This window comes from Tenacibaculum sp. TC6 (assembly GCF_050606265.1).
In the GTDB taxonomy this organism is placed as follows: domain Bacteria; phylum Bacteroidota; class Bacteroidia; order Flavobacteriales; family Flavobacteriaceae; genus Polaribacter.
In genome coordinates this window covers 230687-288357 of record NZ_JBOCUK010000001.1, presented here as the reverse complement: position 1 = coordinate 288357, position 57671 = coordinate 230687, and the positions used below count along the sequence as shown (strand labels likewise).

Below are 57671 nucleotides of genomic sequence, written 5' to 3'. Positions count from 1 at the left end.
TAATTGAAGGAGAAGTAGTGCGTATTACAGATCGTGATGCTATTATCGATATCAATTCTAAGTCAGAAGGAGTAATTTCATTAAATGAATTCCGTTACAATCCAAATTTAGCTGTTGGAGACAGAGTAGAAGTATTAGTTGATAAAAGAGAAGACTCTTCAGGTCAATTAGTATTATCTCACAAAAAAGCTCGTGTAATTAAAGCATGGGATCGTGTTAATAACGCTCACGAAACCGGAGAAATCGTTAATGGTTTTGTTAAGTGTAGAACTCGTGGAGGTATGATTGTTGACGTATTTGGTATTGAAGCTTTCTTACCAGGTTCTCAAATAGATGTTAAACCTATCCGTGATTACGATCAATTTGTTGAGAAAACTATGGAGTTCAAGGTTGTTAAAATTAACCACGAATTTAAGAACGTAGTTGTATCTCACAAAGCGTTAATTGAAGCTGATTTAGAAGATCAAAAACGTGAAATTATCGGTCAATTAGAAAAAGGACAAGTATTAGAAGGAGTTGTTAAAAACGTAACTTCTTACGGAGTATTTGTTGACTTAGGAGGTGTTGACGGATTAATTCATATTACAGATTTATCTTGGTCTCGTATCAACCATCCAAACGAAGTGGTTGAGTTAGATCAAAAATTAAATGTAGTAATTTTAGATTTTGATGATAACAAGTCAAGAATTCAATTAGGATTAAAACAATTATCAGCTCACCCATGGGAAGCATTAAACCCAGACTTAAAAGTTGGTGATACTGTAAAAGGTAAGGTAGTTGTTTTAGCTGACTATGGTGCTTTTGTAGAAGTAGAAGATGGTGTTGAAGGATTAATTCACGTATCTGAAATGTCATGGTCTACTCACTTACGTTCTGCTCAAGATTTCGTTCAAGTTGGTGATGAGGTTGAAGCTCAAATCTTAACTTTAGATCGTGATGAGCGTAAGATGTCATTAGGTATGAAGCAATTACACCCAGATCCATGGACAGACATTACAGCTAAATATCCTGTTGGCTCTAAGCACGTAGGTACTGTTCGTAACTACACTAACTTTGGTGTATTTGTTGAGTTAGAAGAAGGAATTGACGGATTAGTTTATATTTCTGATTTATCTTGGACTAAGAAAATTAAGCACCCATCTGATTTTGTAACTGTTGGAGACAAATTAGAGGTACAAGTTTTAGAGTTAGACGTTGAAAACCGTAAGTTAAACTTAGGTCACAAACAAACTTTAGACAATCCATGGGATGCTCATGAAGACAACTATACTGTTGGTTCTATTCATGAAGGTACTATCAAAGAAAAGAACGATAAAGGTGCTACTGTAGTTTTTGCTGACGGAGTAGAAGCTTTCGCTCCAGTTCGTTTCCTTGAAAAAGAAGACGGTGGTAAGTTAGGAAAAGGTGATGTAGCCGATTTCCAAGTAACTGAATTCAGTAAAGAGTACCGTAGAATCGTTGTTTCTCACACTTCTATTTTTAGAGAAGAGGAGCAAAAGAATGTAAAAGCTGCTGCTAAAAAAGCACAAGAAGTAGAAAAAACTACTTTAGGTGATATTGGTGGATTAGCTGAATTAAAGAAAAAAATGGAAGGAAAATAATTTCCAAAACCATTATAACTCTTAAAAGCCGATGCAATTTGCATCGGCTTTTTGTTTTTACTTGTATTTGTTTTTTTTGTGTAAATATCTCATATTCTTTTAAATAAAGAAAAAAAAGGTTAACTTAAGGGAGTTTAAGTTTCTGATAACTTAAACTGAGAAATAATAACTACTAAAAATTGATAGCTTATGAGAAATAATACAAGTTAAATATTAAAAATAATCATTCGTTTTAATGGTTGTTGACATAAACTAAACAACTACACGGAATTGTTTAGTATTCAGGAAGCATAATGGTTTTCCTAATTTATTTTTTATTTGAATAGCTGCATCTATTCATTCAAATAAAAATGGTCCCCCAAAATCATATCATAATTCCTTAAACTTTGTCATGATAATGAAAAAGATAAGAAATTTACTATTTATAGTATTAACAATCTATGTAATTAACCCAACCTTAGCTCAAAAAGAAATGTTGAGCTTACTTCAAAAACAAGAACTTAAACTTTATGAGGTAGAAAATTACCTAAAAAACAATAATATCAACCCTTTACAATGTGAAGAGTTAGAAGAAACCACAGCAAGTAAGAGTATTGAAAGTAGTACTACTTATTTTAGAGATTCAGAAGGTATTTATGTGTTTAATATATATTTTCATATTTTAAATGAAAATAGCGGAGAAAGAGCTATCCCTGTAAATGAAAATGATTTAATGGATGCCGTAGCAATATTGAATACATGTTTTAATCCGTTTAAAATATTCTTTAGGTATAAAGGATTTGATGAAATAAACAGTACATGGAAATCTGTGGTTTATTTAGGAGGAGACAGAACCTTTAACCAGTTGGTAGACTATGCAAAAAGTATTAATAAATATCAAAATGATAGTTTTAATGTTTTTATCGTATCAACTATTCGACGTAGTCAATATGATGATAGTAAAATTGCAGGAGTAGCTAATAAACCCGGAATAAATTCTGTTATTGATGATGAATATATTTTAACATCTACGTTACCACACGAAATAGGACATAATTTTTTATTGCATCATACCTATAATAATTGGAATAGTACTAATTGCGATTTGGTAATACAAAATGATATGGTAGATGATACTTTACCCTCCATAGAATACAGTAAGGAAGAAATTGCTGAAGATTGTTCAACGTATATTGGAGATCAAAGCAAAATATCATGTAACAGATCAATCACACAGGTACCTGCAACAAACTTTATGAGTTCATTGGTGTTACCTTGTCGGTCACTTGACCAAGCAGTTTTTACGAAGGGTCAAGGAGAACGTATGAGGCAAAGTATTCAAGAAAGAATAGCATCAGTATATATGAATGTACAAAACACAGTAGAAAGCTTATATGAGCCTTGTAGCGGAGAATATCCTTCAGGAATCTATAATCCGAATGATGCATATAGCAAAGAGGAATTTAAGTTTCAAAAAGGATTTGATTATCAATTTGTAGATTGCATAAATACAAAATCAATAGTAAAAAGTTATTCTGTTGATGAAATACCAGAAGCACATCCTTTTTATACAGCTATTAAAATATTACAAGTTTCTGAAACAAGAGCTTTAAATTGTAATATACCACGTCCGGTAGCAGGAGGAGATCAAACTATTATAAGTTTTGGAGAAAGAATAACTAGTGATTATTCAGTTAAAAAAGTTGATAATCTACGACAGGAAAACAAGGAGCTTATGGAAATGTTACCCTTTGGATATAATTTGATAAGAGTAAAGCTGAGGAATGGTAAAACCTACCAAAGAATAGTATACAAAAACAAATAAAACATAAAAACAAGCTAAAAACCGTTAAATCTATTAACGGTTTTTTTATATGTGTTATATGTAACAAATGTTACACTTAAAGACTATAAGGTGTAATGCTAATTTCTTAAATACCGCTATATTTGTTATCTAATAAAAAATTAATATGACATTAATAAAATCGATATCAGGAATAAGAGGTACAATAGGAGGTAGTATAGGAGATAATTTAACACCAATTGATGCTGTAAAATTTGCCGCTGCTTATGGTACATTTATTAAAAATAAAAACACGGAAAAAGAAAAAATTAAAATTGTATTAGGTAGAGATGCTCGCATTTCAGGAAAAATGATAAGTAGCTTAGTAGCTAATACATTAATAGGTTTAGGGATAGATGTGATTGATTTAGGACTGTCAACAACTCCAACTGTTGAAGTAGCTGTACCTATGGAAAAAGCAGATGGAGGTATTATATTAACAGCGTCTCATAATCCGAAACAATGGAATGCGTTAAAGTTATTAAATGAAAAAGGAGAATTTATTGATGGAGAAGACGGAGCAGAAGTTTTAAAGTTAGCTGAAAGTAATGAATTACAATTTGCTGAAGTTGACGAATTAGGAAGTTACAGAAAGAAAAAAGAGTATATAAAGAAACATATCAAACAAGTATTAAAACTAGACTTAGTTGATAAAAAAGCGATTAAAAAAGCTAAATTTAAAGTGGTAGTTGACGGAGTTAACTCTACAGGAGGAATTGCAATTCCAATGCTTTTAAAAGAATTAGGTGTAAAGTGTATTGAATTATATTGTGACCCTAACGGGCATTTTCCACATAATCCGGAACCTTTAAAAGAACATTTAACAGATATATCTGAATTAGTAGTTAAAAAGAAAGCTGATTTAGGAATTGTTGTAGATCCGGATGTTGATCGTTTGGCTTTAATCTCTGAAGATGGGTCAATGTTTGGAGAAGAATATACGTTAGTGGCTTGTGCAGATTATGTTTTAGGAAAATTAGGAGGAGGAAATACCGTATCTAATTTATCATCGTCTAGAGCGTTGCGAGATATTACTGAACATCATGGTGGAACATATACAGCTAGTGCCGTAGGTGAAGTTAATGTGGTGAAAAAAATGAAAGAAACTGATACCGTAATAGGAGGTGAAGGAAACGGAGGTATAATTTATCCTGCTTCTCATTATGGTAGAGATTCCTTAGTTGGAGTAGCACTATTTTTATCTCATTTGGCAGCTAAAAAAATGTCTTGTAAAGAATTACGTGATAGCTATCCAAGTTACTTTATGAGTAAAAATAAAATTGAATTAACTCCTAAGATAAACGTTGATCAAATCTTAGAAAAAATGGCTTCTAAATATAAAAATGAAGAAGTTAATACTATTGACGGAGTTAAAATAGATTTTGCTGATGAATGGGTGCATTTACGCAAATCAAACACAGAACCTATTATCAGAATTTATACCGAAGCAACTACTCAGGAAAAAGCTGATGAACTTGCTGAAAGATTCATAAAAGAGATAGAAGAGATTATTGCATAATCTTATTATAAAACCCTTCATAAAACTCTTATAGAGTACATATTTAAATTATAAAAAACAGTAGAAGGAATATTAAAGTTTTAGTTATGAGTTTAGAAACATATTTTGAAAAGTTTAGAAATAATATAGTAGGTATTAATCAAACTTTTAAAACCCCATATGGTGAAAAAAAACTTATTTATACAGACTGGACGGCCAGCGGAAGATTGTATAGGCCTATTGAAGAAAAGTTATTAAATGAGTTTGGACCTTTTGTAGCTAATACTCATACTGAAACCTCTACAACAGGTGCGGCAATGACACTAGCATATCATGAAGCCAGAAAAATTATAAAGCAGCATGTAAACGCTGGTAAAGATGATGTGTTAATTACTGAAGGTTCAGGTATGACAGGAGTGGTTAATAAATTTCAACGTATACTAGGACTTAAGGTTTCTGAAAATTTAAAAGAACATACAGAGGTACCTGATGAAAAAAAACCTATAGTTTTTGTTAGTCACATGGAGCATCATTCTAATCAAACATCATGGTATGAAACAATAGCAGATGTAGAAGTTGTGCCTTGTAATAATGAAGGTCTAATTTGTTTAGATACTTTTGAAGAAACAATAAAAAAATACGCAGATAGACCCATAAAGATAGCTTCGATAATTGCAGGTTCTAATGTAACCGGAATAAAAACAGATTATCATAAAGTAGCAGCATTAATTCATAAATATAACGGATTGTGTTTTGTTGATTTTGCATGCTCAGCACCTTATGTTAATATAAATATGCACCCGGAGATTGAAGATGAGTATTTAGATGCAATTTTCTTTTCTCCGCATAAGTTTTTAGGAGGTCCGGGTAGTTCTGGAGTTTTATTATTCAATAAAAAACTATACAAAAATACTATTCCTGATAACCCGGGAGGAGGTACAGTAACATATACAAATCCTTGGGGAGAACATGATTATATTGATGATGTTGAGACAAGAGAAGATGGAGGTACACCTGGATTTTTGCAAACGATAAAAATAGCCTTATCTATTCAATTAAAAGAACAAATGGGCGTAGAGAAGATGAAAAAGAGGGAAGATGAAGTTAATGCCATTATTTTTGATTGTTTAGAAAGCATAGAAAAAATTAAAATTTTAGCGCCTCAACATAAAGACAGATTAAGTATTTTTTCTTTTTATTTTGAAAAATATCACTTTAACCTTGTTGTAAAATTATTAAATGACCGTTTCGGAATTCAAACTCGTGGAGGCTGTTCTTGTGCAGGTACTTACGGGCATTTTTTATTAAATGTAGATCAAAATACGTCTCATAAAATTAAAGATCAAATTAAAGGTGGATGCAGTACAGAAAAACCAGGATGGGTTAGGTTATCAATACATCCAACGATAACCGATGAAGAGGTAAATTTCATCTGCAATTCATTAAACGCTTTAGCAAATAATATTGATGAATGGGCTAAAGACTATCATTATGATTTAATAAAGAATGATTACGTACATAATTCTATTGAACCTATAGAACAAGAGTTAGTCGCTGAATGGTTTTCGTTATAATTAGACAATGAGTACATTAAATATTGATTTTTTAGAAAAAGAATATCCTTCTATAAGAGAAAATAACATTCAAGGAAGATGGATAACTTTTAATGATATCAAAAAATTATATACAAATCTACCTGATTTTATAGATAAAGAAGAAATAGGGACTTCAGAACAAGAAAGACCTATTTATAAACTTAAACTGGGAAAAGGGGAGAAAAAAATTCTGGTTTGGAGCCAGATGCACGGAAATGAAAGTACAGGAACTAAAGCTGTTTTTGATTTTTTAAACTTTATTACAAATAAGTTTTCGCATAATACAGTCCAAACAATTTTGAATGAGACAGAGATTCATATTGTTCCAATGTTAAATCCTGACGGAGCGTTAGCTTATACCAGAGTTAATGCTTATGGAGTTGATTTAAATAGAGATGCTGTAGCACTTCAGGCAAAGGAAAGTAAGCTATTAAGGATTATTTTGGAAGAAGTTAACCCTGAATTCTGTTTTAACCTACATGATCAAAGAACAATTTTTGGAGTAGAGGGAACTGAAAATCCGGCAACCATATCTTTTTTAGCTCCTTCGGAGGAAGAAACCAGAAAAGTAACACAAGGACGCATTCAAACAATGAATGTTATTGTTGCTATGAATAAATTATTGCAACAAATAATACCTAACCATATAGGAAGATATACAGATGAATTTTATCCAACGGCAACGGGAGATAATTTTCAAAAGTTAGGGCATAATACCATACTGATTGAAGCTGGGCATTTTCCTGACGATTATGAAAGAGAAGAGGTGAGAAAATTTAATTTTTATGCCTTATTACAAGGAATTTTTCATATTTCTACAAATAAAATGTTTAATAAATATGAAGAATATTTTTCTATTCCTAACAATATCAAGAACTTCTATGACGTAATTTATCGTTCAAAAAATAATAAAAAAGATATAGCATATCAGTATGCAGAACAAATTGAAAGTAATAAATTTGCACTCACTTTAATTAAAGAGAAAGAAGGAGACTTATCATCATATTTATGCCATAAAGAATTTAATATAAATGATTAATCTTTGTTTTTCTTGTAATAAAAGTATATAAAGTTTGAAAAAAAATCATATTTTAGCAATATTACTTGAATAAATACAAAAATGAAAAAATTTGTACTAGATGAAATCGATCATCAAATCTTAGATATTTTAATAGAGAACGCTCGTACACCTTTTACTGATATAGCTAAGAAGTTACTAGTTTCTGCCGGAACAATTCATGTTCGAGTTAAAAAAATGGAGGATGAAGGTATAATTGAAGGGTCAACATTAACGTTGAATTACGAAAAAATGGGGTATTCTTTTATTGCACATGTAGGTGTGTTTCTTGAAAAAACCTCAATGACACAACATGTTTTAGATAACCTAAAGTTAATACCTAATGTAACTGTGGCTTATGTAACAGCAGGAAAATATAATATTTTTTGTAAGGTAAGAGCCAAAAACACCAATGATGCAAAAGATATTATTTATAGAATAGATGATATTCATGGTGTAAACAGAACTGAAACAATGATATCTTTAGAAGAAAGCATAAACGATAAAAAACGTTTAATGCACGCTATTTTTAAAGATTATTAAAATTTTTAATTCTTTTTTTAAAGATAAAAAGTAAAAGGGTTGCAATTTATGCAACCCTTTTTAAGTTAATTAACCTTTCAAATTAGTTTATTTGTATCCTTTTTTTAAATATTATAATTTTTCGAATTCCTCTTTAGAGATTTCTCCAGTACTAATCTTACGTAATTCGTCTACTTTAGATAAGATAAACTCATGAATATCACTTCTGATATCTTTTGGTTTAGCTAAATCTTTACGTAAACTACCTGGTAATACGTAGTTATCATAGTAATAGAAGAAGTTGTAATCAAAGTCTCTTACTGATAAATTATAACCTCCTAATAAATATCCTAAACGGAAAGCTGAACGACGTTGAGCAGGTGTACCATGGTGTCCTGGGCTAGTAGTGTTATAATCACCAATTGAACCAGCAAAGTTATAAGCAGGAGCAGCTTGTGTCCAAGTTGCGTTATAACCATTTGGTTTTTTAATATAATAACCAGCAAAACCATCAGCTTCTAATTCTGAAGCTCTAGCAGTGCTTTCTCTTCTTGTAGGAAGATTATATTTGTATTGTAATTGGTGTCCAACTTCGTGAGCTTGAACCATAGCACAAGCAATTCTTCCAGCTTGACTTAACGCCATGTTGTATAATTGCTCTCCAAAAATAATATAACCGGCACCATATGAAATAGCGTTAGCAGTACCACTACCTTTTGCAAAATATAAAGGCACTGTGCTAATACTAAATACACCAGCTATTTTGTTGTTTTGGTCCTTAATAAAATTTGTTTCTGATTGATTAACAATTGTAGAACTAATGTAAGCACTAGATCCCCAGTTTTGGTCAATGTAGCTACATCCTTCATGAGTAGCTTTGTTGTGAAGCTTAGCTTCAGGTGATGATTGAATTGGGTTTGTGTCGCTTTCGTTACAGCTAGTTAATAATGTCGCTGCCGCAAAAGCTAGTAAGAAGGGTTTTAAATTTTTCATCGTTTAAGTTATTTTTAATGAAAAGTTAATTAACTTGTTGCGTTTGTAAATATATAGTTAAAAAAATGTATTTATTGTCTCGTGTTTTTTTTCAAACAAAAAAGAGAAAAAAGTTTAATTTTGATATTTTTAGTTAAAATATAATTGATTACCTGTTAAAAAGTATTAATTCATAAAAGAAAAACAGTTTTTAACATGAATTTTAAAAAGAAAATATCATTTTGTTGAAAAATTACAGCTTACAGTTTCCAATTAAATTTTTCAAAGATTATGCGCCAATTTTCAGGAAAAGATGATATTAACATAAGCTCCTCTTTTGTATAAGGGTGTGTAAATTTTAAAGAAGCCGCATGTAAAAACAAATTATCACAATTAAAATTATCAATAAACATAGTATTATGGTTTTTATCACCATATTTAGGATCCCCGATTAAAGGGTGGCTAATTTTGTTTGTATGTATGCGAAGTTGATGTAACCTTCCGGTTCTTGGAGAAAGTTTGACTAAACTATAGCGTGAAGAATCATAAGGTTTTACAGGAATTTCTAAAGTTATCTTCTTTATAGTTTCTAAAAAAGTTTCGGCATTCTTATACACGTTTGAATCTCTACCCTTTACAGGAGAATCTATTAGTAAATTTTCAGGAGCATGCCCTCTGGTAATTCCATAATATGTTTTTTGAATTAAATTATCAGTAAACATTTTTTGAAATTCAGCAACATAACTTGTCTCACGAGCTAATAAGATAATACCGGATGTTTTTCTATCCAATCTATGAATTGGGTATAATTTTTCATTAAGTTGATCATCTAGCAATTGTAAAAGAGATTTTTCATCTATTACATTTCTGGAATGATGTGCATGATGTACAACAACGTTATTAGGTTTAGAAGCACAAACTATATATTGATCTTGATAAATGATTTCGATATTCAAAGTTGTAAAAAGTTAAAAGTTAAAGTGTTGATTTTTTTTATATGGTAACATGTTTTTTTACATACATAAGTAAAAAAAGAGCTATAAGTCCACAAGATAAAAAACCGGCAAAAAGCGGAATAGAAGTAGACTTTATAAAGCTTCCGATATAAGTTGCTATAGGTACTGCCATAATTGTGGATATAAATCCATTTAAAGCAGCTCCAATGCCGGCAATGTGACCTATGGGTTGCATAGCCAAAGCTCTTAAATTTCCAAATAAAAAGCCAATGGCAAAAAACTGAATTGCAAAAAAGGCAAGTATAATTTCAATAGGAGGGTTACTTTTCCCTGTAAAAATAAATAAATACAATAATGAAGTAATTACAAAAACATAAGTAAAGAAATGTACTAATTTAAACATGCCATACTTCATTACCAATGTTCCATTTAAAAAAGTGGCAAACCCTACAGAAATAGCCAATCCGGCAAAAATAAAAGGAAATTCGTCTGTTAATTTATATTGCTCTTGAAAAATATATTGAGAAGCACTTAAATATACCATAAACGAACCGGTTATTAAGCCGGAAATAAGTGTAAAAACAAAAGCCTGTTTATGTTTCATAAATTCTTTTGATCCATTAATAAATAGCTTAAAAGTTAAAGGAGTTTTATAATCTTCTTTAAGTGTTTCAGGCTGTCTTTTCCATAACCATATCATAACAAAAGCCCCAAAAAATAATTGACTGTAGAAAATAGATTTCCAACCATAAAAATCAAGCATTACTTTACCTATAGAAGGAGCAATTACCGGAACCAAAATAAAAATAACAACGATAAAAGACATTATTTTAGCCATATAATTACCGCTAAAGGTATCTCTTACCATTGCAATGCTAATTGTTCTAGGAGCAGATAACCCAATACCTTGAAGTATTCTCCCAAAAACCATTGTTTCAATATCAGTTGCAGAAACACAAATAAAACTGGCAATAACAAAAAGAAAAAAACCAACATATATTACGGGTTTTCTTCCGATACTGTCAGATATAGGTCCGGCAATGAGTTGCCCAAAACCTAAACCTAAAAATATCATGGTAACTAAAAGTTGATTTTCACTAGCTTCGTGTAAGTTAATGGAAGCTCCTATATTTTCTAGGGCAGGTAGTATAGCATCTATAGATAAGGCAACTAAGGACATTAAAGAAGCCATTAGAGAAATAAACTCTAATCTGGATTTGTTTGAAGTTTGCATTGGGCAAATTTACAATAAGTAAAAGGGATAAAGAATACTAAAACGTGGAAATATAAGTTTAGAAATAAATTAATTAAAAATGGTGCTATTAGTTTAGTTAGAAGAAGGGTGATAGGGTGTGGCTAATAGCACCTTAAATTTAATTAATTTGTAGTAAAACAATTAAAAAATAAAATACCCTACCATATTTTTTAAAAAATGTTAAGTTTGTTGCAATGAAAACCGAAAAAAACATTTGTCAACCGAATATCTTTAATAAAATATACGAAGAGCAGTCAAAGTCTTTGTATAATTTTATGTATTACAAGTGTGCAGATAAAGACTTAGCGGAAGATTTTGTACAGGAATCTTTTGTTAAACTTTGGGAGAATTGTTCAAAAGTATTTTTTGATAAAGCTAAATCATTTTTATTTACTGTAGCCAACAATATGTTTTTAAATCATGTAGCTCACAAAAAAATAATATTAAAACACTCTTCTGAACATCAAAAAGAGCACACAAATATAACTCCGGAGTTTATCATTGAAGAACAGGAGTTTTTAGAGAAATTAAAAAATGCAATTGCTGATTTACCGGATAAACAGCGTGAAGTTTTTTTATTAAACAGAATTGATAAAAAGAAGTATAAGGAAATAGCCGAAATGCTTGATATATCAGTAAAAGCTGTTGAAAAAAGGATGTCTTTAGCCTTAAAAAGCTTAAGAGATAAAATAGGTGAAACTTTTAAGTAGGGTTGTATTTAATTTACTTGTTATACAATAAGAAAAGCAAAAGATGAAAAAACAAATAGACGAAGCCTTTATACAAAGGTGGCTAAATAAAGAATTAACAACTAATGAGTTAGAAGAGTTTGAGAAAACTTCTGATTACTTGTTATACCAAAAAATCATGGAAGTTTCTTCAGGGTTTGAAGCACCGGATTTTAACAAAGACAAGGTTTTTGGTGAGATAAATCAAAAACTGAAAAAAGGACAAGTACCATCTAAACCGACTAAAGTAATTAATGTAAATTGGATGATTTCTGTTGCGGCTGCGTCAGTTATCTTGTTATTAGGTATCTTTTATTATTTAGATTTACCTGTTAATCATAAAACGGGTTATGGAGAGCAACTGGCAATAATGTTACCGGATAGTTCTGAGGTTATCCTAAACTCAAAATCATCAATTAGGTATGAATCAAAAAACTGGGAAAAATCCAGAGAGCTTACGTTAAAAGGAGAAGCCTTTTTTAAAGTAAAAAAAGGAAAAACATTTAGAGTTATTACAGATTTAGGTGATGTTAAAGTACTAGGAACTCAGTTTAATGTACAAACAAATCAAGACTATGTGGAGGTTAAATGTTTTGAAGGAAGAGTTAGTGTAACTTCTAATCAAAAAGAAAATATTTTAACAAAAGGAGAAGCCACACGTAGTTTTAAAGAAGGAAAAACTGAAAATTGGGAGGTACAAGAACAAGAGCCAAAATGGAAAAATGGGGAATCTACTTTTAGAAGCATAGCACTAAAATATGTAATATTATCTATTGAAAATCAGTATGATATAGATATAAAAACTAAAGGTGTAGATTTAGCGCAAAAATTTACAGGTAGTTATACACATAATAATCTTAAAATTGCTTTAAAAACTGTTTTTGAACCTATGAAAATAGGCGTTATCTTTACAGATAAAAAAACAGTTACTTTAGTTAAGCAATAAATGAGATTTAGAATTTATGTTTTATTAATATCAATATTATCTCTATACGCAAATCATTTATTTGCTCAGGAAGTACATTCTAAAGAAATAGTTCTTTTAAGAGATTTTTTAACAGAAATAGAAACTAAACATAATGTTAAGTTTTCTTATAATGATTTATTGTTAAAAAATAAATATGTTGATACAAACATAAATGGAGTAGACTTAAAAAAAATTCTTGATGAAATTTCAAACCAAACGAATTTAAATTTTGAAATAATTCAAGACAGGTATATTATAATTTCTGAGAAAACAGAAAAAAACTCTTCAAATCATATTTGTGGTTTTATTTATGATAGTTTAACCAAAGAACCTATTGAAGAAGCTAATATTACGATTTATGGTAATAACAAAGGAATTAGCTCAAACCAAAATGGCTTTTTTAAGTTACAAAATTTAAAAGATAATGATATTATTGAGATTACCTTTGTAGGTTATGTAACTGAATTTTTAAATGTTAAAGATATACTTAACAAAGTATGTATAAATGTATATCTGAAACATGAAAATACAGTGTTAGATGAAGTGCTTATCTCAGATTATTTATCGGGAGGAATTGATAAAAAATCGGATGGTTCTGTAGTTATCTCACCTCAAAAATTAGGATCTATCTCAGGACTTGTAGAGCCCGATGTATTACAAACAATACAATTACTTCCGGGGATTAATAGTCCTAATGAAACTGCTTCTGATTTATTTATAAGAGGAGGTACTCCGGAACAAAACCTTATTCTTTTTGACGGAATTAAAATGTATAATTCATCTCATTTCTTCGGAATGATTTCAGCATTTAATCCGTATATAATAAACAAGGTGAAAATTTTTAAAAGTGGAACCAGTTCAGAGTACGGAAACCATACTTCAGGGGTTATAGATATTGAAACTTCAAAAGAAATACCCACTAGAATTCAAGGAGGCTTTGGAGCAAATATGACACATTTTGATGCGTTTTTGAATGTGCCTTTAGGAAAAAAAATAGGAATAACCGTCTCAGGAAGGAGGTCTTTTACTGATTTTTATAAAAGTACTACATTTAATAGATTGTCTAAAAAAGTATTTCAAAACTCTGTTATTTCAAAAAATCAAGAAACCGAAACCGATTCATTCGAAGATACTAATGATTTTTACTTTTTTGATGTTAATTCTAAAATAACATATAATTTATCAAGTAAAGATGTTTTGACGTTTAACTATTTATTAGTTAGAAATAAGCTAACATATATTTTTAAAACAAAAGATTCAGATACTTATTTTACGAAAGATTTTTTGGAAATCAAAAATGCAGGCTGGAGGTTAAAATGGGACCATAAATGGAGTGATAACGTAGTTCAAAATACGAGTTTTTACTCTTCAGAGTATGATTTTTCTTATACTTATAACGGAGAGTTCAACTTCGGACAATCTTTTACTCAAGACGCTCTTAAAAGTAACTTAATTAAAGATTTTGGTTTTAAAACTACTATAGAGAATAAGATTAACGATAAAACAACTTTTTTTACCGGTTATGAGTTGGTTAATAATGATGTAAGTTATAAAATTCATAGAGGAGCAGCTAATTCAACAACAAATATTTTTTATACAATTGAAGACGCTAACAATAATAATACGCACGCATTATTTTTTAACTATGGATATAACAATAGAAACAAAACTATTTTTAATCTTGGTGTACGAACAAATTATTTCACTTTAGCTGATAAAGTGTATCTAGCCCCACGAGTATATTTTCAACAACAACTATTTCCTAAATTCTCAGTAAAAACATCGTTTGAATATAAACAACAAAGTATTGGTCAAATAATTGAAAATCACACTTCCGATTTCGGATTAGAAAATCAAGTGTGGCTATTAATAGATAACAAAGAGTTACCAATATTAAGAAACAACCAATATACTTTAGGTTTTTTATATAAATCAAACGGAACCATATTTGATATTGATTTTTATAGAAAAAACAGTTACGGGGTAACTTCATTTACCAGGGGTACAGATGGTAGCGTACGAAGTTTTTTTGAAGGAACAGGAAAAGTAAATGGAGTTGATGTTTTATTAAAAAAATCATATACTAATTATGATACATGGATAAACTATAGTTATAGTAAATCTACTTATACGTTTGAAGAAGCAAATAATGGGCAACCTTTTCCCGGTAATTTTGATATCACTAATAGCTTTTTATGGGCTCATAATTTAAAATTCGGAAATTTCAGTTTTTCACTAGCTTGGCTTTTAAAAACAGGAACACCTTATTCTCCACCAAGAAGAATTGAGAATAATGGCACTATTGTATTTGGAGAACTAAATTCAAGAAGGTTACCCGCATATCATAAAATAGATGTTTCTTCTAGCTATGAATTTAATTTTGATAAGAAGAAAAGATGGAAAGGAAAAGTGGGAATTTCACTCTTAAATATTTATGATAGAACGAATATTTTAAGTAGAAGATATACCAATGTAAGCAATGGTAATAGTTATAGTGTGCAAGAGATGGATAACTTATCATTAGGGTTTACACCAAATGTTGTTTTCAGAGTTTTTCTCAAATAATGTAAATGAAAAATAAATAGTATATTTGTTTAATAAAAATAAGGGGAATGTTAAACAATATAAAAAATACATTTACCATTAAAGATCTTGAAAATATTTCAGGAATAAAAGCTCATACCATAAGAATATGGGAAAAAAGATACAATCTGTTAGAACCTAAAAGAACAGATACAAATATTCGTTACTACTCATCAGAAAGTTTACAGAAATTACTAAATGTAGCTTTATTAAATAAGCACAACTATAAAATATCTAGAATTGCAGATATGTCTGATGAGCAGATTAAACTTACTGCAAGAGAACTTTCATATAAAATAGCGGTGAACGATGAAGCAATAAATTCGTTAAAATTAGCAATGCTTCAATTTGACAAAGTACTCTTTAATACCACATATCATGAATTGTTAAATAAAAAAACATTCAGAGAAGTTTTTAAAGAAATATTCATTCCTTTCTTAGAACACATAGGAATGTTATGGCAAACAGATACGTTAACACCCGCACATGAACATTTTATATCAAATTTAATAATTCAAAAACTGCATATTAATACAGAAAAACTTGAATACATAGCGACAAATAAAAAAGCAACCTATGTTTTATTTCTACCGGAAGGAGAAATACATGAAATAGGTTTGTTGTATTTAAATTATGAGTTAGTTTTAAGAGGGTATAAGACCGTTTATTTAGGACAAAGTTTACCGTTAGATAATCTATTTTACTTTGTAAAGAGTAATGAAACGATGATTTTTGTTAATTCTTTAACAATTAAACCCTATGATGAGAGTGTGGCTGAATATTTTGAGGAATTTAATTCAATTTTAAAAGGAACCAATCACAAGCTTGTTAGTATTGGCGCTAAAACCATATTGGTTAGTTTAGATAATTTTGAGTACGTTAAAACCTACCCATCCGTATTAAAGTTTTTGGAAGAATTTTAATAATATTACTTTTTGTTTAACTTTTATGTTTTAAAAATTAACAAAATCTTTAAAAGCGATTTGTAGTATCTATTGTTTTTTTGTTTAACTTTGTTTTAGTATGGTTAAACAAATGGATAAAATATCAATAATTGGCTCGGGGTTTTCATCACTGTCCGCTGCATGCTACATGGCAAAAGAAGGGTATGAAGTTACGGTATATGAGAAAAATAATACTCTTGGAGGAAGAGCTAGGCAGCTCTTATTAAACAACTTCATGTTTGATATGGGACCAACTTGGTATTGGATGCCGGATGTTTTTGAAAGCTTTTTTGCTGATTTTGGAAAAAAGCCTTCAGATTATTATAGATTAGAAAAACTATCTCCGGCATATCAGGTTTATTTTGGAAAAGAAGACGCGATTACAATACCTGATAATTTTAATGAAATTTGTGAAGTTTTTGAGAGTATAGAAAAAGGGAGTTCAAAGTATTTAATTAAGTTTATCAAATCGGCAGAAGGTAATTATGATATAGCCGTTAAAAATATGGTTTACAAGCCGGGAGTTTCTCCTTTAGAATTAGTAACTCCGGAAACAGCTGTAAGAGTAAATCAATTTTTTTCTACCATAAGAAAAGAGGTAAGAAAAAAAATTAAAAACACTAAGTTAATTCAAATACTTGAATTTCCTGTTTTGTTTTTAGGAGCTAAACCAAGTAATACCCCTGCATTTTATAATTTTATGAATTATGCAGATTTTTCGTTAGGTACTTGGCATCCGGTAGGGGGAATGTATAAAGTTGTTGAAGCCATGGTAAGCTTGGCTAGAGAATTAGGTGTTAATTTTATAACCAATGCGAATGTTAATAAAATTAATGTTGATGCCAACAATTATGTGAATACTATACAAGTAAATGGAAATGAAATAGCAACTGATTTAATATTAAGCGGTGCAGATTATCATCATACCGAAAGTTTATTACCGGAAAAACTAAGACAATATTCACAGAAATACTGGTCAAAAAAAATATTTGCACCTTCTTCTTTATTGTTTTACGTAGGCTTTAATAAAAAACTGATAAATGTGCATCATCATACATTGTTTTTTGATGCGGATTTTGATCAACATGCTAAAACAATATATGATACACCTAGTTGGCCTGATAATCCTTTGTTTTATGCTAGTTTTCCTTCAATAACAGATTCGTCTTTTGCTCCGGAAGGTAAAGAAGCCGGTACTTTTTTAATTCCGCTAGCTCCTGGAATAGAAGATACAGAAGAATTAAGAAATAAATATTTTGATATTATCATTGAAAGATTAGAAAGATTAACAAATCAAACGCTAAAAGATAGTATCATTTGTAAAGAAAGTTATTGTGTAAATAATTTTATTAAAGATTATAATTCATATAAAGGAAATGCTTACGGATTAGCCAATATATTAACCCAAACAGCTTTTCTTAGACCTAAAATAAAAAGTAGTAAAGTAAAAAATTTGTATTTTACTGGACAGTTAACGGTTCCGGGACCAGGGGTTCCACCTTCACTTATTTCAGGAAAAGTAGCATCAGAATTAATTTTAAAAACTCGTAAATAATGAAAGAATTGTTTGATCAGGTTTCCTACAATTGTAGCAAATTAGTTACACAAAAATATAGCACTTCTTTTTCTTTGGCTACAAAAATGCTTGCGCCGGAGATTAGACAAGCCATTTACAATGTATATGGTTTTGTTAGGTTTGCTGATGAAATAGTAGATTCATTTCATTTATATGATAAAGAAGCATTGCTATTACAGTTTGAAAAAAACTATTATTTAGGTAAGCACCAAAACATTAGTTTAAACCCTATACTAAATTCGTTTATACAAACAGTCAATAAATATAATATTGAAGACGAGCTTGTACAGGCTTTTTTAAAAAGTATGAAAGCTGATTTATATAAAAATAATTATAGCACACAAGAAGAGTATAATGAGTATATTTATGGTTCAGCAGATGTAGTTGGCTTAATGTGTTTACGTGTTTTTGTTAAAGGTGATGAAGATAAATATCAAGAGTTAAAAGAAGCTGCTATGAAGCTTGGATCCGCTTTTCAAAAAGTTAATTTTTTACGTGATTTAAAAGACGATTTTGAAATTTTAAATAGATCATATTTTCCAAATGTTAATTTGAAAGAATTAGATAATACGACTAAAAATCAAATTATTAATGAAATTGAAGCAGACTTTGATTTTGCTTACAGAAATGGAATTCTAAAACTACCGGTAGAAGCCAAATTTGGTGTATATATTGCATATAAATATTATAAAAGATTATTAAGAAAATTAAAATCGGTGCCTTCATCACAAATTATGGATACCAGAATTAGAATTTCAAACGGACTAAAATTAAGTCTGTTAATGAGAGGTTATGCCAGATATAAACTTAATTTATTAGAATAATATATTCCGTTTATAATATGAAGTTAATAGCAATTTTCTGGTTTTTATTTGGTAATAATATTAATGTTCCGGAGTATGTTATTGCTTATCACAGTGTTTCTTCAAAAGAACAAGAAAAAACATTTATCAATACGTATAAAGATTCAGAAAATATTAGTATTCAGGCTTATGTAGTCTCTTTGGAAATGAAACAAGCCAAATATGCTTTTTTTCCATGGAAAAAACTTTCTGTTTTTAATCAAGGGAAAAAAAAAATGGAGCAACTTATAAATAAGCATCCGGATAATGCAGATTTACGTTACGTTAGATTAGTTATTCAAGAAAATATACCGTCTCTATTAAATTACAAGAAAAATATAGAAGAAGACAAGAGCTTTTTAAAACAACGATTAGAAATAACTGATAGCTCAGACTATTTAGATTTTTATATAAAAAAGAATACATCTCTATGATTTTATTTATAATAATAACACTAGGAACATTTGTACTAATGGAAGGAGTAACATGGTGCACTCATAAATATGTTATGCATGGTTTTGGGTGGTTTTTACATGAAGACCATCATCAACCCGGATATCCGCATGTGTTTGAAAAAAATGATGCTTTTTTTGTAGTGTTTGCTATACCAAGTATGTTGCTGTTTTACTTTGGAATTAGACCAGAACTCAATTATATGTTTTTTATTGGTTTAGGAATATTGTTATATGGTTTAGCCTATTTTTTAATTCATGATGTGCTTATTCACAGAAGATTTAACTGGTTTAAAAACACACAAAACAGGTATTTAAGAGGGTTACGTAAAGCACATAAAATACATCATAAGCACTTAGGAAAAGAAGAAGGAGAGTGTTTCGGAATGTTGTTTGTTCCTTTTAAATATTATAAAAAAATACAATAATGAGTACCTATTTATATCTCATATTAAATCTGGGAAGTTTAAGTATACCTCTGCTGTACAGTATTTTTGAAAAGAAATTTCATTTTATACAATATATTAAAATAGCATTTATAAGTATTCTTTTGGTAGCTATACCATTTCTGGTTTGGGATGCTTTTTTTACTTCAATAGGAGTGTGGGGATTTAATTCTGATTACCATTTATCATTACTCATTTTAAACATGCCTATTGAAGAATGGATGTTCTTTTTTTGTATTCCTTATGCTTGTTTATTTACACATGAAGTTCTTAAATACTATTTTCCTAACTATAAACTATCAAAACAAAATACGATTATTATTTCTGTTTTCCTATTATTATTAACATCTACACTCTTAATTTTTAATATAGGAAAATGGTATACGACTGTCAATTTTGTGTGTTTTATATTGCTTATGGTATATAGTTTAAAAAAACAGGTAAAAGTATTACAAGAATATTTACCTAGCTTTTTAATCATATTAATTCCGTTTTTTATAGTAAATGGAGTGTTAACAGGAACCGGTATTGATAATCCGGTAGTTTGGTATAATGATAGCGAAAATATGGGAGTAAGACTTTTTACTATACCTTTTGAAGATATCTTTTATGCATTTAATATGCTGTTTTCTATTCAGCTATTGTTTAACTTTTTGAAAAATGAAAGCGATGTTTAATAAGCCTATAGTTAGATTTTTAGTATTTTTAATAGCCAATTTTTTAGCGCTTTATATAGGTGTTATTTTAATGAATAACGGACCTAAAACAGACTGGTATATTTCTTTAAATAAAGCTCCGTGGACTCCTCCTAATTGGTTGTTTGGTGTTGCTTGGACTTCGATAATGCTATTCTTTTCGATATATATGACAAGGCTAAGCTTTAAAACAAGAGAGTTCAATCGTAAACTATTATTTTTATATACCCTTCAGTGGCTATTGAATGTAAGTTGGAATTATATTTTTTTCAATCAGCATAAAACTTTTTTAGGGTTAGCGGTAATAGTAGCGCTTTGGTTGCTTATAGGCTACTTTACATTAAAATATTATAAAACACTTCGTTGGTATACGCTTTTTATTATACCTTATTTAATTTGGATGACTATTGCAACCAGTTTAAATGCTTACATAGTAATTAACAATTAAAATTTAAAAAAAATGACAAGAAAGAAAGAAATTACTGCAGAAAAAATAATGGAGTTGTATATGAATGAAGTGCTAACAAAAGACATCCCAAAATCTGTATATGCCTTTGCTAGTGAACATAAATTTGAAGAAAGTAAATTTTATGCTTTTTATAGTAGCTTTGAAACATTAGAAAAGCAAATATTTGCCACTTTTTGCTTGAAAACTATTGAATTACTCAATGCCGATCAAGAATATAAAACATACGATTCAAAAAATAAACTATTGAGTTTTTACTACACTTTTTTTGAACTACTTGCAGCAAATCGTTCCTATGTATTTTTAAAGCTTAAACAAAATAAAAATAAATTAGAATCTTTAAAACTCTTATCTGAGCTACGAAAAACGTACATACATTTTATTCAAAATGAGATACAAACAGAAGCTTTTGATTTTAAGAATGATAAAATTAACAAGTTTAGAGATAAAGGAATGTTAGAAGTAGCTTGGCTTCAATTAGTTTTTACGTTGCAATTTTGGTTAGAAGATGAATCTCAAAATTTTGAAAAGACAGATGTTTTTATTGAAAAATCAATAAAAGTAAGCTTTGATTTAAAAGATTTAACTCCGGTGCAAAGCGTTTTTGATTTTGCTAAGTTTTTGTGGAAAGAAAAAACAACAACTGTATGAAAAGTATAAATCGTATACCAACTTCTAAAATCGAACGTGCTTCTAAGCTAATTACTACAGGGTTAAAAGTTGGAGCAAATTATGCTAAATATTATGGAGAAAAAATTATAAAATCAGAAGAAGAAGCAAAAGAAAATCTTAATGAAGCAAATGCCACTGATATTTATGATGGTTTAAAAACATTAAAAGGCTCAGCATTAAAAGTTGCTCAAATGTTGAGTATGGAAAAAAATATATTACCCAAGGCCTACGTAGAAAAATTTTCACTATCACAATTTTCGGTTCCGCCATTATCTTCACCATTGGTTGTAAAAACTTTTAAAAAATACTTTAAAAAAGCACCTACAGAAGTATTTGACAGTTTCACTACTGAATCTGTAAATGCAGCAAGTATTGGGCAAGTACACCAAGCAACCAAAGAAGGAAAAAAGCTAGCTGTTAAAGTTCAATATCCCGGCGTTGCAGAAAGCATTACGTCAGATTTAGCAATGGTTAAACCTATTGCTATAAAAATGTTTAATATTAAAGGCGAAGGATCTGATGAATATTTTAAAGAGGTAGAAAATAAACTAATAGAAGAAACTAATTACGAATTAGAACTATTACAAAGCAAAGAAATAGCAGAAAAATGCCGTAAAATTCCTAATCTGAAATTTCCAAATTACTATCCGGAATATTCTTCTGAGAGAATATTAACAATGGATTGGATGGAAGGCTTGCATTTGTCTGAATTTGTAATGAAAAAGAACACTCAGAAAAACTTAAACAAATTAGGACAAGCCTTGTGGGATTTTTATATGTATCAAATGCATGTTCTTAAAAAAGTACATGCAGATCCTCATCCCGGTAACTTTTTAGTGTCTGAAAACCATGAGTTGATTGTGATTGATTTCGGCTGCATGAAAGAAGTTCCTGATAACTTTTATATTCCGTATTTTGAATTAGCTCAAAAAGAAAATATTAAAAACCCGCAACTTTTTGAGAAGAAACTCTATGAACTGGAAATTTTGAAATCTGATGATACTAAGGAAGAAAAACAATTTTTTAAAGAATTGTTTCATGAAATGCTATCATTATTTACCCAACCATTTCATCAAGAAGAATTTGACTTTTCAAACGAAGTATTCTTTGCTAAAATAGCAGATTTAGGTCAGAAATACTCTAAAAGTACAGAGCTTAAAAAGATGAACGGAAATAGAGGATCAAAACATTTTATTTATATAAACAGAACATTCTTTGGGTTGTATAATCTAATGCACGATTTGAAAGCACAAGACATAAAAATTAACAATTATGAAAGCTTATAATGTATTTTACTCAAGAACAATAAATACGTATGATAACATAAAAGAAACAGGATATTTTACCATCAATCATATTCATGAAGCTATTATAGAAGATACACATCACACTTCTGCAAAATATCCGGAAGAATGATTGATAAAAAAATAAAAAACAACAGAACTAAACAAATGAAACTAACTAAAATAATACTGATTATGTCTTTATTCAATCTTTCACTTAAAGCACAAACGGTGGAGCCTAATAAATCTATTTATGAGATAAAAATAAATGATATTAAAGGACAACCAATTGATTTAACTACATTTAAAGGTAAAAAAATACTGTTTGTTAATGTGGCTTCCAAATGCGGATTTACCGGACAATACAAAGGATTACAAGAGCTTTATGATAAACATAAAGACAATCTGATGATAATTGGAGTACCGTGCAATCAGTTTGGAGAGCAAGAACCGGGAACAGCTTCAGAAATTGAATCTTTTTGTGAACTTAACTACGGAGTAACATTTTTAATCACAGAAAAAGTAGATGTTAAAGGAGCAAATCAACATGAATTATATCAATGGCTTACTCAGAAAAAAGTTAACGGAAAATCAGATTCTTCTGTAAAATGGAACTTTCAAAAGTACCTGGTAGACGAGCAAGGAAGATTGATTGATTATTTTTACTCAACCACAAAACCTATGAGTTCAAAAATTTTAAAGTTATTAAAATAGATGAATTTTAAAAAACATTCAGGCATATATACCTTAACTACTGAACAAGTATTGAATATCAGTTTGGAAGAAGCTTGGGAGTTTTTTAATGCTCCTGAAAATCTACAAAAAATAACTCCGCCTCATATGGGGTTTAAGATAACTTCGGAAATTGATAAAAAAGCCTATGCCGGACAAATAATAACCTATAAAGTAGGCATTTTACCCGGAATAAAACAAAACTGGGTAACAGAGATAACTCAAGTAAAAACAAACTCATTTTTTATTGATGAACAACGATTTGGCCCTTATAAAATGTGGCATCATGAGCATTGGTTTTACGAACAACCGGATGGTAAAACAGTAATGAAAGATAAAATTTCATATAAAATTCCGTTTGGAATCCTAGGACATTTAGCTCAACAAGTTTTTATAAAAAAACAACTAACACACATTTTTAACCACCGATATTTAACTTTAGAAAGAATTTTTAATGAACAATAAAATTTCAGTTTTTTGGTTTCGAAGAGATTTACGTTTAGAAGATAACACCGCATTCTATCATGCACTAGCATCAGAAAAACCTGTTTTGCCAATCTTTATCTTTGACGATGAAATTTTAGAAAAACTACCTAAAAATGATGCCAGAGTAACCTTTATATACAATACACTTAAAACTATAGATGAAGAGTTGAAAAAAGTAGGAAGTTCCTTGTTAATTCTTAAAGGAAATCCTATAAATGTGTGGAAAAAATTGGTAGTTAATTATGAAATAGAGACTGTTTTTTTTAATAAAGATTATGAACCGTATGCAATAAAAAGAGATAAAGAGGTTGCAACATTTTTAACGGCTGAAGGAATCAATTGTAACGCTTATAAAGACCAGGTAATTTTTGAAGAAAATGAAGTACTGAAAAAAGACGGAACACCTTATACGGTGTACACGCCTTATAAAAACCAATGGCTGTCTCTATTCAAGTCAGGAAAAGATATTGTAATGCATGATTGTAAAGCCTACAAAACACAACTGCTGCAATATACCTTCAAATTTCCGGAATTATCTGAATTGGGATTTATAAAAAGTACAATACAAGTAAAACCCTATAATTTATTAGAGTTAGAAGCCTATAAAGAAGTAAGAGATTTTCCGGCATTGGATAAAACTTCCTACTTATCACCACATTTACGTTTCGGGCTGGTTAGTATTCGTCAAATGGTAATAAAAGCCCTAGAAACCAATGCAACTTTTTTAAGTGAATTAATATGGAGAGAGTTTTTTATGCAAATATTATATCACTTTCCCAAAGTAGTCACAGAAAACTTCAAAGAAAAATATAATGCTGTTGCATGGAGAAATAACGAACAAGAGTTTGAAAAATGGTGTAAAGGAGAAACAGGATACCCCATTGTTGATGCAGGAATGAGAGAACTGAATACTACAGGGTATATGCATAACAGAGTACGAATGATTACCGCCAGTTTTTTATGTAAACATTTATTGATTGATTGGAGGTGGGGAGAAGCCTATTTTGCTGAGAAGTTATTAGACTATGAATTAGCCTCTAACAATGGAAATTGGCAATGGGCAGCAAGTACTGGTTGTGATGCCGTTCCTTATTTTAGAATATTTAATCCTGCAGAACAACTTAAAAAGTTTGATAAAGATTTGATTTACACCAAAAAATGGGTGTCTGATTTAGATGAATTAGCATATCCTCAGCCTATGGTAGATCACAAGTTTGCCCGCGAACGAGCATTAAAAAGCTATAAAGAAGTATAAACGTTTAATCGCGTCATTTTTTACCACACTTTCGTCATTTTAGCATTTTATTCTGTCTTAATTTTGTTTTATAATTATTAAGACTAAATAAAAATAAATGTTTATAGACGAAACCCCCGTACTCGTTGATTTATCATTAAAAGATAATTTACTGCACGATAAGTCATTTGAAAAGCTTGAAGAATATACAGCATTAGTGTATCAAACCTTAAAAAAGTTCTTTACTCAAGAGAACTTTTATACTGGAGATGATATACAAAACATTAATCAGCATAAACTGGAAGCACAACTTGATGTAGAGCACACATACTCTTTTGAAGAAGCATTAGATTACTTAAATCATCTGTACATTAAAAACACCATAGCATTTCACAACCCTACGTATGTTGCTCATTTAAATTGTCCGGTAGTTGTTCCGGCTATCCTAGCTGAAACTATTGCCACTACCATAAACACAGCGGTAGAAACTTGGGATCAAAGCACCTCAGCAACTTTTATAGAACAATCTGTAATACGTTGGATTTGTAACGAGTTTTCACTTCCTCAGGAAGCAGACGGAGTTTTTACCAGTGGAGGCACACAATCTAATTTTATGGCATTGTTAATGGCAAGAGATCATTATGCATTTGCTAATTACGGAGTCAATATTAAACAACATGGATGGTTTGAAGAGGTAAGTAAGTTCAGAATATTTTGCTCAGAAAAAGCACATTTCAGTATTAAAAAGAATGCAGCTTTATTAGGAATGGGGTATGACGCTGTAATACCGATAAAAACAGATAGTAAAATGCGTTTAGATGCCAATGAACTTGTATTGGCTATTGAAAGAGTAAAACAAGAAGGAAACATTCCTATTGCGGTAGTGGCTACTTTAGGAACTACAGATTACGGAAGTTTTGATCCTTTAGATACCATCACCACAATTGCCAAAGAATATGGTATGTGGTTACATGCAGATGGTGCCTACGGAGGTTGTTTTGTACTAACAGACAGTCATAAAAAATATTTTGAGCATATTGATAAAGTGGATTCTATTACCATAGATTTTCATAAAACAATGTTTCAGCCGGTATGCTGTAGTGCCTTTTTGTTAAAGAATAAGCAGCATTTTCAATATGTATCGTATTATGCAGATTATCTGAATCCTTTTGAAGATAAAGATCCGGAACGTCCTAATTTAATAGAAAAGTCAATTCAAACTACCCGAAGGTTTGATGCTTTAAAAGTATGGTTTACCCTAAAAACACTTGGTAAAAATACCATTGCTTCCTATTTAGAAGAAGTACACTATTTAGCCAAAGCTGTTTACGAACACTTGGCTTCAGATACTGCTTTTGAAGTAGTGCATGAACCGGAATTGAGTACTGTTGTTTTTAGATATAAATCAGTAGGTGTAAAAGAAAATAAACTTCACGATAGAATTAACTTACATATCAAAAACGCATTGTTTAAATCGGGTAAAGCCTCGGTAGCAAGTACCAAACTCAATGGAATCACGTATTTAAAATTTACCTTATTAAATCCGAATACAACAAAAGAACATCTCTTTGAGATTATAAACATGATTAAACAACAAGGAGAACAGTATAATACATATAATTAAGATGGAACACAATAGTACAGATTTTATAGCAATAGGAGTAGGACCGTTTAATTTAGGGTTGGCATGTTTAACAGCTCCTATAAAAGATCTCAATGGTATTTTTTTAGATAAACGAGAAAAATTTGATTGGCATCCGGGCATGATGTTACAAAATACCACATTACAAATACCGTTTATGGCAGATTTGGTAACCTTAGCTGATCCAACAAGCCCTTTTAGTTTTTTAAATTTTAGTAAAGAAAGCGGAAGAATTTATTCATTTTATATAAGAGAAAACTTCTTATTACTTCGTAATGAATATAATAAATACTGCCAGTGGGCAATAGAAAAGTTACCTAACATCTATTTTAATACAGAGGTTAAAAACATTCATTTTAATGAAGAAGAAAAACGATATATAGTTAGCTGTATTTGTACCAAAACAAAAGAGGTTAAAATATATAAGACTAAAAAAATCATCTTAGGTACAGGTACCGTACCGTATGTACCTGCCAGTGCTAACCATATTAAAACACAAGCTGTTCACTCATCAGCGTATTTATATCATAAAGAGGAGTTACAAAATAAAAAATCGATTACTATTGTAGGTAGCGGACAAAGTGCTGCTGAAATTTTTTACGACTTACTTCAAGACATTGATACCAAGAATTACGAATTGAATTGGATAACCAGGTCCCCCAGATTTTTCCCGTTAGAATATTCTAAATTAACGTTAGAAATGACTTCCCCTGAGTATGTCGATTATTTTTACAACTTACCTCCCGAAAAAAGAGATGAATTAATTAAAAACCAAAAACATCTTTATAAAGGAGTTAATCAAAATTTGATTAATGACATTCACGAATTACTGTATACTAAGCAGTCGTATGCAAAAGAACCTTTAAAAGTATCGTTACGAACCAATACGGAATTAATCAATAGTTCATCTAATACTCATGAAATTACGTTGAACTTACACCAAGTTGAAGAAGATAAATACTTTAATAAAACAACAGAGGGTGTTGTTTTATGTACAGGATATCATTATAAAATGCCTGCGTTTATTGAAGAGGTATCAGACAGAATTATTTGGGATTATAAAGGGCGTTATGATGTACAGAGAAATTATACGATAGACAAGAACAGAAATGAAATTTTTGTTCAAAATGTAGAGCTGCATACTCATGGATTTGTAACCCCTGATTTAGGAATGGCTTGTTATAGAAACTCCTATATTATAAAGGAATTAACAGGAAAAGAATACTATCCGATAGAAAAAAGCATTGCATTTCAACAGTTTGGGGTTTGTGAAGATGAAGAAGTATTACAAAGATCAAAAGTAGTAGGATAATGAAGTTAAAATCATTTCTAATACTCATGACCTTTATAGCTGTGGTAAGCGATTATTTGTTACACCCATTCTATCCTCAGTTCTTTGAACTGAGGTTTGGAATGACCAATCCAAAAAATGTAGGCTATTATTTTGCAGCCTTATGTTTTATGGTAATGATTGCTTTTCCTTTTTGGGCTTATGTATCTATAAAGGTAGCTGAGTTACAAATTCTTATTTACACACAAGCAATTGCCGGAGTTTTAGCATTGTATTGTTACCATACTAATTCCCACCTTAATTTTTGGATACTATCACTCTTAATGGTATTTTTTAAAGGAAGCTATTTATTAGTATATCCGTACATTTTAAAAATAATAGATAAAAAAGAGCATACACAAACCATTGCTTTTTTATCTGTAGTGGTACATCTCGGAGGCATATTAGGAGCAGTTATAGGTGGAGTTACTGTTGATTTTATAAACCCAAGTTCCATATTTATAATCATGGCTTTGGGTGATTTTTTACAAATGTTAGTTAGCGGGTATTTGCTAAAAAGTAAAAAATACGATACCACTCCCATACGAATGGCTAACGATTCTATAAAAAGTACAACCCCTAAAAACTTTATCCTTAAAATAGGAACTCTCACTCTTATTTTATATTTCAGTGATTTTTTAATCCGCCCTTTTTTCTCTTTGTATTGGGAAAATGTTTCAATCTATAATTCTAAATTGGTCTCAGGAGCTATCTATGCTATTCCCGGTTTTGTTGCGGTAGTAGCATTATGGATTCAAAATCAACGAAAAGCAGAAGGTTCAGAAGGAATTATAACCGCTTTACTAATAGGAGTAGTGGGATTAACATTACAAGGAATTCCACATGATAGCACTATTATCATAGGAAGAATTATATACGGTTGGGCTATTTTTCAAGGAGTGGTAAAGTTTGATGTTTTAGTATTTGAGTTAAGCTCACCGGAATCGTATGCGATAGATTACAGTAAGGTACATTTTTTTCAAAACTTAGGTGTACTGTTAGCTTCATTAAATGTAGGCATATTAGTAGAAGCTTACGGTTTAAACATGCCTTTTGGAGTTGCTTGTATAGGGTTTTTAGGAACGATACTACTGTACTTTCTGATTTTTAAATTCTCTGTGGTTTCCAAGCAAATACCCAAAACATCCTAACCATGAAAGAAGAAACAACAATATTTAGCAAAACATATCCAAACTTTGGAACTGTAGGTATTCGATTGTTTGATATAAAAAAAGACAGCGTAGTGCTGCACCGTTGGGTAAATCAGGAATATGCTGTGTTTTGGGGGATGCAAAACATGACTTTATCAGAAGTAAAAAATGAGTATATACAACTTACGAAACCTGAACATTACCAAGTTTTTGTAGGTATGTATAATAACGAACCTGCATTTGTTTTAGAACAGTATCAGCCTCAACAAGATATATTACAACACTATTATAATACAAAACCTTCAGATTGTGGTGTGCATATTATAGTAGCTCCCCCTAAATCCCTTAAAATACCTAACTATACTTGGTTTATGTTTCAAAGCATTATGGATTTCATTTTTACGGATGAATCCATTCAGCGAATTGTAGTAGAACCGGATATTAGAAACAAAAAGATGTTTGCTTTATGCCAACGGATAGGTTTTAACTTAGATAAAGTTATAGAACTCCCCCATAAAACCGCACAGTTGGCTTTTTTAAACAGAGAAACACACAAACAAAACACTCCCATTATTTCACCCCTAAAACGTAGCCTTATGAATACACTGGATACTATGGTATCTCCACAGCAATCAGTTCAACATATACAGCCCGAGACATGGCAAAAAGCAACTATTCAATTAATAAAAAAAGCATTGAGCGAGTTTTCTCATGAACGGCTTATAACCCCTACAGTAATTAAACCACTCAATAACGATTGGTATGTATATGAGGTAGTTGCAGACGATTCTCAAATTACTTATCAATTTGAAGCGAAAATACTTCCTCTGGAGCATTTTATGATAAAAGAAGCTACAATAAAAAAGGTAGTACAAGGAAAGGACGCGACAATAGATGCTCTTGTATTTTTTCAGGAGTTTAGAAATACTTTAGGAATTGACCAGGCAAAATTGCCGGTGTATTTGGAAGAAATCATCAGTACACTATATAGCAGTGCTTTTAAAATGATGAAAGGAAACCCTAAAGCAAAGGAATTAGCTGTGGCAGATTTTCAAACGGTTGAACAATCTATGACAGAAGGGCATCCGGGCTTTGTAGCCAATAACGGACGCATTGGTTTTGATAGTAGCGATTACCGATCGTATGCTCCTGAAGCAGGAAATTCATTTTCATTACTTTGGTTGGCAGGGCATAAATCAAAAGCAGTATATGCAGCTATTGATAGTTTACCTTATAAAACATTATTACATCAAGAATTAGATAAAGAAACCATTGAGCAATTTAACGAGGTTATCAATAAAAAAGGATGCCAACCGGACGACTATCTGTTTATTCCTATTCATCCGTGGCAATGGTTTAATAAACTGGCTCTGGTTTTTGCCCCGGAAATAGCAAAAGGAGATTTAATCTGCTTGGGTTACGGTCCTGATCAGTACTTGGCACAACAATCTATCAGAACACTTTTTAACAATAGCCATCCCAATAAGTTCTATACAAAATCAGCTCTATCTATTTTAAACATGGGATTTATGAGAGGCTTACCCTTGTATTACTTAGGTACTGCTCCTAAAATGGCTGTTTGGTTAGAAAACTTATTGTATCAAGATGCTTTTATACAAAAAACAGGCTTTAAAATGCTAAGTGAAATAGGATCGGTAAGTTATGTAAATCCATATTTTAAAGAATTCGGACCTCATAATGATTATAACAAAATGCTAGCTTCACTTTGGAGAGAAAGTCCGTATTCAAAAATAACAAAAGAGCAAAAGCCTATAACCATGGCTGCATTATTACATATAGATGATGAAGGCAATGCGTTGTTACCGGAGTTGATTAAAAGTTCCGGACTTACTGCAGAAAATTGGATACAAGATTATTTAAAAGCCTATTTAACTCCGTTAATGCACTGCTTTTATCAATACGATTTAGTGTTTATGCCCCATGGTGAAAATAGTATTTTGGTATTAGAAAATAACCAACCGATTTCTATTTTACTGAAAGATATTACAGAAGAAGCCGCTATTTTAAATGCTGATAGAAGTTTACCCGAAGCGCTAAAACGTATGTATGCAGAAGTACCGGAAAACGTAAAATTACTTTCAATCTTTACCGATATTTTTGACGGTTTCTTCAGGTACTTAACCGTAATTCTGGAAGAGCATACCGAGTTATCAGCACAAGACTTTTGGAAATTAGTGGCCACTGTTATTAAAGAATATCAACAACAATTTCCGGAGTTAACAGATAAGTTTGCAACCTACGATGTATTTGCAAATACCTTTAAACTATCATGCTTAAATCGTTTACAGTTACATAATAACAAGCAAATGATCGATTTAGATGATCCGGTAGCTTTACTACAATTTGCCGGAGATATCAAAAATCCGATAGCTGTTTTTAAAAATCAACCTCAATTAGAAAACGTGTTATGACCAGTATGATAGAACAGCTATTATTTAGTAAGAAGATACCCGGTATAGGTACTATTTCTATTCGCCCTATACAGTTAAAAAAAGATATAACAACAGTTTTTAAATGGATAACTCAGCCCTATGCCAAATATTGGGGAATGTTAGAGTTTACCCAAGATGAACTTTATGAAGCGTATAATACCATTGAGAAAAATCCGTACCATCATACCTATATAGGAATGCTTAATGATGAACCTATATTTTTAATGGAACGTTACAAAGTTACAGAAGATGGTTTGGCAAGCCATTACCCGGCGCAATTAAACGATTATGGGATGCACATTTTGGTAGCTCCTGCCCAAAAACGAATTCCGCAATTTACCTGGCATGTATTTTCAACTGTTATGGAATACTTTTTTAGTCTTCCGTATGTAAACCGAGTAGTTGTAGAACCCGATGTAAACAACAGTAAAATTCATGTATTAAATAAAAGAGCCGGATTTATATATGAAAAAGAAATACAACTTCCGCATAAAATAGCTGCATTGGCTATTTGTACTAAAGAAAATTATCAAAAAGCATTACAAAACAAGCATGAAACAAACATATAAACAAACTACATGGAAGTATGTAAATAAAAAACTGGTAGCCAAGGCTATTAGCGAGTTCTCTCATGAAAACATAATACACCCTCAAAAAGAAAACAATGAAAAAGAGGGATGGAAAACCTATACGCTTGTTACAGATACTAACGAGGCTACGTATTGGTTTAGTGCTAAAAAATATAAGTTAGACCATTGGTACGTAGATGCTGCCAGTCTTAAAAAGATTAAAAACCATCAGGAAGAAACTATTGATGCATTGACCTTTATTACGGAATTTAGAAAAACATTACAGATACCCGATGAGTTTTTAGCTACGTATTTAGAGGAAATTACCAGTACTTTAATGAGTGCAGCGTATAAATATGAACAAGAACAATTTACGTCAGCAACCTTGGCGCGCAAAGATTTTCAAGATATAGAGCATGCCATGACTGAGGGACACCCTTGTTTTGTAGCTAACAATGGTAGAATAGGGTTTACTATTAAAGATTATTATGTGTATGCACCGGAAACAAACCATCCGTTTAAAATTTATTGGATTGCTGCACATAAAAAGTATGCCACCTATACCGCTATTAAAGAGTTTGATTATACCGGTTTATTGCAAAATGAACTGGGAACTCAAACAATAAGCACATTTAATCAAGTTGTAAAAGAAAAAAACTGTAACGAGGCAGATTATGTGTTTATGCCCGTTCATCCTTGGCAATGGAACACTAAACTTGTTCATGTTTTTGCTGCGGACATAGCTAATAACAACCTGATATTTTTAGGAGAAAGTAACGATGCCTATTCCGCACAACAATCTATCCGAACCCTTTTTAATACAACACAACCACATAAGTTATATGTAAAAACAGCACTGTCTATTTTAAACATGGGATTTGTCAGAGGGCTATCGCCATACTATATGCAAAGCACGCCCCATATTACTCAATGGGTTAATACACTGTTAAATACAGATGCCTACTTAAAAAAGACCGGGTTTACCATGTTAAGTGAAGTAGCAACCGTAGGGTATCACAATCACTATTACGAAGCATTGGGTAAAACAAATCCGCATAACAAAATGCTATCAGCTTTGTGGAGAGAAAGTCCGTTTACTAAAATTAAATCCGGACAAACTGTGGCAACCATGGCAGCATTGCTTCATATAGATAAGAACAATACAGCATTGTTAGCAGAATTTATAAAGGCATCGCCTTATGATACTCAAACATGGATTAAAAAATACCTGCAGGCTTATTTAAGTCCGTTACTACACTGTTTTTATCAGTACGAATTAGTGTTTATGCCTCATGGCGAAAATATTTTACTGGTTATGGAGAATTATGCTCCGGTAGCTATTTTAATGAAAGATATAACAGAAGAAGTAGTTGTTTTTAATGAAACCATGGAGTTACCTGAGCATGCTAAAAGATTGTTTACAAAAGCCTCAGATACAATGAAAGTCCTTGCCATTTTTACAGATGTATTTGATTGTATTTTCAGGTTCATCAGTCAAATTTTAGATATGCACGCGGCATTTTCAGAAGAAAACTTTTGGCACTTAGTAGCTAATTGCATTATAGAATATCAAAAAGAACATCCGGAGTTACGTGAAAAATATGAACGATATAATCTTTTTACTTCAGAATTTGACAAGTGTTGTTTAAATAAATTACAGCTATTAAATACAAAGCAAATGCTGGATTTAACAAACCCTATTGAAAGTTTACAATTACAAGGCATGTTAAAAAACCCGATAGCCAAGTATGCCCCGCAAATAAACAAAGTAACTACGGTAACAACAGTATCATGAACATAAATGATTTAAGTACCATAATACGAGAAAGAAAAACCTATTATGCGTTTGATTATACGGAAGAAGACATACCGGATGAGCTTATCAATACTATTATAACCAATGCAATTTGGGCACCTACTCATAAGTTAACTCAACCTTGGAGGTTTATTGTTTTAGCAGGAAAGCATAAAGAAAAAATAGGTGAGTACATGGCAGATTATTACAGAACCATGTATTCAGAAGAAGAATTTTCAGAGGAACGCTATTCAGAAACTAAAAACTATGCCCTTAATGCCACTTTAATAGCCATTGTATTTACACCAAGTAAAAAACTACCGGAATGGGAAGAAATAGCCGCTATATCTTGTGCTGTACAAAATATGTGGTTAAGCTGTACAGCACTTAATATAGGTGGTTACTGGGATACAGGACGTGCAACAATAGAGTATGTAAACAATACTATAGCATTGGCTACAGAAGAAAAATGTTTAGGCATTTTTTACATGGGTTTTTTAAAAAAGAACCTTCAGCAAAGAAGCAGAAGAAGAAAACCCTTAGCTAAAAAACTAAGTAAGCATATACTATGAGTACACGATTATTGAACAGAGTAGAAGCTATTGATATTGCCAGAGGAATAGCGGTATTCTTTATTCCGATGGCTCATGTACTATTACTATATGGTAGTACATCAACACAAGAAGAAAGCTGGCTAGGAATTATAGGTCATTTTTTTGGTAAATGGGCAGGAGTATTTTTAATAGCTATGGGGTTTTCATATACACTATCTAAAAGAAATACAATAACATCATCTATACAAAGAGGAGCGTATATTTTATTGATAGGATATGTAATGAATTTCTTAAAATTTGTACCGCTGACTGTTTTAGGATTGCTACCGGAAAATTTTGTAAAAGCTTATGGATGGAGTCTGCCATTAAATACTAACCATATCCTATATATGGTATTAACCGGTGATATTTTACAACTAACAGGGCTGTGTTTATGCTTTATGGGAGTTATTCATGCCTATGCAAAGAAACGTAAAGAATTTACCTTATTACTAGCTGTATGCATGCTAGTACTTACTAACTATGTAAGAGGATATCACACAGGCGTGGGCGGAGTAGATTATTTATTGGATATACTTTGGGGAAAAGATTGGAATGTATACTTCCCGGTTTTTCCTTGGTTCGGATTTATTTTAACCGGAATGTTTTTTGGTTATGTATATAATGAGCATGACAAGAATATAAAAGAAACGTTTCATAAAATAATACGATATGGGAGTATCGTAGCTTTGATAGGAGGATGGCTTTGTTATGACAATTATGAATTGCACATGAACGATTATTTTCACTTAGGAGTTGGTGGCTTTCTATTTCTTTTAGGAATCAATTTAGTATTTTTTTGGCTAGCCCAACAACTATACGAAAACGTAAAATTAGGCAAAGTAATGGCAGTATTACAATACTGTAGCCGTAACATAACTTCAATGTATGTTATACAATGGGTACTAATTTGCTGGGGAATGGCCGTTTTAGGATATAAGAATAAAACACCCTATGAAGTACTAATATGGGGAATTGTATTTACAGGAGCAACCCTGGGAGTACAAAAATTAATAGAGACTATTCAGTTTAAAAAAAGAATAAGGCAACTTTTTGGAATTATAACGGTAACCTATAAAAAAATGCTTACTAAAGTAAATGAAAGAAAATCAAGAAGTACCATCGGGTTTTAAGAGCCAAACTTCAGAAGAATAACAGTCATTTCTATTAAAAAAACGTTCGTTTTACAGGGTAAAAAAGAAGGAGTTTTTATGGTTTTGTAATCACTTAAAATACAGTAGGTTATAGAGGTTTAAAAAAGATGCTTATCTTTTTATAAAAAGGTAAGCATCTTTTGCTCAAAACATAAGCATCTTTTCAGTAAAAGGTAAGCATCTTTTTTTAAAAATATCATAAGGAGTTAAAAATGTATATAAAAAAAGGTTCAAATATGCCCCTAAACTTTATGACGTATAACAAATACAATAAAATAAAAATGACCGTTTAACACGACGGATCAACTGTATTCCTAAACTGTTTAGGAGTTAAATTTTCTTGTTTTTTAAAGGCAGCAGAAAAATGAGTTGGATTTTTATAGCCTACCAAATCAGAAATTTCATAAATAGGTTTGCTGGTAAGTGATAACAACTCCTTAGCCTTTTTCATTCTTACCTGCAATGAATATTCAGAAATAGAAGTATTAAAAATACGCTTATACTCCTTTTTTAATACCGTATCATTTAACAAGACTTTTCTGGCTAATTGCTTTGTAGAAAATTGTTCGTTTAGGTTAGCACAAATTATTTTTTGCACAGTGTATAATTTTTTTACCACACTTTCTGAGGTAGCACTTTTTTGTTCAGACTGATGGAGTAGTGAAACCAACTCTAAGGTTTTAGCTTCTAAAAATAAACGCTTTAAAAAGCCTGTTCGATTATCAGAAAGAATTTCACTAATTACACACTGTGTTTTATGGCAAAAAGCTGCCGAAGAAAAAATACACTGCTGAGAATGATGGTTGCCTCTTTGCAACAAAGTAACCAAGGTGCTTAATTGATGTTTTTTAATAAATTCATAAAACATCTTAAACCGTATTTCTTTTACAACCACTTCTTTAAAATAGGTAGTTTTAGTACTGTTACCGTTTGAAAAAAATAAAAGCGCTTCTTGCTCTTGCTGTATAAACTCTTCATTAGTATCTGTACAACAAACCGTTTTTTCACCACTTAATAAATACGACAATTCAAGAGTATGTACGTTACAACTATCAGAAAAAACATAATTATTATAAAGAGTTGCCTGAAAGTATTCAACATAAAGCCCGTCAAAACTATAGCTAATTAAAGAACCATTACCATAAGTAGGATCTAATTGATAATTTTTAATAACAATACCACAATTATTTATGGAACTAATTTCGTGAATAACCGTATGAAATAATAAATTTATCTTTTTTTTCATCATAACTATAAAGTACAAGTGCAAATGTAATATTTAATTAGTCTAAATAATAAATGTGGAGTCCATTTTATAAAACCCAATTTCACACATGAAAACAACTGTAAGAAATACAATAACTTTATTTATGGTCTTGGTTAGTAGCCAAGCGTTATTTTCACAAAAAAAAGAAATAGAAATAAAAACTCATAAAGTAGCAGATAACCTATATATGTTAGAAGGCATGGGAGGAAATATAGGCATATTTGTATCAGATGATGAGGTGTTTATGATTGACAGCCAGTTTAAACAAGTATCAGAAAAAATAACAGAAGCTATTAGAAAAATAACAGATAAGCCTATAAAACTATTGGTAAACACTCATTGGCACGGAGATCATACCGGAGGAAATGGTAATTTTAAAAATAACGGAGCTACTATTTTTTCACACGAAAATGTACGCAAACGTATGCAACACGATCAAACTGCCAGAGGAGGAAGAAAAGTACCAAAATCTCCTGAAGAACAATTACCGGTAATTACCTTTTCAAAAGATATGATGTTTCATTTAAACGGTGAAGACATTTTGGTATCACATACCCACAACGCACATACAGATGGTGATAGCCATGTTTACTTTATGACAAGTAACGTAATTCATATGGGCGATACCTATTTTCAAGGGAAGTTTCCGTTTATTGACCTTAACAACGGAGGAAGTATTAATGGTTATATAGAATCGGCAAAAAAAGTGTTACTATTAATTAATAATGATACTGTAATTATTCCGGGACACAGAAATTTATCGAATAAACAAGAGTTAAAAACTTACTTAAAAATGCTTGAAACATTAAGAGAAAGAGTAAGTAAAGCTATAAAAGAACAAAAAACGCTGGAAGAAGTTTCTAATGATGAAAGTATTACTCAAGAGTATAAAGAAGAATACGGAGGCTGGTTTATTTCAGCAAAAGAAATAAGAGAAACCATTTACAAAAGCTTAAAAAATGAAAGGTAATCTAATAAAGAGTAAGTAGTTAATATTACCTAGAATTAAAAAAGTAAATTATTTAAAAAACTATTATTTTTAGGTATATCAACGTAATTTTTTAAATAGGTTAATAACCAGGATGATTTACAAATTATCCTGGTTATTTTATATATAGAAATATACCTTTTTAGCATTTTTTACTAACTCAATTAAAAAATTAATCAACAAGTATATATCAGTTAATTAGTTTACTTTTCTATTAAATCTTTTGACTGAGATTTGTTAGGTAACAATTTATTGTTTTCAGTAGCAAGTAGTTGATTTTTTTCATTGAAAACTTTGGTAGGTACAGAAGTTTTATCAGATGAAGGAGAAATACAATTAGTAGTTTCTGTTTTTTTAAAGAAATTAATATTCATCTGAAAAATAGCAGTATTGGTAATCTTTTTATCAGGATATATTTTTCTGCATTCAAAACATGTAATTACATTATAAGGATGGTAAAAATAAATAATCAAAAAAACAATAAAAGCAAAAAGCCATGTTAATGATTTTTTTTTTGGAGTTTTCAATAAGAGGGGTATTGGTTCTGGATTTTTGTTCCATTTGATAACAAAAGTCCAAATAACTCTTATAGCCTAAATATTCAGCTATTAAATTTTTTAAATCACTACAAGGTTCGTTAGACTTGTTATTTCTACCTTCTACGTGTTTTTCATAATAATTCTTCATGGTTTTAGAGGTAACACTTACGTTTTTGTACTTGTTATACCGTTGTTCCGATAAAACTTTTTCTTCAAAAAAGTCAAAACAACCGGTTTTGTTTTTTCTGTCATTTTCAGTTTCATTTTTAAGTTTTGAATAAAGTTGTTCTAGTAATTCTTTTGTCATGAGAGTAGGTTTTACTTATTGATTTGGCCAAAAGTAAATAGGGGGTAAAGAGCAACTTAAGGGATATCCGTAAAATGGAAAATCTTTTCCAATTCTTTTCTATGAATTTTCCATAAAGTGCTTGTTACCAGTAATATGTTTGTGGTAGAATTAATCGAAAACAAAACAAAAAACTCGGTTTATTCAAACACAAAAGATTTTAATTCAGCATTTTTTTTAGAAAGGGAAGCTATTAAAAATTGCTGAATTTAAGTCTTCACTTCCCATAAAAGAGAAGCGCGCCTCTTTTAAAATTTTAAGCTTTTCAAGCATTGAAAAACTGAGCAAAAATGCTTGGAAAGGAATGTTAATGCTCAAAATTTTAAATGAAGGAAAATGAAAAAAATAGTTTTTTTAGCCTTGTTGTTTGTTACCGGGCTTATAACTTCTTGCACTGATTTATCAGAAGATACGAATCAACAAGAGCAACCACAGGCACAACAAGAAATCTTGAGTACAGATGGAGATACTACGGGAGGTTCTAATGGCGGAGGAAACGACCATGACCCGGATCCGGAGCCTGAAGACGATGTAACTACCTCAGGAGGAAATTGATTTTTTATTACCTGTAGAATTTAATATTTTAGGAGGATGAAAACATTAAAAGTAATCCTCCTATTGTTTTTTTTATCACAGTATACTTTTACCTGTGCACAAGATGAAAAAACTATTGAATATTTAAAAGAAATAGAACTTATAAAAGATGAAATTAAAACAATAAAAGACAAACGGAAACTAGCAAAAGAATATTATTTAATTGGGTATAAGTATAATGATATAAGTCAGTTAGATAGCGCATATAAATACATATCCAGATCAAAGGACTTATCCTTACAACTTAAAGATACATTGAAAGTTGTAAAAAGAATGTATAGTTTAGGAAAATTAGAATCTGAAAATGAGTTGTATTATAGGAGTGATTCAACAATTGTTCAAGCATTAAGACTTTTAGGAAGTAATAAAGATAAATTTGATATAGCTGTATCCATGTATAATACATTGGGGATTAATGCTAACTTAGAAAAGAATTATAAAGAGGCTGTACGTTGGTTTAACCTAGCACTAAAAAATGTTAAAGACCCTGTAAAAATAATTCGTTATAAAAATAACATAGCCAATAATTTAATATCGAGTGAAAGTTATAGTAAAGCTATACAGATATATGACAGTATAAAACTAGACTCATATTTTGATAGTATACCTAAGGGATTAAAAGGAAAGGTTCTAGACAATTATGCGTATGCAAAATTATTAAAAGGAGAGCAAGTTACTGAGGCAGATTTTTTAGAAGGGCAGAAACTTAAAAAAGAAGAAAAAGACATTCCGGGATTGTTTACAAATTATTCTTATCTAAACTATTTTTATGAGGAAAAAGGAAATAAACAAAAAGCCAAACATTATGCATATTTAATGTATGACTTGGCTGTTAAATATAGCAGACCCAATGATAAAATATTTGCCATAGACAAAATTTTGGCCTTAGAACCCTCATCCAATCTAAAAAAGTTAAGCTTAGAAAGAAGTTTTTTAAGAGATAGTGTGTTTGATAATTCTGATAAAAAAAGGAATCAGTTTGCTACTACTATATACAGTAATGAAGAAGAGGCGAAAAAAAGACTTTTAGTTGAAAATGCTTTAGCGGCAGTAAAAATAGAGTTAGCTAGAAAAAAGTTATTATTAGAACAGCAGAAGAGACAACAACAACAGTTGATTTTTTTGGTAGGAATTTCTTTTGTAAGTTTTCTAATTTATTTTTTCTATAAGAGAGAGAAAACAAAGAAAGAAAAAATGGTAGAAGTGTATAAAACAGAAACCCGTTTGGCAAAAAAAATACATGACGAACTTGCAAACGATGTTTATTTAGCTATGAATAAAGTACAACAAAATGAAAGTATTGATGACTCACTTTTAAAAAGCTTAGAAAAAATTTATTTACAAACACGTAATATCTCTCATGAAAATAGTCCGGTGCTTACCGGATTAGAGTTTGAAAGTTTCTTTAAACAATTATTAGCCGATTTTTCTACAGATGAATGTAGGATTATGAGTAAAGGAATTTCTGAAATAGATTTGAATAAATTTTCAAGAGATAAGCAAATAGTAATATACAGAGTATTTCAAGAGCTATTAATAAATATGAAAAAGTACAGTAATGCCAGTTTAGTGGTTATTTCTTTTTCAATAGAAAAAGGAACTGTACACGTCACCTATAAAGATAACGGGATAGGAATTAACACACTAAAATTAAAAAACGGATTGCAAAATATGGAAACCCGTATAAAATCGATTGGAGGTTCTGTTACTTTTGATTCAGAAGCTCAAAAAGGGTTTCAAGTTATGTTTCAATTTAAAAAGTAATTATGTTTAAAAAAGTGTTAATAGCGGAAGATACAGATTATATGTCAAGCGGAATAAAAATAGCGTTAGAAGGCTTGCAAATTCCGGTAATAGAATATGCTCAATATTGTGATGAAGCTTTTTTAAAATTAAAAAAAGCTTGGTTAAATAATGAACCTTTTGACTTATTAATTAGTGATTTATCTTTTGTTGAAAACCCCAATCCTCAACGATTGCATTCAGGAGAAGAATTAATTAAAGAAGCAAAAGAACTTCAACCTTCTTTAAAAACAATTGTTTTTTCTATAGAAGATAAACCATATAGGATACAGCATTTATGTAAAATACTTAAGGTAAATGCGTATGTATGGAAATCAATTCATGGACAAAAAGAACTGAAAAAAGCAATTTCATTAGTGTATAACGGAAGTTTTTTTATTACTTCAAAGTTAGCACATACATTGCGCACAAAAGAAACTTTTGAAATTACAGATTATGATGTTTCGCTATTAAAATACTTAGCCAACGGTTTAGATCAGAGAGAAATAAGTAAAGAATTTAAAGAGCAAAAAGTAAAACCCTGTAGTATTAGTTCTGTAGAAAAAAGATTAAAAATTTTAAAAGAAAACTTTAATGCTAACAACCCAACACAATTAGTAGCAATAACCAAAGATTTTGGATTGATTTAAAAAAAGTTTTTTACTAATAAACAAACGGACTTTCATTAAATTTAGGTTAAAAAAAACGAAAATTCATAAACCTTTTTATAACATAATTATAAACATACATTAAGAATAACTAAGTAAAAAAGGGAGAGATTTACGGTAGTTTAACCAAAAATAAAACAAATGAAAAAAACTACCCAAACGTTACTTGTATTAGCCATGACAGTATTTTCAAGCTTTCAAGTAGCAGCTCAACAAACAACAGAAACAGCATTAGACAATGTTATTTCTTCTGCAGAAACAATAAAAAATACAGCAGAACAAGCTAAAACTACGGTAAAAACATTAGTAGTAGATTATTTAGTAATGAATGATCCAACACCTAATACAGAAGCTTTTTTGCTTCAAATAAAACAAGAGCTACAAACAATTGAAGAGTATACTAATAAAGCTTATAGTGCAGTATACGAAGCAGAATCGTTAAACCCAAGTATTGATGTAGCCAATGTTGAAGACTTAGGTCAGGAAATTCAAAGTGCGAGTTATCAAATTAATAACAATTCGCAAGCACTTGTTACTGCAATTAATAGCCAAAACAATGAAGAGGTAACAAGGTTAAATACTTTATTAAGAAATAGCTTAAATGCTATAATAGGCTTTACAGAAGATATGCAAATTGAAGCAACAAATTTAAAAGCTGTTCCTGAAATTTTTAAAGTAAGAATTCAACTTGTTGATGAAAGAACAGGAGCCCCTGTTTCTGCAGATACAATTCATGGTTATGCAGCTACAAATGTAGCAACAAATCAGCATTACTATACTCAAGAAAGACAAGGAGATCCTATTAATGAGTTTTTAGCGTTGCCGGAAGCAACCTATCGTTTTGATGGATTTGACGGGTACTTTGATGGTACCGGTAGTAAAGTAGTAACCTTGTCGTCAGATTTAGTGCAACAAGACGGTTATATTATTGTAACCTTAAGCTATTGGTCAGAATAAGGTAAAATATTGCTATACAAATTTTTAAGTTAAAAGTAGCAAGCGTCAATGTGTTCTTAACAACATTGACGCTTGTTTGTTAATTACTTTATGCCTTTGAATTCGTTAAAAAATAAACGTATATATTATATTAGCGGTTCATTCAAGAATTTCAATATTTTTTATGGCTCAGGAAACACAATATACCGAAGATAATATACGATCGCTCGACTGGAAAGAACATATTAGGATGCGTCCGGGGATGTATATAGGAAAATTGGGAGATGGTTCATCACCTGATGATGGTATATATATACTTGTAAAAGAAGTATTAGACAACTCAATAGATGAGTTTGTCATGGGAGGAGGAAAAACTATTGAAGTTTCTGTACAAGGAAATAAAGTTAGCGTTCGTGATTTTGGGCGTGGAATTCCTTTAGGGAAAGTGGTTGACGTAGTGTCTAAAATGAATACCGGAGGAAAATATGATTCTAAAGCCTTTAAAAAATCGGTAGGATTAAACGGAGTAGGTACTAAAGCCGTAAACGCTTTATCTACCTATTTTAAAGTAGAATCAACACGTGACGGTAAATCAGCATCGGCTGAATTTGAAAAAGGAGAGTTAATAGGGCAAGATTTTTTAGAAGAAACTTCGAGAAGAAAAGGAACTAAAGTTTCGTTTATTGCTGATGAAAGTATTTTTAAAAACTATAAATACCGTCCGGAATACATAATTAAGTTACTTAAAAACTATGTGTACTTAAATCCTGGGTTAACCATAGTTTTTAACGGAGAAAAATTTTATTCAGAAAACGGCTTAAAAGATTTATTAGAGGATAACAACAACTTAGATGATATGTTGTATCCGATAATCCACTTACGAGGAGACGATATTGAAATAGCTATGACACATAGTAAAACTCAATATTCTGAAGAATATTACTCGTTTGTAAACGGGCAAAATACTACGCAAGGAGGTACTCACTTAGCTGCATTTAGAGAAGCGGTGGTAAAAACAGTCAGAGAATTTTACAATAAAAATTTTGAAGCCTCTGATGTAAGAAAATCTATCATAGGAGCTATTTCTGTAAAAGTAATGGAACCGGTTTTTGAAAGTCAAACAAAAACTAAATTAGGTTCTACAGAAATGGGAGGAGAATTACCTACCGTAAGAACATATATTAATGATTTTGTAAAAAATAAATTAGATAATTATCTGCACAAAAATACGGTAGTAGCAGACCAATTACTCAGAAAAATATTACAAGCTGAAAAAGAACGAAAAGAACTTTCCGGAATTAGAAAATTAGCAAGAGAAAGAGCTAAAAAAGCCAGTGTACATAACAAAAAATTACGTGATTGCCGTATTCATTTTGATGAGACTAAAAAAGAAGGATATTTAGATACTACTTTATTTATAACGGAGGGAGACTCTGCAAGTGGTTCTATAACAAAGTCTAGAAATGTAAATACACAAGCAGTATTCAGTTTAAAAGGAAAACCTTTAAACTCCTACGGACTGTCTAAAAAGATAGTATATGAAAATGAAGAGTTTAACTTATTACAAGCAGCTTTAAACATAGAAGACGGTATGGAAGGATTACGTTACAATAATATTGTAATAGCTACCGATGCCGATGTTGACGGAATGCATATTCGCTTGTTATTAATCACGTTCTTTTTACAGTTTTTTCCTGAAATTATAAAAGAAGGACATTTATATATTTTAGAAACGCCATTATTTAGAGTTCGTAATAAAAAAGAAACCATATACTGTTATTCAGAAGAAGAAAAACAACAAGCGATACATAAACTAAAAGGAAAACCGGAAATAACCCGATTTAAAGGATTAGGAGAAATTTCTCCTAACGAGTTTGTACATTTTATAGGAGATGATATTCGTTTAGATCCTGTAATGTTAGATAAAGAAATGTCTATAGAACAAATGTTAGAGTTTTATATGGGAAAAAATACACCGGACAGACAAAAGTTTATTATCGGTAACTTAAAGGTTGAGTTAGATTTATTGGAAGAGAAACCATAAAAAATTGAGCATTTAATGACATTTGAAGAGGAGAATCTTTGGAAGAATATAGATGATTTTGAGTTTGAAAGCCATGATGAAGAGTATGGATTTCTTGTAAAATTATCATATGAAAATAATTGGTCTGAACAATTTACTAACGATGCTGTTGAGGAATATAAAAAGTTCATGTTTTTGGCAACCGTATGTGATCAAATGGTTTCTCCTTCTCATATTATTGATATAGTATGGCATTTACATTTAACGTTTTCAGAATCGTATTCTAAATTTTGTAATGTTTTAGGCAAAAATATTAAGCACATACCATCTACAGGAAAAAAAGAACAAAAAGAATTGTTGTTGGTAGCTGTAGATTATACGAAAGAAAAGTATAAAGAATATTTTGGAGATAAGAACGAAATAATTTGGACAGTAAAGTCTTTTGAGCAATCAATCAATATAGAATCAGAGAAAAAAAAATATTTTGACTTAGATTTTTCAAAGTTTTTTTCTCTTGGTATTATCTTATGTATTCCGATGTTTTTTATATGGAGACCTATATTGCTAAAAATTGGAAATCCGTTATTTTTCTATATAGCTTTTGCATTTTTAGTAGTGTCTTTATTAGTGATTGAATTTTTTACAAATTCAATGTTTAAACAACTTAAAAAGAGAATTTCTAAGGAGTCATATTATCAGAAGTTTACTAATGAGGAAATGATAGTAATATCAGAGAGAAATATAAAGAGTTTGATTTTTTATAAGCTCGATAAGTACTTCAAAAATGCTGTAATAGATGTTTCTGAAAGTAATAAAAATGAGTTGAAAGTATTGGATGAACAGTTTACAAGTACTAATATAATTGATAGAGTAATAGTAAACTCTTTAAAAGATAATAACACAGCAGATATTACAGAATTTATATCGACTTTAATTACCAAACCTCTGTTTGTAAAACTTGAAAGATTAAGCGAACTTGTAAATGCCAAAATCGAAAAAACAAATGAGTTTGTTAAAAGTAATTTAGTTGTTGGAGGAGCACTCTTTTTGTTTTATTCATTTATCATATCAAGGTTAGTTCTTGGATCAATGAGAAACAAACCAACCGGTAATTTGATGATTTTTGTTATTGTATCTACTATATTAGTTGGAGTATATCTTTATAACGTTTATTTTAAGAAGAGAAAGAACATCTTTAAAAATTACATAAAAGAGAATAACAATATTATAAAAGACAGCTATTTAGATAATGTTGTCAATAATGAAAATATTATTTTATATGCAGGGTTAATTACCTTGTTAACAAGCAATAGTTTACTTGAAAAAAAAGACTCTTTTTTTAGTAACAATTTCGGTTCATCTGACGGTTGCAGTTCATGTAGCTCTTGCAGCTCATGTAGTTCATGTAGTAGCTGTGGCGGATGTGGAGGAGATTAATCCCTTAAAATATACCTAACCTTAAATTATGAGCGAAGAAAATAATAATTACGAACACGACGAAGAATTAAATCCTTCTACAGAAAATACAGAAACCATTACCAAGGTTACAGGTATGTACAAAGAATGGTTTTTGGATTATGCTTCTTATGTAATATTAGAACGTGCTGTGCCGTCTATTGAAGATGGTTTTAAACCGGTACAAAGGCGTATTATGCATTCTATGAAAGATTTAGATGATGGACGTTATAATAAGGTAGCTAATATTGTAGGGCATACCATGCAGTATCACCCGCATGGAGATGCTTCTATTGCAGATGCTATGGTACAAATGGGGCAAAAAGAATTGCTGATTGATATGCAAGGAAACTGGGGGAATATTTTTACCGGAGACCGAGCAGCAGCATCGCGTTATATTGAAGCACGTTTGTCAAAATTTGCCTTAGATGTTGTTTTCAATCCTAAAACTACGGAATGGCAATTATCATATGACGGTAGAAAAAAAGAACCGATTAATTTACCGGTAAAGTTTCCATTGTTACTTGCGCAAGGAGCAGAAGGGATTGCAGTAGGATTGTCAACTAAAATATTACCTCATAATTTTAATGAACTTATAGATGCTTCTATAAAATATTTAAGAGGAAAAAGCTTTACTATTTTACCCGATTTTTTAACAGGAGGAATAGCTGATTTTACAGGATATAATGATGGAAAAAGAGGAGGAAGAGTTAGAGTAAGAGCTAAAATTTCTCAATTTGATAAAAAAACGTTGGTAATTACAGAAATTCCTTTTGGAACTACCACTACTACTTTAATTGAAAGTATTTTAAAAGCAAACGAAAAAGGAACTATTAAAATAAAACGTATTGAAGATAATACTGCTGCTGAAGTAGAAATAGTAATACACCTACCACCTAATGTTTCTCCTGATAAAACCATAGATGCATTATACGCATTTACCAGTTGTGAAAATTCAATTTCACCATTAGGATGTATTATTGAAAATAATAAACCTGTTTTTTTGGGAGTAACGGAAGTGCTTAAGAAATCAACAGAATTTACGGTTGATTTGTTAAAAAAAGAACTGGAAATACAGTTACATGAACTAGAAGAACAATGGCATTTTGCTTCTTTAGAACGAATTTTTATTGAAAACAGAATTTACCGTGATATTGAAGAACAAGAAACATGGGAAGGTGTTATAGAAGCCATTGACAAAGGGTTAAAACCACATACAGAGCATTTAAGAAGAGAAGTTACTGAAGAAGATATTGTTAGACTGACAGAAATCAGAATTAAAAGAATTTCTAAGTTTGATATAGATAAAGCTAAATTATTTATTGAAAGTTTAGAAGAAAAAATAACAGAAGTAAAACATCATTTAGATCATTTAATTGATTTTGCTATTGATTATTTTAAAGAGTTAAAAGAAAAATACGGTAAAGGAAAAGAAAGAAAAACAGAAATCAGAATTTTTGATGATATAGTTGCCACTAAAGTTGTAATGCGTAATGCCAAGCTCTATGTAAATAGAGAAGAAGGTTTTATAGGAACCTCGCTAAAAAAAGATGAGTATATCTCTGATTGTGCAGATATTGATGATGTTATTGTTTTTAAAGAAGATGGTAGCATGTTGGTAACTAAAGTAGCAGCTAAAACCTTTGTGGGTAAGGGCGTTATTCATGTAGCCGTGTTTAAGAAAAAAGATAAACGCACTGTATATAATATGATATACAGAGATGGTGCTAAAGGAGCCAGCTATATGAAGCGTTTTACCGTAACCGGTACTACAAGAGACAAAGAATATGACTTAACTAATGGTAGTAAAGGATCAAAAATATTATACTTTTCAGCAAACCCTAATGGAGAAGCAGAAGTAGTAACTATATTGTTACGCGCTGTTGGAAGTATAAAAAAATTAAAATGGGATATAGATTTTGCAGATTTAGCTATAAAAAGCAGAACAGCCAGAGGAAATCAGGTTACAAAATATGCTATTAAAAAAATAGAGTTTAAATCAGCAGGTGTTTCAACCTTAAAACCTCGTAAAATTTGGTTTGATGATACTGTTCAGCGTTTAAATGTTGATGAAAGAGGAGAGTTATTGGGAGAATTTAAAGCAGAAGATAAAATCCTTATAGCAACTCAAAACGGAAAAATAAAGGCGGTAACTCCTGATTTAGCAATGCACTTTGATGATGATATGATTGTTTTGGAAAAATGGAAGCCTAAAAAACCTATTTCAGCAATCTATTTTGACGGAAATAAAGAACGTTACTTTGTAAAGCGTTTCTTAATAGAATCTCCTGACAAAGAGGAACTATTTATATCTGAGCATGAAAAATCAAAATTAGAAATCATAACTACTGATTATCGTCCTATGGCAGAAGTAGTGTTTTCTAAACGATCTTTAGAAAGTATTGAGGTAAATTTTGAAGAATTTATAGCAGTAAAAGGAATCAAAGCTTTAGGAAATCAGTTAACAACAGAAAAAATAAGAACCGTTAACTTACTAGATTCGTTGCCATATGAAGAACCTGAAGAAGAAAAAGTTGAAGATATAGAGGTAAATGAAGAAGAAGAAATAGCGGAAGATATTTTACCTTTAGAAGTAGAAGAATCAAGTACTAAAGAATTTGAAGAAACTAAAGAAGATAAAGCTAAAAAAGCCTTAGAAAGAGCACTACAAAAGAAAAAGAAAAGTGCTGAGGATGATGATACGCAAACATCATTATTTTAAATGATTACATCTGATAGTTATAAAAATAATAAAAAGAACAGATGAAAGTAATAGGATTAATAGGAGGTATGTCGCCCGAGTCGACAATTATGTATTACCAAGTTTTAAACAACCTGGCGAAAGAAACATACGGAGACAAACATTCTGCCAGAGTTTTAATAAACTCAGTTGATTTTGGAGAAATTTCTAATCTGCAAGTACAAGATAAATGGGAAGATCTAAATCAAATAATGGGAAATGCTGCTAAAAACCTCGAAAACGGAGGCGCTTCATGTGTATTAATTTGTGCAAATACGATGCATTTAACTATTGAGGCAGTAAAAAAACAGGTTACTATTCCTATAATTCATATTGCTGAAGCTACAGCAGAGGCCATTGTAGCACAAAACTTGAAAAAAGTAGCTTTATTAGGAACCAAATATACCATGGAAAAACCATTTTATGCAAATATTTTGACAAACTATGGTATAGAAACTATGATTCCTGAGCAACAAGACAGAGAAATTATTCATACTATAATTTATGAAGAATTAGCAAAAGGAATTTTATATGAAAGTTCTAAACAGAAATATATTGATATAATCAATACATTAAAAACTAAAGGAGCAGAAGGCATAATTTTAGGATGTACTGAAATACCATTACTGATAAAACAACATGATGTGTCTATTCCGGTGTTTGATACAACAACAATTCATGCAACAAAGGCGTTTAACCTTTCAAAATAATGAAAGATTTACTCACAAAATATAAATTTGATTTAACTACTTTTTTTGGTGTTTTAGGCTACATTTTAGTAGTTATATTTGTTTGTTGGGTTATTTCCAGAATTATTAGATATGTTATTTTATTACTGATTAAGCACCGTAAAAAAGATAGATTTGGAGGAACGAGCATTCAGTTTTTTAGAAATTCTGTCAAATTTTTTATAGGAATTATCGGTTTCATTTACATCATTTTAACTGTACCATTATTTAGAAATAAAGCAACATTTATATTCTCCGGAGCAGGTATAATAGCAGCAATTATAGGTTTTGCTGCACAAGCAGCGCTATCTAATTTAATAGCCGGAGTATTTATTGTCGTTTTTAAACCATTTAGAGTAGGTGATTATATTAAACTAGATGAAACACGTGTAGGAATTGTTGAAGATATTACACTACGCCATACAGTAATTAATAATTTTGAAAACAAGCGATTAATAATTCCAAACTCCGTAATTAGTACCGACTCTATCTTAAATCATACAATAGAAGATTCTCATGTACTAAGTTTCAATAATTTTAAAATAGGTTTAAAAGCTGATATTGATTTAGCTAGAAGAATAATTCAAGAAGAAGCAGTTAAATTACCTAAGGTAATTGACAATAGAACACCTGAAGATGTTTTAGCAGGTATCAATCCGGTAGATGTGAGAGTAATTGATGTGTTTACAGATCACATTCATATTAGAGCCTACGTTTGGTTAAGTGAACCGTTTTTAGAATTTAAAACAAAATGTGCCTTAAAAGAAGCTGTACATAAACGTTTTATTGCAGAAGGAGTAGATTTACCAATACCAATCTATGAACTAACAAAGACAGAAAATAAATTATAAATACTATTTTTTAAATAGAAAACCTAAACCAAGTCTGCTTAAAAATTTCTTTTCAAACTCCCAAAAAAACTTAAACTGACCAAATATCCAACCAAGCAAAGGTAAGGTAGTTTGGTAAATAGGAAAGATTAACAAAATACGAAGAGGCCAATATACCCATGGAGAAACTGCATCAGAAGTTAATCCTAAAAAAGAGGTAACCGGCTTAGCTACCCATGCAGCAAAAGAACCGTTTATAGCAAAAACAATAAAGATAGCTATAACATCCCAATTACTATCTATACCCCAACGTTGTTTTAATTTTTCCATGGCGCAAAAGTATATAAATAAAAATGTATACTAAAATAAGTGTACTTTAAAAAATATGTGCTCAAAATTATTTCTAACTAAAAAATCTGATTATGATTTTTATCATATTTTTTAGAGATGTTTATATAGAGATTTGTTGAAAAATGTTAAAAACGCAGATAGGTATGAAAACAACTAAAATTTTAAGTTTACTATTAGTTCTGGCATCAACTTTAACATATGCTCAATTAAAAATAGATGCAGAAATAAGACCGAGAGCTGAATATAGACACGGATTTAAAACATTAATTGCTGATAATGAAAATGCAGCCATGTTTGTGTCTCAAAGAACACGATTAAATACCACGTATTCTATTGAAAAGTTAAATTTTTATTTAAGTATTCAAGACGTAAGAGTTTGGGGTGATGTACCTCAACTTAATATTGCTGATGCTAATGGATTAGGAATACATGAAGCTTGGGCAGAAATATTTTTAGACCCTAAGTTTTCACTAAAATTAGGTCGTCAAGAAGTAGTGTATGATGATAGCAGAATATTTGGAAATGTAGGGTGGGCACAACAAGCCCGTAGCCATGATATGGCCTTATTGAAATACATGAATGATGGATATAGAGTAGATTTAGGATTAGCTTTTAATCAATCAAAAGAAGGATTAACAGGTACAACTTTAACAACGCCTTCTACTTATAAAGCAATGCAATACGTATGGTTTCATAAAGATTGGAGTGATTTTTCAGGGAGTTTCTTATTCTTAAATAACGGATTACAATCTGCAAGCGGGCTTAAATACAGTCAGACTTTAGGAACTCATTTAAAAGCCAAAAAAGATAAACTAAATTTTATAGCTAATTTATATTATCAATTTGGAAAAGATGTAGCTAATAATTCTTTAAACGCTTATTTATTAGGATTAGAAGGTAACTATAAATTATCAGCAATAACCAATATTGGTTTAGGAGTTGAGTTACAAAGTGGAAATAGTTATAATACAGCTCCGGGTGATAATAATGCATTTAATCCTTTTTATGGAACCAACCATAAGTTTAACGGTTTGATGGATTATTTCTACGTAGGTAACCATTTAAATAGTGTTGGTTTGTTAGATATTTATGCTAAAGCAGGTTTTAAATTAAATCCAAAATCAAATCTTTCAGCTACTCTTCATAATTTCTCAGCAGCTGCAGATATTAATGATACTGTTTCAAAACAATTAGGAACAGAACTAGATATAGTTTACGGGTATAAATTTACCAAAGAAATAGGAGTAAAGGCAGGATATTCTCACATGTTCCCATCTGAAGGAATGAAAATTTTAAAGGGAAATAATGATAATAACACCAACAATTGGGGATGGGTAATGGTAACAATTAAACCAACATTATTTACTTCAAACCAATAAGCTATGTTAGTTTCAAGAGAAAAAACTGTCGCCAGTTATGTAACAGAAAATATTAAAACCGCACATGTTTTTAAAAAATACGGTATTGATTTTTGTTGTGGAGGTAATATTTCAGTTGAAAAAGCATGTAAGAAGCACAATGTGAATTACCTGACTCTTGAAAATGAACTATCAAGTGTTGATGTAATTAAAGATGTTATTGAAGATTATAACAAATGGGAACTTGATTTTTTAATGATATATATTGAAAATGTTCATCATTTATATATAAAAGAAAATCTACCTCTTATATCACAATATGCAAATAAAGTAGCCAAAGTACACGGAGATAAGCATCCGGAAATTGTTGAAGTAAACAAATTGTTTCATGAAATAGCTAATGAGCTTATAAGTCATTTACAAAAAGAAGAGCAAATATTATTTCCATTTATAAAACAGTTGGTGTTAGCAAAAAAAGAAAAAACGAAAAAAGTAACACCTCCGTTTCAAACCATTAATAACCCAATATTAATGATGGAACATGAACACGATTATGTAGGAAATGTTATGAAGCAAATAGCTAAGTTAACCAATAGCTATTCTCCACCGGAAGGTGCTTGTAATACTTTTAAAGCGTTGTATGCAAAATTGGAAGAATTTGAACAAGATTTACATAAGCATGTACATTTAGAAAATAACATTTTACATCCTAAAGCTATTGCTTTGGAAAAACAAATAATGCTTAACACATAAAACAAACTAACAACTTGAATTTAAAGCGTAAAATACTACCGAGTAAAAGGTCGAGATGGAGACAAGTTGCTGTAATATCTATAGGAATAGTAACAGGATTGGCCTTTTTTATGGCTAAAGAAGCTTCGTTAGTTTCTTATATGTCTGATGATCCTTTAGCATGTGTAAACTGTCATGTAATGACTCCTATGTATAATAGTTGGATGCATAGCTCACATAGAGAATGGGCTTCTTGTAACGACTGCCATGTACCACATGATAATGTAGTAAATAAGTATTTTTTTAAAGCCAAAGACGGATTGTTTCATGCATCGGTTTTTACGGCAAGAGCAGAGCCGGAAGTAATGTTTATGAGAGAAGCCTCGCAAGAAGTAGTACAAAACAATTGTATTCGTTGTCATGTTCAGCAAATCACTCAAATAAAATATGATGGTTGGTTAGAAAACCATAAAGAAAACAGAACAGAAAGAAAGTGCTGGTCATGTCACCAAGAATTACCTCATGGTACTGTTCATGGTATTTCAACTATTAGAAATAACATAGCACCCATACCTACAGATACCACTGAAACGGTAATTCCGCAATGGCTAAGTAAACAAGTACAAAATACAAACTAACAAAAACTAATAAAAAGAAAAAGGTTAAAGCACACAAAACGTTTTAACCGGTATGTTTAAATAACAAATATATTATGAAAAACAAGGTATTATTTTTAGTAACAGTAGTAGTCGTTTTTCTACTAGGGTTATTGGCTTCTAGCATAGTAAACAGGAAAAATGAAGCAAAATATAAATATGTACCTCAGGTAGAAATTAATGAAAATGAGCCAAGAAATGTAGAATGGGGTAAAAACTTTCCGGCTGAATACCAATCATTTTTACAAACTGAAAAAGGAGATTTTGAATCTTTTCAAGGTGGATCTAAAATGAGAGATATGCTAAAAGAAGATTCTCGTTTGGTAATACTTTGGGCTGGATATGGGTTTTCAAAAGATTATAATCAGGGAAGAGGGCACCAGTATGCAGTTGAAGATATCCATAATACTTTAAGAACCGGAGGTCCTAAAGGAAAAGGAGACGGACCTATGCCGGCTACTTGTTGGACTTGTAAAAGTCCTGATGTACCAAGGTTGATGAATGAAATTGGCATTGCTGAATTTTATAAAGGAAAGTGGGCAGATAAAGGAGAAGAAGTAGTAAATCCTATTGGTTGTGCCGATTGTCATGATGCAAAAACTATGAAATTAACCATTACTCGTCCAGCTTTAATTGAAGTTTTTGAAGCCATGGGGAAAGATATAAACAAAGCTACACATCAAGAAATGCGTTCATTAGTGTGTGCACAATGCCACGTAGAATACTATTTTGATAAAAATAAAAAAGGAGCTGAAGGAGTACCGTATTTAACTTTCCCATGGAAAAATGGTATGTCTGTAGAGGCAATGGAAAAGTATTATGATGAAATGAATTTTAAAGATTGGACACATAAGCTAAGTAAGGCGCCTATGTTAAAAGCACAACACCCCGGATATGAGACGTATTTAACGGGCGTGCATGCAGATAGAGGCGTTTCTTGTGCCGATTGTCATATGCCGTATAAGAGTGAAGGTGGGCAAAAGTTTACAGATCATCATATTCAATCACCTATGAATAATGTAGCAAATTCATGCCAAGTTTGTCACCGTGAAGAAGCCGATAAGTTAAAAGCTAATGTGTATGAGCGTCAGCAAAAATCAACAGAAAGCAGATTAAAATTAGAAGATGCTTTAGTAAGAATGCATATTGAAGCTAAAAAGTGCTGGGACTTAGGAGCTACGGAAGAACAAATGAAAGATATTTTAACAGATATACGTCATGCTCAGTGGCGTTGGGATTATGCCGCTGCATCACATGGTGCTTCCTTTCATTCTCCCGTAGAAATAGGAAGAGTTATAAGTAGCGGTTTAGATAAAGCGACGGAAGGTAGAGTAAAAATAGCACGCTTACTGGCTGAATTAGGGCATAATAAACCGGTTGAAATACCTGACATTTCTACCAAAGAAAAAGCACAAAAATACATTGGTTTAGATATGGATAAATTGATAGAAGAAAAAGAAACATTTAAAGAAAATGTATTACCCCAATGGCTTGAAGCAGCCAAAAAGCGTGAAGAAAATTACAATTCTAAAAGTGTTTCTTTAAATTAAATAGAAGGTAAAAGTGTTTAGAGTAAGCTAATTTTTGGGGGAATATTTCCTTGAGAATTAGCTTTTTTAAAGTGGTTGTGTATGCAAAAAATATATAAAATTCTATCTTCTTCCTCATTAGCTTTGTTGTTTTTATTGGCTTTTGCACTAGCAATGGCAGTAGCAACTTTTATTGAAAATGATTATGGTACAGCTGTGGCTTGGGCTACCATTTACGATGCTTGGTGGTTTGAGCTAATAATGGCAGGATTAACTGTAAGCTTCTTGTTTAATATTTATAAATACAACTTAGTATCAAAGAAAAAGTGGGCAGTATTACTTTTTCATGTAGCTTTCATTATCATTATTATAGGAGCAGCCATAACCCGATATACCTCTTATAGTGGCATTATGAGAATTCGTGAAGGTGAGGCTTCAAATATTATTATTTCAGATACAAAACTGCTAACACTAACTCTTATTAAAGAAAATGAAAGAAAAACAATTCAAGAAAAAATAGCGATAACTCCTTTAAAAGAAAACAAATTCAACCTAACTACAGTTTTTGATAATCAACCGATTCAGGTTTTATTTAAAGATTATATAACAGACGCTTCTCCCGAAGTAGTAACAGATACTGTTCATGGAACTCCTTTGCTAAAAATGGTGGTAGCAGATGAGCAGGGAAGAAATACTATTTATCTAAAAAAAGGAGAAATAGAAAAAATAGGAAATCATCATCATGAGATAGGCTTTGAATCAGGAAAAGACGGAATTATTAATCTGTATGAAGAAGACGGACAATTTAAAATAGAGGCACCTCATGGCTTGGATTTTTTTATGATGTCTAGTCAACAAGCCGGGAAAATAAAGAAAGATACACTACAAAGTTTTTCACTTAAAACGCTTTTCAGAGCCGGAGATTTTTCATTTGTACCTACTGCATACAACTCAAAAGGAAAATTTACATTAATAAGTTCAGCTAAAAATAACATAGATAATGATGCGAATTTAGATGATGCACTTATGGTAAAGGTTACTGTTGGTAAAGAAGAGCAAGAGGTAAATTTACTATATAGAGAAGGATTTCTTCCTCTAAAACATCAGGTAGATTTTAAAAATGGAATACAAGCTGTTTTGTCATACGGAGCCGGTGCCATACAACTTCCTTATAGTATTAAATTAAACGATTTCCAATTAGAAAGATATCCGGGTTCATCCAGTCCTTCATCGTATGCCAGTGAAATAACCGTATTAGACAACTCAGAGCAATTCGATTATAAAATTTTTATGAATAATGTTTTAGATCATAAAGGGTTTCGTTTTTTTCAAGCGAGTTATGATACTGATGAAAAGGGAACGGTTCTTTCTGTAAATCATGATTTTTTAGGAACATGGATTACCTATTTAGGATATGTATTAATGGGACTCGGAATGTTTTTTACTTTTTTTGGTAAAGGTACCCGTTATCAAACGATTGCAAGAAAATTAAAAAAAGTAAGTGCAAAAGCTACCGTGTTAGTATGCCTGTTATTTGGAATAAGCCTAGAATCTTACAGTATAACTCAAAAAGATAGCATTCCTAAGTTTTCAATTGAAAAGCTTATCATTTCACAAAATATAGACAAGCAACAGTCGGATTTATTCGGAAGATTGTTAGTTCAGGATTTAGATGGAAGAATAAAGCCGATAAATACGTTAGCTTCAGAATGTATTCGTAAAATATCAAGAAAAACTAATTTTAAATATCCTATTAAAGGAAAAACCATTCAACTTGATGTAAATCAGGTGTTTTTAGGAATGCATAGAACTCCTAAATTATGGCAACAACTCCCTATAATTAAGATTGATATTGATAAAGTGCAACAGTTGCTTGCTACTGTAAAAAAAGGAGAAAACGGTTTATATTCATTTAGTAGTTTATTAGATGTTAACGGAAACTATATACTTTCGGAAGCTGTTGAAACGGCTAATAAAAAGAAACCATCAGAACGAAATGAGTTTGATAAAGAAGTTTTGGATATAGACGAACGTTTTAACATTCTTTACAATGTTTTTTCGGGGAACTATATGCGAAT

General features: G+C 30.8%; 51 protein-coding genes and 1 pseudogene (2 of these 52 running past the window's edge). 45 read left to right on the top strand and 7 right to left on the bottom strand.

The features are described 5' to 3' along the window. The 6 genes from rpsA to ACQY1Q_RS01270 all read left to right on the top strand — a co-directional run. On the top strand, positions 1–1601 hold the 3' portion of the coding sequence (gene rpsA / locus ACQY1Q_RS01295) for a 30S ribosomal protein S1 (protein WP_431003467.1). It extends 169 nt beyond the left edge of the window; the window shows 1601 of its 1770 coding nt (coding positions 170–1770); the start codon falls outside the window, past its left edge; the stop codon is at positions 1599–1601. Positions 1602–1998: 397 nt separating this feature from the next. Next, positions 1999–3405 (top strand): hypothetical protein, encoded by a 1407-nt coding sequence (locus ACQY1Q_RS01290; protein WP_431003466.1) that lies wholly within the window; start codon positions 1999–2001, stop codon positions 3403–3405. A gap of 145 nt (positions 3406–3550) precedes the next feature. Beyond that, a complete protein-coding gene (glmM, locus tag ACQY1Q_RS01285) occupies positions 3551–4942 on the top strand; it encodes a phosphoglucosamine mutase (RefSeq protein WP_431003465.1) in 1392 nt (463 codons plus the stop codon). A gap of 86 nt (positions 4943–5028) precedes the next feature. After that, positions 5029–6495: an aminotransferase class V-fold PLP-dependent enzyme gene (locus ACQY1Q_RS01280; protein WP_431003464.1), complete on the top strand. Its 1467-nt coding sequence runs from the start codon at positions 5029–5031 to the stop codon at positions 6493–6495. Positions 6496–6502: 7 nt separating this feature from the next. Then, a complete protein-coding gene (locus tag ACQY1Q_RS01275; RefSeq protein WP_431003463.1) occupies positions 6503–7555 on the top strand; it encodes a M14 family zinc carboxypeptidase in 1053 nt (350 codons plus the stop codon). Between the two features lie 81 nt (positions 7556–7636). Continuing rightward, positions 7637–8116 (top strand): Lrp/AsnC family transcriptional regulator, encoded by a 480-nt coding sequence (locus ACQY1Q_RS01270; protein ID WP_431003462.1) that lies wholly within the window; start codon positions 7637–7639, stop codon positions 8114–8116. A gap of 111 nt (positions 8117–8227) precedes the next feature. Here the strand turns inward: ACQY1Q_RS01270 and ACQY1Q_RS01265 are convergent, their stop codons facing one another. The 3 genes from ACQY1Q_RS01265 to ACQY1Q_RS01255 all read right to left on the bottom strand — a co-directional run bounded on the left by ACQY1Q_RS01265 (position 8228) and on the right by ACQY1Q_RS01255 (position 11257). Continuing rightward, positions 8228–9088, bottom strand: coding sequence for a metalloprotease (locus ACQY1Q_RS01265; protein ID WP_431003461.1), 861 nt, complete (start codon positions 9086–9088; stop codon positions 8228–8230). Positions 9089–9327: 239 nt separating this feature from the next. After that, complete coding sequence (locus ACQY1Q_RS01260) at positions 9328–10023, bottom strand: pseudouridine synthase (protein WP_431003460.1); 696 nt, start codon at positions 10021–10023, stop codon at positions 9328–9330. A 37-nt stretch (positions 10024–10060) separates the two neighbouring features. Then, positions 10061–11257 carry a multidrug effflux MFS transporter gene (locus ACQY1Q_RS01255; protein ID WP_431003459.1) on the bottom strand — a complete coding sequence of 399 codons (1197 nt, stop codon included), beginning with the start codon at positions 11255–11257 and terminating at the stop codon, positions 10061–10063. A 215-nt stretch (positions 11258–11472) separates the two neighbouring features. Between ACQY1Q_RS01255 and ACQY1Q_RS01250 the strand changes: the two genes are divergently transcribed. The 24 genes and pseudogenes from ACQY1Q_RS01250 (at position 11473) to ACQY1Q_RS01135 (ending at position 36050) form a co-directional block, all read left to right on the top strand. After that, entirely contained in the window at positions 11473–11988 is a 516-nt protein-coding gene (locus ACQY1Q_RS01250; RefSeq protein ID WP_431003458.1) for an RNA polymerase sigma factor, read from the top strand. Positions 11989–12031: 43 nt separating this feature from the next. Further along, positions 12032–12952, top strand: a complete 921-nt coding sequence (locus ACQY1Q_RS01245) for a FecR family protein (RefSeq protein ID WP_431003457.1) — start codon at positions 12032–12034, stop codon at positions 12950–12952. Then, on the top strand, positions 12953–15538 hold the full coding sequence (locus ACQY1Q_RS01240) for a TonB-dependent receptor (RefSeq protein ID WP_431003456.1): 2586 nt from the start codon (positions 12953–12955) through the stop codon (positions 15536–15538). Positions 15539–15585: 47 nt separating this feature from the next. Then, positions 15586–16479 (top strand): MerR family transcriptional regulator, encoded by an 894-nt coding sequence (locus tag ACQY1Q_RS01235; protein ID WP_431003455.1) that lies wholly within the window; start codon positions 15586–15588, stop codon positions 16477–16479. 112 nt (positions 16480–16591) lie between these two features. Further along, positions 16592–18055 carry a phytoene desaturase family protein gene (locus ACQY1Q_RS01230; RefSeq protein WP_431003454.1) on the top strand — a complete coding sequence of 488 codons (1464 nt, stop codon included), beginning with the start codon at positions 16592–16594 and terminating at the stop codon, positions 18053–18055. Next, complete coding sequence (locus ACQY1Q_RS01225; protein ID WP_431003453.1) at positions 18055–18900, top strand: phytoene/squalene synthase family protein; 846 nt, start codon at positions 18055–18057, stop codon at positions 18898–18900. Before ACQY1Q_RS01230 ends, ACQY1Q_RS01225 begins: the two co-directional genes overlap by 1 nt. A 17-nt stretch (positions 18901–18917) precedes the next feature. Further along, on the top strand, positions 18918–19352 hold the full coding sequence (locus ACQY1Q_RS01220; RefSeq protein WP_431003452.1) for a hypothetical protein: 435 nt from the start codon (positions 18918–18920) through the stop codon (positions 19350–19352). Then, positions 19349–19798 carry a sterol desaturase family protein gene (locus ACQY1Q_RS01215; RefSeq protein WP_431003451.1) on the top strand — a complete coding sequence of 150 codons (450 nt, stop codon included), beginning with the start codon at positions 19349–19351 and terminating at the stop codon, positions 19796–19798. The genes ACQY1Q_RS01220 and ACQY1Q_RS01215 overlap by 4 nt, the downstream gene beginning before the upstream one ends. After that, positions 19798–20493, top strand: coding sequence for a lycopene cyclase domain-containing protein (locus ACQY1Q_RS01210; RefSeq protein WP_431003450.1), 696 nt, complete (start codon positions 19798–19800; stop codon positions 20491–20493). Before ACQY1Q_RS01215 ends, ACQY1Q_RS01210 begins: the two co-directional genes overlap by 1 nt. Further along, positions 20477–20959: a TspO/MBR family protein gene (locus ACQY1Q_RS01205; protein WP_431003449.1), complete on the top strand. Its 483-nt coding sequence runs from the start codon at positions 20477–20479 to the stop codon at positions 20957–20959. Before ACQY1Q_RS01210 ends, ACQY1Q_RS01205 begins: the two co-directional genes overlap by 17 nt. A 12-nt stretch (positions 20960–20971) precedes the next feature. Further along, positions 20972–21628: a TetR family transcriptional regulator C-terminal domain-containing protein gene (locus ACQY1Q_RS01200; RefSeq protein ID WP_431003448.1), complete on the top strand. Its 657-nt coding sequence runs from the start codon at positions 20972–20974 to the stop codon at positions 21626–21628. Continuing rightward, complete coding sequence (locus tag ACQY1Q_RS01195; RefSeq protein WP_431003447.1) at positions 21625–22935, top strand: ABC1 kinase family protein; 1311 nt, start codon at positions 21625–21627, stop codon at positions 22933–22935. Before ACQY1Q_RS01200 ends, ACQY1Q_RS01195 begins: the two co-directional genes overlap by 4 nt. 22 nt (positions 22936–22957) lie before the next feature. Further along, positions 22958–23062 (top strand): annotated as a pseudogene (locus ACQY1Q_RS01190) (flavin oxidoreductase); the annotation flags it as partial. Between the two features lie 65 nt (positions 23063–23127). Continuing rightward, complete coding sequence (locus tag ACQY1Q_RS01185) at positions 23128–23646, top strand: glutathione peroxidase (protein ID WP_431003513.1); 519 nt, start codon at positions 23128–23130, stop codon at positions 23644–23646. Further along, positions 23647–24129, top strand: a complete 483-nt coding sequence (locus ACQY1Q_RS01180) for an SRPBCC family protein (protein ID WP_431003446.1) — start codon at positions 23647–23649, stop codon at positions 24127–24129. It begins immediately after the preceding gene. Beyond that, a complete protein-coding gene (locus ACQY1Q_RS01175) occupies positions 24119–25405 on the top strand; it encodes a cryptochrome/photolyase family protein (RefSeq protein WP_431003445.1) in 1287 nt (428 codons plus the stop codon). Before ACQY1Q_RS01180 ends, ACQY1Q_RS01175 begins: the two co-directional genes overlap by 11 nt. 97 nt (positions 25406–25502) lie before the next feature. Beyond that, positions 25503–27008 carry a pyridoxal phosphate-dependent decarboxylase family protein gene (locus ACQY1Q_RS01170; protein ID WP_431003444.1) on the top strand — a complete coding sequence of 502 codons (1506 nt, stop codon included), beginning with the start codon at positions 25503–25505 and terminating at the stop codon, positions 27006–27008. A gap of 1 nt (position 27009) precedes the next feature. After that, on the top strand, positions 27010–28338 hold the full coding sequence (locus ACQY1Q_RS01165; protein ID WP_431003443.1) for a lysine N(6)-hydroxylase/L-ornithine N(5)-oxygenase family protein: 1329 nt from the start codon (positions 27010–27012) through the stop codon (positions 28336–28338). After that, positions 28338–29507, top strand: a complete 1170-nt coding sequence (locus tag ACQY1Q_RS01160) for an MFS transporter (RefSeq protein WP_431003442.1) — start codon at positions 28338–28340, stop codon at positions 29505–29507. Before ACQY1Q_RS01165 ends, ACQY1Q_RS01160 begins: the two co-directional genes overlap by 1 nt. A 2-nt stretch (positions 29508–29509) precedes the next feature. Further along, entirely contained in the window at positions 29510–31939 is a 2430-nt protein-coding gene (locus tag ACQY1Q_RS01155) for a GNAT family N-acetyltransferase (protein ID WP_431003441.1), read from the top strand. A gap of 5 nt (positions 31940–31944) precedes the next feature. Then, complete coding sequence (locus ACQY1Q_RS01150; protein ID WP_431003440.1) at positions 31945–32529, top strand: GNAT family N-acetyltransferase; 585 nt, start codon at positions 31945–31947, stop codon at positions 32527–32529. Continuing rightward, complete coding sequence (locus ACQY1Q_RS01145) at positions 32513–34324, top strand: IucA/IucC family protein (RefSeq protein ID WP_431003439.1); 1812 nt, start codon at positions 32513–32515, stop codon at positions 34322–34324. Before ACQY1Q_RS01150 ends, ACQY1Q_RS01145 begins: the two co-directional genes overlap by 17 nt. Further along, entirely contained in the window at positions 34321–34896 is a 576-nt protein-coding gene (locus ACQY1Q_RS01140; RefSeq protein ID WP_431003438.1) for a nitroreductase family protein, read from the top strand. The genes ACQY1Q_RS01145 and ACQY1Q_RS01140 overlap by 4 nt, the downstream gene beginning before the upstream one ends. Continuing rightward, entirely contained in the window at positions 34893–36050 is a 1158-nt protein-coding gene (locus ACQY1Q_RS01135; RefSeq protein ID WP_431003437.1) for a heparan-alpha-glucosaminide N-acetyltransferase domain-containing protein, read from the top strand. The genes ACQY1Q_RS01140 and ACQY1Q_RS01135 overlap by 4 nt, the downstream gene beginning before the upstream one ends. A 310-nt stretch (positions 36051–36360) precedes the next feature. Here ACQY1Q_RS01135 and ACQY1Q_RS01130 read toward each other — a convergent pair whose 3' ends face one another. Beyond that, entirely contained in the window at positions 36361–37320 is a 960-nt protein-coding gene (locus ACQY1Q_RS01130) for a helix-turn-helix domain-containing protein (RefSeq protein WP_431003436.1), read from the bottom strand. An 85-nt stretch (positions 37321–37405) separates the two neighbouring features. Between ACQY1Q_RS01130 and ACQY1Q_RS01125 the strand changes: the two genes are divergently transcribed. Further along, complete coding sequence (locus tag ACQY1Q_RS01125) at positions 37406–38308, top strand: MBL fold metallo-hydrolase (RefSeq protein ID WP_431003435.1); 903 nt, start codon at positions 37406–37408, stop codon at positions 38306–38308. A 221-nt stretch (positions 38309–38529) separates the two neighbouring features. Here ACQY1Q_RS01125 and ACQY1Q_RS01120 read toward each other — a convergent pair whose 3' ends face one another. Beyond that, complete coding sequence (locus ACQY1Q_RS01120) at positions 38530–38700, bottom strand: hypothetical protein (protein ID WP_431003434.1); 171 nt, start codon at positions 38698–38700, stop codon at positions 38530–38532. Positions 38701–38770: 70 nt separating this feature from the next. Continuing rightward, the gene (locus ACQY1Q_RS01115; protein ID WP_431003433.1) at positions 38771–39172 is read right to left on the bottom strand and encodes a hypothetical protein; all 402 of its coding nucleotides are present in this window, start codon (positions 39170–39172) and stop codon (positions 38771–38773) included. 375 nt (positions 39173–39547) lie between these two features. On the opposite strand from ACQY1Q_RS01115, the gene ACQY1Q_RS01110 reads away from it, so the two are divergent. From ACQY1Q_RS01110 to ACQY1Q_RS01070, 9 genes are all read left to right on the top strand, one after another. Continuing rightward, positions 39548–39766 carry a hypothetical protein gene (locus ACQY1Q_RS01110; RefSeq protein ID WP_431003432.1) on the top strand — a complete coding sequence of 73 codons (219 nt, stop codon included), beginning with the start codon at positions 39548–39550 and terminating at the stop codon, positions 39764–39766. A gap of 36 nt (positions 39767–39802) precedes the next feature. Beyond that, entirely contained in the window at positions 39803–41569 is a 1767-nt protein-coding gene (locus ACQY1Q_RS01105; RefSeq protein WP_431003431.1) for a sensor histidine kinase, read from the top strand. A 2-nt stretch (positions 41570–41571) separates the two neighbouring features. Further along, complete coding sequence (locus tag ACQY1Q_RS01100; protein WP_431003430.1) at positions 41572–42237, top strand: response regulator; 666 nt, start codon at positions 41572–41574, stop codon at positions 42235–42237. Positions 42238–42396: 159 nt separating this feature from the next. After that, a complete protein-coding gene (locus ACQY1Q_RS01095; protein ID WP_431003429.1) occupies positions 42397–43212 on the top strand; it encodes a hypothetical protein in 816 nt (271 codons plus the stop codon). A 163-nt stretch (positions 43213–43375) separates the two neighbouring features. After that, positions 43376–45235, top strand: coding sequence for a DNA topoisomerase IV subunit B (locus ACQY1Q_RS01090; protein WP_431003428.1), 1860 nt, complete (start codon positions 43376–43378; stop codon positions 45233–45235). Positions 45236–45250: 15 nt separating this feature from the next. Beyond that, a complete protein-coding gene (locus ACQY1Q_RS01085) occupies positions 45251–46651 on the top strand; it encodes a glycine-rich domain-containing protein (protein ID WP_431003427.1) in 1401 nt (466 codons plus the stop codon). Positions 46652–46679: 28 nt separating this feature from the next. Continuing rightward, positions 46680–49391 carry a DNA gyrase/topoisomerase IV subunit A gene (locus ACQY1Q_RS01080; RefSeq protein ID WP_431003426.1) on the top strand — a complete coding sequence of 904 codons (2712 nt, stop codon included), beginning with the start codon at positions 46680–46682 and terminating at the stop codon, positions 49389–49391. Between the two features lie 41 nt (positions 49392–49432). Continuing rightward, positions 49433–50119, top strand: a complete 687-nt coding sequence (locus tag ACQY1Q_RS01075; protein ID WP_431003425.1) for an aspartate/glutamate racemase family protein — start codon at positions 49433–49435, stop codon at positions 50117–50119. Next, positions 50119–50988 carry a mechanosensitive ion channel family protein gene (locus ACQY1Q_RS01070; protein ID WP_431003424.1) on the top strand — a complete coding sequence of 290 codons (870 nt, stop codon included), beginning with the start codon at positions 50119–50121 and terminating at the stop codon, positions 50986–50988. Before ACQY1Q_RS01075 ends, ACQY1Q_RS01070 begins: the two co-directional genes overlap by 1 nt. 3 nt (positions 50989–50991) lie before the next feature. On the opposite strand, the gene ACQY1Q_RS01065 is transcribed toward ACQY1Q_RS01070, so the two are convergent. Then, the gene (locus ACQY1Q_RS01065) at positions 50992–51297 is read right to left on the bottom strand and encodes a DUF6787 family protein (protein ID WP_431003423.1); all 306 of its coding nucleotides are present in this window, start codon (positions 51295–51297) and stop codon (positions 50992–50994) included. 164 nt (positions 51298–51461) lie between these two features. On the opposite strand from ACQY1Q_RS01065, the gene ACQY1Q_RS01060 reads away from it, so the two are divergent. From ACQY1Q_RS01060 to ACQY1Q_RS01040, 5 genes are all read left to right on the top strand, one after another. Then, positions 51462–52697 carry an alginate export family protein gene (locus ACQY1Q_RS01060; protein ID WP_431003422.1) on the top strand — a complete coding sequence of 412 codons (1236 nt, stop codon included), beginning with the start codon at positions 51462–51464 and terminating at the stop codon, positions 52695–52697. Positions 52698–52700: 3 nt separating this feature from the next. Further along, positions 52701–53429 (top strand): iron-sulfur cluster repair di-iron protein, encoded by a 729-nt coding sequence (gene ric, locus ACQY1Q_RS01055; protein WP_431003421.1) that lies wholly within the window; start codon positions 52701–52703, stop codon positions 53427–53429. 14 nt (positions 53430–53443) lie between these two features. After that, positions 53444–54046, top strand: coding sequence for a cytochrome c nitrite reductase small subunit (nrfH, locus tag ACQY1Q_RS01050; protein WP_431003420.1), 603 nt, complete (start codon positions 53444–53446; stop codon positions 54044–54046). Between the two features lie 74 nt (positions 54047–54120). Next, on the top strand, positions 54121–55614 hold the full coding sequence (nrfA, locus tag ACQY1Q_RS01045; RefSeq protein WP_431003419.1) for an ammonia-forming cytochrome c nitrite reductase: 1494 nt from the start codon (positions 54121–54123) through the stop codon (positions 55612–55614). 81 nt (positions 55615–55695) lie between these two features. Then, positions 55696–57671 carry the 5' portion of a cytochrome c biogenesis protein gene (locus tag ACQY1Q_RS01040; protein ID WP_431003418.1) on the top strand. The gene runs 1177 nt beyond the window's last position, so 1976 of the gene's 3153 nt are visible here — the first part of the coding sequence; the start codon lies at positions 55696–55698; the stop codon falls past the right edge of the window.

Bases quoted from the DNA above. Each gene is read 5' to 3' on its own strand.
- ACQY1Q_RS01290 (WP_431003466.1), top strand. From the start codon at position 1,999: ATGAAAAAGATAAGAAATTTACTATTTATAGTATTAACAATCTATGTA.
- glmM (WP_431003465.1), top strand. From the start codon at position 3,551: ATGACATTAATAAAATCGATATCAGGAATAAGAGGTACAATAGGAGGT.
- ACQY1Q_RS01280 (WP_431003464.1), top strand. From the start codon at position 5,029: ATGAGTTTAGAAACATATTTTGAAAAGTTTAGAAATAATATAGTAGGT.
- ACQY1Q_RS01275 (WP_431003463.1), top strand. From the start codon at position 6,503: ATGAGTACATTAAATATTGATTTTTTAGAAAAAGAATATCCTTCTATA.
- ACQY1Q_RS01270 (WP_431003462.1), top strand. From the start codon at position 7,637: ATGAAAAAATTTGTACTAGATGAAATCGATCATCAAATCTTAGATATT.
- ACQY1Q_RS01265 (WP_431003461.1), bottom strand. From the start codon at position 9,088: ATGAAAAATTTAAAACCCTTCTTACTAGCTTTTGCGGCAGCGACATTA.
- ACQY1Q_RS01255 (WP_431003459.1), bottom strand. From the start codon at position 11,257: ATGCAAACTTCAAACAAATCCAGATTAGAGTTTATTTCTCTAATGGCT.
- ACQY1Q_RS01250 (WP_431003458.1), top strand. From the start codon at position 11,473: ATGAAAACCGAAAAAAACATTTGTCAACCGAATATCTTTAATAAAATA.
- ACQY1Q_RS01245 (WP_431003457.1), top strand. From the start codon at position 12,032: ATGAAAAAACAAATAGACGAAGCCTTTATACAAAGGTGGCTAAATAAA.
- ACQY1Q_RS01240 (WP_431003456.1), top strand. From the start codon at position 12,953: ATGAGATTTAGAATTTATGTTTTATTAATATCAATATTATCTCTATAC.
- ACQY1Q_RS01235 (WP_431003455.1), top strand. From the start codon at position 15,586: ATGTTAAACAATATAAAAAATACATTTACCATTAAAGATCTTGAAAAT.
- ACQY1Q_RS01230 (WP_431003454.1), top strand. From the start codon at position 16,592: ATGGATAAAATATCAATAATTGGCTCGGGGTTTTCATCACTGTCCGCT.
- ACQY1Q_RS01225 (WP_431003453.1), top strand. From the start codon at position 18,055: ATGAAAGAATTGTTTGATCAGGTTTCCTACAATTGTAGCAAATTAGTT.
- ACQY1Q_RS01220 (WP_431003452.1), top strand. From the start codon at position 18,918: ATGAAGTTAATAGCAATTTTCTGGTTTTTATTTGGTAATAATATTAAT.
- ACQY1Q_RS01215 (WP_431003451.1), top strand. From the start codon at position 19,349: ATGATTTTATTTATAATAATAACACTAGGAACATTTGTACTAATGGAA.
- ACQY1Q_RS01210 (WP_431003450.1), top strand. From the start codon at position 19,798: ATGAGTACCTATTTATATCTCATATTAAATCTGGGAAGTTTAAGTATA.
- ACQY1Q_RS01205 (WP_431003449.1), top strand. From the start codon at position 20,477: ATGAAAGCGATGTTTAATAAGCCTATAGTTAGATTTTTAGTATTTTTA.
- ACQY1Q_RS01200 (WP_431003448.1), top strand. From the start codon at position 20,972: ATGACAAGAAAGAAAGAAATTACTGCAGAAAAAATAATGGAGTTGTAT.
- ACQY1Q_RS01195 (WP_431003447.1), top strand. From the start codon at position 21,625: ATGAAAAGTATAAATCGTATACCAACTTCTAAAATCGAACGTGCTTCT.
- ACQY1Q_RS01185 (WP_431003513.1), top strand. From the start codon at position 23,128: ATGTCTTTATTCAATCTTTCACTTAAAGCACAAACGGTGGAGCCTAAT.
- ACQY1Q_RS01180 (WP_431003446.1), top strand. From the start codon at position 23,647: ATGAATTTTAAAAAACATTCAGGCATATATACCTTAACTACTGAACAA.
- ACQY1Q_RS01175 (WP_431003445.1), top strand. From the start codon at position 24,119: ATGAACAATAAAATTTCAGTTTTTTGGTTTCGAAGAGATTTACGTTTA.
- ACQY1Q_RS01170 (WP_431003444.1), top strand. From the start codon at position 25,503: ATGTTTATAGACGAAACCCCCGTACTCGTTGATTTATCATTAAAAGAT.
- ACQY1Q_RS01165 (WP_431003443.1), top strand. From the start codon at position 27,010: ATGGAACACAATAGTACAGATTTTATAGCAATAGGAGTAGGACCGTTT.
- ACQY1Q_RS01160 (WP_431003442.1), top strand. From the start codon at position 28,338: ATGAAGTTAAAATCATTTCTAATACTCATGACCTTTATAGCTGTGGTA.
- ACQY1Q_RS01155 (WP_431003441.1), top strand. From the start codon at position 29,510: ATGAAAGAAGAAACAACAATATTTAGCAAAACATATCCAAACTTTGGA.
- ACQY1Q_RS01150 (WP_431003440.1), top strand. From the start codon at position 31,945: ATGATAGAACAGCTATTATTTAGTAAGAAGATACCCGGTATAGGTACT.
- ACQY1Q_RS01145 (WP_431003439.1), top strand. From the start codon at position 32,513: ATGAAACAAACATATAAACAAACTACATGGAAGTATGTAAATAAAAAA.
- ACQY1Q_RS01140 (WP_431003438.1), top strand. From the start codon at position 34,321: ATGAACATAAATGATTTAAGTACCATAATACGAGAAAGAAAAACCTAT.
- ACQY1Q_RS01135 (WP_431003437.1), top strand. From the start codon at position 34,893: ATGAGTACACGATTATTGAACAGAGTAGAAGCTATTGATATTGCCAGA.
- ACQY1Q_RS01130 (WP_431003436.1), bottom strand. From the start codon at position 37,320: ATGATGAAAAAAAAGATAAATTTATTATTTCATACGGTTATTCACGAA.
- ACQY1Q_RS01125 (WP_431003435.1), top strand. From the start codon at position 37,406: ATGAAAACAACTGTAAGAAATACAATAACTTTATTTATGGTCTTGGTT.
- ACQY1Q_RS01120 (WP_431003434.1), bottom strand. From the start codon at position 38,700: ATGAATATTAATTTCTTTAAAAAAACAGAAACTACTAATTGTATTTCT.
- ACQY1Q_RS01115 (WP_431003433.1), bottom strand. From the start codon at position 39,172: ATGACAAAAGAATTACTAGAACAACTTTATTCAAAACTTAAAAATGAA.
- ACQY1Q_RS01110 (WP_431003432.1), top strand. From the start codon at position 39,548: ATGAAAAAAATAGTTTTTTTAGCCTTGTTGTTTGTTACCGGGCTTATA.
- ACQY1Q_RS01105 (WP_431003431.1), top strand. From the start codon at position 39,803: ATGAAAACATTAAAAGTAATCCTCCTATTGTTTTTTTTATCACAGTAT.
- ACQY1Q_RS01100 (WP_431003430.1), top strand. From the start codon at position 41,572: ATGTTTAAAAAAGTGTTAATAGCGGAAGATACAGATTATATGTCAAGC.
- ACQY1Q_RS01095 (WP_431003429.1), top strand. From the start codon at position 42,397: ATGAAAAAAACTACCCAAACGTTACTTGTATTAGCCATGACAGTATTT.
- ACQY1Q_RS01090 (WP_431003428.1), top strand. From the start codon at position 43,376: ATGGCTCAGGAAACACAATATACCGAAGATAATATACGATCGCTCGAC.
- ACQY1Q_RS01085 (WP_431003427.1), top strand. From the start codon at position 45,251: ATGACATTTGAAGAGGAGAATCTTTGGAAGAATATAGATGATTTTGAG.
- ACQY1Q_RS01080 (WP_431003426.1), top strand. From the start codon at position 46,680: ATGAGCGAAGAAAATAATAATTACGAACACGACGAAGAATTAAATCCT.
- ACQY1Q_RS01075 (WP_431003425.1), top strand. From the start codon at position 49,433: ATGAAAGTAATAGGATTAATAGGAGGTATGTCGCCCGAGTCGACAATT.
- ACQY1Q_RS01070 (WP_431003424.1), top strand. From the start codon at position 50,119: ATGAAAGATTTACTCACAAAATATAAATTTGATTTAACTACTTTTTTT.
- ACQY1Q_RS01065 (WP_431003423.1), bottom strand. From the start codon at position 51,297: ATGGAAAAATTAAAACAACGTTGGGGTATAGATAGTAATTGGGATGTT.
- ACQY1Q_RS01060 (WP_431003422.1), top strand. From the start codon at position 51,462: ATGAAAACAACTAAAATTTTAAGTTTACTATTAGTTCTGGCATCAACT.
- ric (WP_431003421.1), top strand. From the start codon at position 52,701: ATGTTAGTTTCAAGAGAAAAAACTGTCGCCAGTTATGTAACAGAAAAT.
- nrfA (WP_431003419.1), top strand. From the start codon at position 54,121: ATGAAAAACAAGGTATTATTTTTAGTAACAGTAGTAGTCGTTTTTCTA.